This is a genomic window from Paraburkholderia sp. BR13439 (assembly GCF_040948805.1).
GTDB classification, from domain to species: domain Bacteria; phylum Pseudomonadota; class Gammaproteobacteria; order Burkholderiales; family Burkholderiaceae; genus Paraburkholderia; species Paraburkholderia youngii.
Window position 1 is genome coordinate 226,132 of the sequence record NZ_JBFPKN010000009.1, and the last position, 57,080, is coordinate 283,211.

Annotated in this window: 50 protein-coding genes and 2 pseudogenes (2 of these 52 only partly in view); 31 read left to right on the plus strand and 21 right to left on the minus strand. The window is 63.9% G+C overall.

Annotation, left to right across the window (positions count from 1 at the left end; all coding sequences use genetic code 11):
* The 3 genes in view from AB3X96_RS19830 to AB3X96_RS19840 are tightly spaced (at most 29 nt apart) and all read left to right on the plus strand, a layout consistent with a single transcriptional unit that may run on beyond the window.
* A protein-coding gene (locus AB3X96_RS19830) for a DUF2126 domain-containing protein (RefSeq protein WP_368590999.1) crosses the window boundary here: on the plus strand, positions 1-3,314 show its 3' portion. Its footprint begins 172 nt before the window's first position; the window shows 3,314 of its 3,486 coding nt (coding positions 173-3,486); its start codon lies off the left edge, out of view; the stop codon is at positions 3,312-3,314.
* Between the two features lie 29 nt (positions 3,315-3,343).
* Complete coding sequence (locus tag AB3X96_RS19835) at positions 3,344-5,974, plus strand: circularly permuted type 2 ATP-grasp protein (protein WP_368591000.1); 2,631 nt, start codon at positions 3,344-3,346, stop codon at positions 5,972-5,974.
* Positions 5,971-6,861, plus strand: a complete 891-nt coding sequence (locus AB3X96_RS19840; RefSeq protein ID WP_368591001.1) for a transglutaminase N-terminal domain-containing protein — start codon at positions 5,971-5,973, stop codon at positions 6,859-6,861. Before AB3X96_RS19835 ends, AB3X96_RS19840 begins: the two co-directional genes overlap by 4 nt.
* Before the next feature lie 269 nt (positions 6,862-7,130).
* Here AB3X96_RS19840 and AB3X96_RS19845 read toward each other — a convergent pair whose 3' ends face one another.
* Positions 7,131-7,490, minus strand: a complete 360-nt coding sequence (locus AB3X96_RS19845) for a hypothetical protein (protein WP_368591002.1) — start codon at positions 7,488-7,490, stop codon at positions 7,131-7,133.
* A gap of 51 nt (positions 7,491-7,541) precedes the next feature.
* Positions 7,542-8,225, minus strand: a complete 684-nt coding sequence (locus AB3X96_RS19850; protein ID WP_368591003.1) for a winged helix-turn-helix domain-containing protein — start codon at positions 8,223-8,225, stop codon at positions 7,542-7,544.
* Positions 8,226-8,642: 417 nt separating this feature from the next.
* On the opposite strand from AB3X96_RS19850, the gene AB3X96_RS19855 reads away from it, so the two are divergent.
* On the plus strand, positions 8,643-9,335 hold the full coding sequence (locus AB3X96_RS19855; RefSeq protein ID WP_368591070.1) for a phosphatase PAP2 family protein: 693 nt from the start codon (positions 8,643-8,645) through the stop codon (positions 9,333-9,335).
* Here AB3X96_RS19855 and AB3X96_RS19860 read toward each other — a convergent pair.
* Positions 9,332-9,505: pseudogene (locus AB3X96_RS19860) on the minus strand (sterol desaturase family protein); the annotation flags it as partial. The gene AB3X96_RS19855 and the pseudogene AB3X96_RS19860 sit on opposite strands and share 4 nt — an antisense overlap.
* Before the next feature lie 55 nt (positions 9,506-9,560).
* On the minus strand, positions 9,561-10,490 hold the full coding sequence (locus AB3X96_RS19865) for a LysR family transcriptional regulator (RefSeq protein WP_368591004.1): 930 nt from the start codon (positions 10,488-10,490) through the stop codon (positions 9,561-9,563).
* 87 nt (positions 10,491-10,577) lie between these two features.
* On the opposite strand from AB3X96_RS19865, the gene AB3X96_RS19870 reads away from it, so the two are divergent.
* Together AB3X96_RS19870 and AB3X96_RS19875 are read left to right on the plus strand one after the other, a co-directional pair.
* Positions 10,578-11,111, plus strand: coding sequence for a hypothetical protein (locus AB3X96_RS19870; protein ID WP_368591005.1), 534 nt, complete (start codon positions 10,578-10,580; stop codon positions 11,109-11,111).
* Between the two features lie 274 nt (positions 11,112-11,385).
* Positions 11,386-12,198: a DUF4377 domain-containing protein gene (locus AB3X96_RS19875; RefSeq protein WP_368591006.1), complete on the plus strand. Its 813-nt coding sequence runs from the start codon at positions 11,386-11,388 to the stop codon at positions 12,196-12,198.
* 58 nt (positions 12,199-12,256) lie between these two features.
* Here the strand turns inward: AB3X96_RS19875 and AB3X96_RS19880 are convergent, their stop codons facing one another.
* Positions 12,257-12,547, minus strand: a complete 291-nt coding sequence (locus AB3X96_RS19880; RefSeq protein ID WP_368591007.1) for a hypothetical protein — start codon at positions 12,545-12,547, stop codon at positions 12,257-12,259.
* 110 nt (positions 12,548-12,657) lie between these two features.
* Between AB3X96_RS19880 and AB3X96_RS19885 the strand changes: the two genes are divergently transcribed.
* Positions 12,658-13,623, plus strand: a complete 966-nt coding sequence (locus AB3X96_RS19885) for a GlxA family transcriptional regulator (protein ID WP_368591008.1) — start codon at positions 12,658-12,660, stop codon at positions 13,621-13,623.
* Between the two features lie 4 nt (positions 13,624-13,627).
* On the opposite strand, the gene AB3X96_RS19890 is transcribed toward AB3X96_RS19885, so the two are convergent.
* The 4 genes from AB3X96_RS19890 to AB3X96_RS19905 are packed head-to-tail and all read right to left on the minus strand — an operon-like array spanning position 13,628 to position 17,749.
* Complete coding sequence (locus tag AB3X96_RS19890; protein WP_368591009.1) at positions 13,628-14,371, minus strand: TonB family protein; 744 nt, start codon at positions 14,369-14,371, stop codon at positions 13,628-13,630.
* Positions 14,364-14,762, minus strand: coding sequence for an ExbD/TolR family protein (locus AB3X96_RS19895; RefSeq protein WP_368591010.1), 399 nt, complete (start codon positions 14,760-14,762; stop codon positions 14,364-14,366). The genes AB3X96_RS19890 and AB3X96_RS19895 overlap by 8 nt, the downstream gene beginning before the upstream one ends.
* Positions 14,759-15,382 carry a MotA/TolQ/ExbB proton channel family protein gene (locus AB3X96_RS19900; RefSeq protein WP_368591011.1) on the minus strand — a complete coding sequence of 208 codons (624 nt, stop codon included), beginning with the start codon at positions 15,380-15,382 and terminating at the stop codon, positions 14,759-14,761. Before AB3X96_RS19900 ends, AB3X96_RS19895 begins: the two co-directional genes overlap by 4 nt.
* A gap of 21 nt (positions 15,383-15,403) precedes the next feature.
* A complete protein-coding gene (locus AB3X96_RS19905; RefSeq protein WP_368591012.1) occupies positions 15,404-17,749 on the minus strand; it encodes a TonB-dependent receptor in 2,346 nt (781 codons plus the stop codon).
* Positions 17,750-18,171: 422 nt separating this feature from the next.
* Between AB3X96_RS19905 and AB3X96_RS19910 the strand changes: the two genes are divergently transcribed.
* From AB3X96_RS19910 to AB3X96_RS19950, 9 genes are all read left to right on the plus strand, one after another.
* On the plus strand, positions 18,172-18,594 hold the full coding sequence (locus tag AB3X96_RS19910; protein WP_176106632.1) for a MarR family winged helix-turn-helix transcriptional regulator: 423 nt from the start codon (positions 18,172-18,174) through the stop codon (positions 18,592-18,594).
* Positions 18,595-18,677: 83 nt separating this feature from the next.
* Positions 18,678-19,100, plus strand: coding sequence for a MarR family winged helix-turn-helix transcriptional regulator (locus tag AB3X96_RS19915; protein ID WP_176106631.1), 423 nt, complete (start codon positions 18,678-18,680; stop codon positions 19,098-19,100).
* 77 nt (positions 19,101-19,177) lie between these two features.
* Positions 19,178-20,278, plus strand: a complete 1,101-nt coding sequence (locus AB3X96_RS19920) for an HlyD family secretion protein (RefSeq protein ID WP_368591013.1) — start codon at positions 19,178-19,180, stop codon at positions 20,276-20,278.
* 7 nt (positions 20,279-20,285) lie between these two features.
* Positions 20,286-21,857 carry a DHA2 family efflux MFS transporter permease subunit gene (locus AB3X96_RS19925; RefSeq protein ID WP_368591014.1) on the plus strand — a complete coding sequence of 524 codons (1,572 nt, stop codon included), beginning with the start codon at positions 20,286-20,288 and terminating at the stop codon, positions 21,855-21,857.
* 9 nt (positions 21,858-21,866) lie between these two features.
* Positions 21,867-23,288, plus strand: a complete 1,422-nt coding sequence (locus AB3X96_RS19930; protein WP_368591015.1) for an efflux transporter outer membrane subunit — start codon at positions 21,867-21,869, stop codon at positions 23,286-23,288.
* Positions 23,289-23,620: 332 nt separating this feature from the next.
* The gene (locus AB3X96_RS19935; RefSeq protein ID WP_368591016.1) at positions 23,621-24,100 is read left to right on the plus strand and encodes a DUF2778 domain-containing protein; all 480 of its coding nucleotides are present in this window, start codon (positions 23,621-23,623) and stop codon (positions 24,098-24,100) included.
* Positions 24,097-24,399, plus strand: coding sequence for a hypothetical protein (locus tag AB3X96_RS19940; RefSeq protein ID WP_368591017.1), 303 nt, complete (start codon positions 24,097-24,099; stop codon positions 24,397-24,399). The genes AB3X96_RS19935 and AB3X96_RS19940 overlap by 4 nt, the downstream gene beginning before the upstream one ends.
* A gap of 210 nt (positions 24,400-24,609) precedes the next feature.
* On the plus strand, positions 24,610-25,545 hold the full coding sequence (panE, locus tag AB3X96_RS19945) for a 2-dehydropantoate 2-reductase (RefSeq protein ID WP_368591018.1): 936 nt from the start codon (positions 24,610-24,612) through the stop codon (positions 25,543-25,545).
* Positions 25,546-25,633: 88 nt separating this feature from the next.
* Positions 25,634-25,933 (plus strand): hypothetical protein, encoded by a 300-nt coding sequence (locus AB3X96_RS19950; RefSeq protein WP_176106626.1) that lies wholly within the window; start codon positions 25,634-25,636, stop codon positions 25,931-25,933.
* A 21-nt stretch (positions 25,934-25,954) separates the two neighbouring features.
* Here AB3X96_RS19950 and AB3X96_RS19955 read toward each other — a convergent pair whose 3' ends face one another.
* Positions 25,955-26,341 (minus strand): carboxymuconolactone decarboxylase family protein, encoded by a 387-nt coding sequence (locus tag AB3X96_RS19955; protein ID WP_368591019.1) that lies wholly within the window; start codon positions 26,339-26,341, stop codon positions 25,955-25,957.
* Positions 26,342-26,507: 166 nt separating this feature from the next.
* Here AB3X96_RS19955 and AB3X96_RS19960 point away from each other — a divergent pair, with 166 nt between their 5' ends.
* The 6 genes from AB3X96_RS19960 (at position 26,508) to AB3X96_RS19985 (ending at position 33,519) form a co-directional block, all read left to right on the plus strand.
* Positions 26,508-27,995: a PLP-dependent aminotransferase family protein gene (locus tag AB3X96_RS19960; protein ID WP_368591020.1), complete on the plus strand. Its 1,488-nt coding sequence runs from the start codon at positions 26,508-26,510 to the stop codon at positions 27,993-27,995.
* Positions 27,996-28,370: 375 nt separating this feature from the next.
* Positions 28,371-28,823: an HU family DNA-binding protein gene (locus AB3X96_RS19965; RefSeq protein WP_013092256.1), complete on the plus strand. Its 453-nt coding sequence runs from the start codon at positions 28,371-28,373 to the stop codon at positions 28,821-28,823.
* A gap of 412 nt (positions 28,824-29,235) precedes the next feature.
* Entirely contained in the window at positions 29,236-30,645 is a 1,410-nt protein-coding gene (locus tag AB3X96_RS19970; RefSeq protein WP_368591021.1) for a circularly permuted type 2 ATP-grasp protein, read from the plus strand.
* Between the two features lie 118 nt (positions 30,646-30,763).
* Positions 30,764-31,714: an alpha-E domain-containing protein gene (locus tag AB3X96_RS19975; protein ID WP_176106622.1), complete on the plus strand. Its 951-nt coding sequence runs from the start codon at positions 30,764-30,766 to the stop codon at positions 31,712-31,714.
* A 12-nt stretch (positions 31,715-31,726) separates the two neighbouring features.
* The gene (locus tag AB3X96_RS19980) at positions 31,727-32,527 is read left to right on the plus strand and encodes a transglutaminase domain-containing protein (protein WP_368591022.1); all 801 of its coding nucleotides are present in this window, start codon (positions 31,727-31,729) and stop codon (positions 32,525-32,527) included.
* A 119-nt stretch (positions 32,528-32,646) separates the two neighbouring features.
* Positions 32,647-33,519 carry a peptidase gene (locus tag AB3X96_RS19985; protein ID WP_368591023.1) on the plus strand — a complete coding sequence of 291 codons (873 nt, stop codon included), beginning with the start codon at positions 32,647-32,649 and terminating at the stop codon, positions 33,517-33,519.
* Positions 33,520-33,665: 146 nt separating this feature from the next.
* On the opposite strand, the gene AB3X96_RS19990 is transcribed toward AB3X96_RS19985, so the two are convergent.
* On the minus strand, positions 33,666-34,871 hold the full coding sequence (locus AB3X96_RS19990) for a porin (protein ID WP_368591024.1): 1,206 nt from the start codon (positions 34,869-34,871) through the stop codon (positions 33,666-33,668).
* Between the two features lie 383 nt (positions 34,872-35,254).
* Complete coding sequence (locus AB3X96_RS19995) at positions 35,255-36,526, minus strand: YihY/virulence factor BrkB family protein (protein ID WP_184225155.1); 1,272 nt, start codon at positions 36,524-36,526, stop codon at positions 35,255-35,257.
* A 173-nt stretch (positions 36,527-36,699) separates the two neighbouring features.
* Between AB3X96_RS19995 and AB3X96_RS20000 the strand changes: the two genes are divergently transcribed.
* Both AB3X96_RS20000 and AB3X96_RS20005 read left to right on the plus strand, forming a co-directional pair.
* Positions 36,700-37,239 carry a YbaK/EbsC family protein gene (locus AB3X96_RS20000; RefSeq protein ID WP_368591025.1) on the plus strand — a complete coding sequence of 180 codons (540 nt, stop codon included), beginning with the start codon at positions 36,700-36,702 and terminating at the stop codon, positions 37,237-37,239.
* A 125-nt stretch (positions 37,240-37,364) separates the two neighbouring features.
* Entirely contained in the window at positions 37,365-38,924 is a 1,560-nt protein-coding gene (locus AB3X96_RS20005) for a methyl-accepting chemotaxis protein (RefSeq protein ID WP_368591026.1), read from the plus strand.
* A gap of 286 nt (positions 38,925-39,210) precedes the next feature.
* Here the strand turns inward: AB3X96_RS20005 and AB3X96_RS20010 are convergent.
* The 6 genes and pseudogenes from AB3X96_RS20010 to AB3X96_RS20035 all read right to left on the minus strand — a co-directional run.
* Positions 39,211-39,479: pseudogene (locus tag AB3X96_RS20010) on the minus strand (SulP family inorganic anion transporter); the annotation flags it as partial.
* 117 nt (positions 39,480-39,596) lie between these two features.
* On the minus strand, positions 39,597-40,187 hold the full coding sequence (locus AB3X96_RS20015; RefSeq protein ID WP_176106616.1) for a YSC84-related protein: 591 nt from the start codon (positions 40,185-40,187) through the stop codon (positions 39,597-39,599).
* 281 nt (positions 40,188-40,468) lie between these two features.
* A complete protein-coding gene (locus AB3X96_RS20020; protein WP_368591027.1) occupies positions 40,469-41,857 on the minus strand; it encodes an FAD-binding oxidoreductase in 1,389 nt (462 codons plus the stop codon).
* Between the two features lie 1,121 nt (positions 41,858-42,978).
* Entirely contained in the window at positions 42,979-45,405 is a 2,427-nt protein-coding gene (locus AB3X96_RS20025; RefSeq protein ID WP_368591028.1) for a hypothetical protein, read from the minus strand.
* Positions 45,406-45,627: 222 nt separating this feature from the next.
* Positions 45,628-46,290: a ligase-associated DNA damage response endonuclease PdeM gene (pdeM, locus tag AB3X96_RS20030; RefSeq protein ID WP_368591029.1), complete on the minus strand. Its 663-nt coding sequence runs from the start codon at positions 46,288-46,290 to the stop codon at positions 45,628-45,630.
* Positions 46,287-48,929 (minus strand): ligase-associated DNA damage response DEXH box helicase, encoded by a 2,643-nt coding sequence (locus AB3X96_RS20035; protein WP_368591030.1) that lies wholly within the window; start codon positions 48,927-48,929, stop codon positions 46,287-46,289. Before AB3X96_RS20035 ends, pdeM begins: the two co-directional genes overlap by 4 nt.
* Positions 48,930-49,129: 200 nt before the next feature.
* Here AB3X96_RS20035 and AB3X96_RS20040 point away from each other — a divergent pair, with 200 nt between their 5' ends.
* The 3 genes from AB3X96_RS20040 (at position 49,130) to AB3X96_RS20050 (ending at position 51,445) form a co-directional block, all read left to right on the plus strand.
* Positions 49,130-49,531, plus strand: coding sequence for an FKBP-type peptidyl-prolyl cis-trans isomerase (locus tag AB3X96_RS20040; protein ID WP_013092241.1), 402 nt, complete (start codon positions 49,130-49,132; stop codon positions 49,529-49,531).
* Between the two features lie 103 nt (positions 49,532-49,634).
* Positions 49,635-50,096 (plus strand): DUF488 family protein, encoded by a 462-nt coding sequence (locus AB3X96_RS20045; RefSeq protein WP_176106611.1) that lies wholly within the window; start codon positions 49,635-49,637, stop codon positions 50,094-50,096.
* Positions 50,097-50,371: 275 nt separating this feature from the next.
* Positions 50,372-51,445 (plus strand): DUF6765 family protein, encoded by a 1,074-nt coding sequence (locus AB3X96_RS20050; protein WP_368591031.1) that lies wholly within the window; start codon positions 50,372-50,374, stop codon positions 51,443-51,445.
* A gap of 21 nt (positions 51,446-51,466) precedes the next feature.
* On the opposite strand, the gene AB3X96_RS20055 is transcribed toward AB3X96_RS20050, so the two are convergent.
* Positions 51,467-51,718 (minus strand): hypothetical protein, encoded by a 252-nt coding sequence (locus AB3X96_RS20055; protein WP_368591032.1) that lies wholly within the window; start codon positions 51,716-51,718, stop codon positions 51,467-51,469.
* 408 nt (positions 51,719-52,126) lie between these two features.
* Here AB3X96_RS20055 and AB3X96_RS20060 point away from each other — a divergent pair, with 408 nt between their 5' ends.
* The 4 genes from AB3X96_RS20060 (at position 52,127) to cls (ending at position 55,481) form a co-directional block, all read left to right on the plus strand.
* Positions 52,127-52,465 carry a hypothetical protein gene (locus AB3X96_RS20060; RefSeq protein ID WP_176106608.1) on the plus strand — a complete coding sequence of 113 codons (339 nt, stop codon included), beginning with the start codon at positions 52,127-52,129 and terminating at the stop codon, positions 52,463-52,465.
* A 209-nt stretch (positions 52,466-52,674) separates the two neighbouring features.
* Positions 52,675-53,526: an H-NS histone family protein gene (locus tag AB3X96_RS20065; protein ID WP_368591033.1), complete on the plus strand. Its 852-nt coding sequence runs from the start codon at positions 52,675-52,677 to the stop codon at positions 53,524-53,526.
* 22 nt (positions 53,527-53,548) lie between these two features.
* Positions 53,549-54,055, plus strand: a complete 507-nt coding sequence (locus AB3X96_RS20070) for a hypothetical protein (RefSeq protein WP_368591034.1) — start codon at positions 53,549-53,551, stop codon at positions 54,053-54,055.
* A 151-nt stretch (positions 54,056-54,206) separates the two neighbouring features.
* Complete coding sequence (gene cls, locus AB3X96_RS20075) at positions 54,207-55,481, plus strand: cardiolipin synthase (protein ID WP_184225145.1); 1,275 nt, start codon at positions 54,207-54,209, stop codon at positions 55,479-55,481.
* 34 nt (positions 55,482-55,515) lie between these two features.
* On the opposite strand, the gene AB3X96_RS20080 is transcribed toward cls, so the two are convergent.
* Positions 55,516-56,406: a hypothetical protein gene (locus AB3X96_RS20080; protein ID WP_368591035.1), complete on the minus strand. Its 891-nt coding sequence runs from the start codon at positions 56,404-56,406 to the stop codon at positions 55,516-55,518.
* A gap of 56 nt (positions 56,407-56,462) precedes the next feature.
* Positions 56,463-57,080: the 3' portion of a MetQ/NlpA family lipoprotein gene (locus tag AB3X96_RS20085; RefSeq protein ID WP_368591036.1), read on the minus strand. Its footprint extends 177 nt past the window's final position; the window shows 618 of its 795 coding nt (coding positions 178-795); its start codon lies beyond the right edge, outside the window — the gene reads right to left on this strand; its stop codon occupies positions 56,463-56,465.

Consider the following 57,080-nt stretch of genomic DNA (forward strand, 5'->3'; position numbering starts at 1 on the left):
CGTTCGCCAACTATCAGGCGCGGCTGGTGTTTCCCGAGCAGACGCGCGAGTTCAAGGTGAGCGTCGATCTGGTCGCCGAGATGGCCGTCTACAATCCGTTCGACTTCTTCCTCGAACCATCGGCCGAGCGGTTTCCGTTCGACTACGCGCCGGAACTCGCCGCCGAACTCGCGCCCTACTGCGTGAAACGGCCGATGACGCCGCGCTTTGCGGAGTTCGTCGCGAGCATCGACCGCACGCCGGCCGGCACCGCGAACTTCCTGGTGGCGCTGAACCAGCGGCTGCAACGCGAAATTCGCTATCTGATCCGGATGGAGCCGGGCGTTCAGTCGCCCGAGGAAACCTTGGTCAACGCGTCGGGCTCGTGCCGCGATACGGGCTGGCTGCTCGTCGAGACGCTGCGGCAACTGGGCTTCGCGGCGCGCTTCGTGTCCGGCTATCTGCTGCAACTCGCGCCCGACGTCAAGTCGATCGACGGCCCGAGCGGCACCGAGGTCGACTTCACCGACCTGCACGCGTGGTGCGAGGTCTATCTGCCGGGCGCGGGCTGGATCGGGCTCGATCCGACCTCGGGGCTGCTCGCCGGCGAAGGCCATATTCCGGTTGCCTGCACGCCGGAGCCGGGCAGCGCGGCGCCGATCTCGGGCGCGGTCGACGAATGCGAGGTCGAATTCGGACACACGATGTCGATCGAACGCGTGCTGGAGTCGCCGCGCGTCACGAAGCCGTACAGCGAAGCCGCTTGGCACGACGTGCTGAAGATGGGCGCGCGGGTCGACTATGAACTCGCCGACATGGATGTGCGACTGACGATGGGCGGCGAGCCGACCTTCGTGTCGGTGCGCGATCGCGATGCCGCCGAATGGAACACCGACGCGCTTGGACCCACCAAGCGCGGCTACGCGGTCGCGCTGATGGACCGATTGCGCGAACGCTACGGCGCGAACGGCTTCCTGCATATCGGCCAGGGCAAGTGGTATCCGGGCGAGCAACTGCCGCGCTGGGCGATGTCGCTGTACTGGCGCGCCGACGGCGAGCCATGCTGGCGCAACCCGGCCCTGTTCGCCGATGAACGCGAGCCGGGCCGCTACACGGCCGGCGACGCGCAACGGTTCATCGCGCATCTGGCGGCGAAGCTGTCGCTCGACGCGGACTGCATCCAGCCCGGCTACGAGGACACCTGGTACTACCTGTGGCGCGAGCGTCGCCTGCCGGTCAACGTCGATCCATTCGACGCGCGCCTCGACGACGAACTCGAACGCCTGCGGCTGCGCCGCGTGTTCGACGCCGGGCTCGCGAGTCCGGCCGGCTACGTGTTGCCGCTCGGCCGCGAGCGCGGCGCGCCGGGCATCGCGGCGAAGTGGATCACGGGCCGCTGGTTCTTCCGCGACGAACGCATGTATCTGATCCCCGGCGATTCACCGATGGGCTACCGGCTGCCGCTCGATTCGCTGCCGTGGGTGTCGAAGACCGACTATCCGTATCAGCACGCGCACGATCCGTTCGCGCCGCCGCAGCCGTTGCGCACGGCTGCGCAGTTGCGCGTGCAGTACGAAGGCGGCCGCGAGAGCCGGCAGATCGCCGAGGAACAGACCAGCGCGCGGCAGGCGGCCGCGCTGTCGCTGTCGGCGGCCGATCTGCTGAGCGGCATGCCGCAAGGCGGCGTGCTCGCGTATGCGCCGCCGCGCCATGACGAAGGGCTGCCGGCGCGTGGCGAATCGTCGAAGGACACGCTGCGCACCGCGGTGTGCGTCGAGGCACGCGACCCGAAGCGCGCGGCCGGCCCGAAAGCCGAAGCCGATTCCTTCGGCAGCGGCCGCACGCTGCTGCACGTAGTCATGCCGCCGCTGACCGATCTCGACGACTATCTCGACCTGCTTGCCGCGGTCGAAGCGACGGCCGGGGAGCTGAAGATGCAGATCGTGCTCGAAGGCTATCCGCCGCCGCGCGATCCGCGACTGAAGGTGCTGCAGGTGACGCCGGACCCCGGCGTGATCGAAGTCAACATTCATCCGGCCGCGAACTGGGACGAGCTCGTCGATCACACCGAGTACCTGTATCAGTCGGCCGCGCACAGCTATCTGAGCAGCGAGAAGTTCATGCTCGACGGGCGCCACACCGGCACCGGCGGCGGCAATCACTTCGTGCTCGGCGGTGCGACGCCGGCCGACAGCCCGTTCCTGCGGCGGCCCGACCTGCTCGCGAGCCTGATCGCGTACTGGCACAACCATCCGTCGCTGTCGTATCTGTTTTCGGGGCTGTTCATCGGACCGACGAGCCAGGCACCACGCGTCGACGAAGCGCGCAACGACCAGGTCTACGAACTCGAAATCGCGTTCGCCGAGTTGCAACGGCAGGTCGATCTGCTCGGCGGCCGCGACAGCGGCAACCTGCCGCCGTGGATGATCGATCGCGCGCTGCGCAACATCCTGATCGACGTGACCGGCAACACGCACCGCGCCGAGTTCTGCATCGACAAGCTGTATTCGCCCGACGGACCCGCAGGCCGCCTCGGTCTGCTGGAGCTGCGCGCCTTCGAGATGCCGCCGCACGCGCGCATGAGTCTGGTGCAGCAATTGCTGCTGCGCGCACTGGTCGCGCGATTCTGGCGCATGCCGTACACGCGGCGGCTCACGCGTTGGGGCACCGAGCTGCACGACCGCTTTCTGCTCGGCACCTTCGTAAAGATGGATTTCGACGACGTGCTCGCCGAACTCGGCGAAGCGGGCTTCGCCTTCGATAGCGCGTGGTTCGCGCCGCACTTCGAATTCCGCTTTCCGCTCGTCGGCGAGATGACGCTGGGCGGCGTCGACCTGACGATCCGCAACGCGCTCGAACCGTGGCACGTGATGGGCGAGGAGGGCTCCGCCGGCGGCACGGTGCGCTATGTCGATTCGTCGGTCGAGCGGCTCGAGGTGCGCGCGCTCGGGTTGAACGGCAATCGTCACGTGCTGAGCGTCAACGGCGTGCCGGTGCCGCTGCAGCCGACCGGCCGCGTCAGCGAGTACGTGGCCGGAGTGCGTTTTCGCGCTTGGGCGCAATCGTCGGCGCTGCATCCGACGATCGGCGTGCACGCGCCGCTCACGTTCGACCTCGTCGACACCTGGAGCGGCCGCTCACTCGGCGGATGCCAGTATCATGTCGCTCATCCGGGCGGGCGCAACTATCAGACCTTTCCGGTCAACGCCTACGAGGCGGAAAGCCGGCGGCGCGCGCGTTTCTTCGCGTCGGGTCATACGCCGGGACCGCTCGCCGTGGGCCGACCGCAACGCAGCCTCGAGTTTCCCTTCACGCTCGATCTGCGCCACAGTTGAACAACACGCATCGCTGACACCACACGACCTTGGCCTTTCAATCGACCTTGCCCTTCGAAGCGTCCGCGATGCCGGCGGACGCTTCGTCCCTATTGCGGTTGCTGCCGGGTCATGACGGACATTGGGACGAGCTGCGCGACGCGTCGGGCGCGCTGCGCGAGCCGTGGCGGCAGTTCTTCGCGCTGCTGGACGAGGACGGCGTGGCGCGGCTCGCGGACCATCACGCGTCGATCGCGCGGCAGATCCGCGATAACGACATCAGCTACAACGTCTACGCGGACAACGGCAAGTCGCGGCCCTGGGCGCTCGATCTGCTGCCGTTCCTGATCAGCGAGGCCGAGTGGGCGCAGATCGAGCGCGGCGTCGCGCAGCGCGCGCGTCTGCTCAACGCGATCGTCGCCGATATCTACGGACCGCGGACGCTGCTCGAACATGGGCAACTGCCGCCCGCGCTGGTGTTCGGCCATCCGGGCTATCTGCGTTCGGTGAAGGGCTTCACGCCGGCCGGTGGCCAGTATCTGCAGGTCGTCGCGCTCGATCTCGCGCGCACGCCGGGCGGCGAGTGGAGCGTGATCGCGCATCGCACCGAGGCGCCGTCCGGTCTCGGCTACGCGCTCGAAAACCGCCTGATCGTGTCGACGCTGCTCGCCGAGCCGTTCCGCTCGCTGCGTGTGAGCCGGCTCGCGCCGCTCTATTCGCAACTGGTCGCGACGCTCGTGCAGGCCGCGCAAGCGACGATGCGCGACGAGGAAAGCGCCGACGCTTCACCGCATATCGCGCTGCTCACGCCGGGGCCGTACAGCGAAACCTATTTCGAGCATGTGTTTCTCGCGCGCTATCTCGGCGTCACGCTGGTCGAAGGCAAGGATCTGACCGTGCGCGGCGACCGGCTCTATCTGAAGACCCTGGCAGGCCTCGAACGCGTGCACGTCGTGCTGCGCCGTCTCGACGATGCATTCTGCGATCCGGTCGAGCTGCGCGCCGATTCGACGATCGGCGTGCCCGGGCTGTTGCAGGTGATGCGCGCGGGCAACGTGATCGTGTCGAACGTGCCGGGCTCGGGGTTCGCCGAGTCGCCGGCGTTGCACGGTTTCATGCCCGGTATCGCCGAAGCGTTGCTCGGCGAAGAGCTGCTGCTGCCCGGCGTGCCGACCTGGTGGTGCGGCGAACAGGCCGCGCGCGAGCATGCGTTCGCGCATCTCCACGACGCGTTGATCGTGCCGACCTGGCCGCTCGCGGGACGCGATGCGCCGCCCGGCATCGAACGGGGCCGACAGCCGCTCGCGGCATGGCGCGAGCGCATCGACGAGTTGCCCGACGCGTTCACGATCCAGCAGGAGCAGCGCTTTTCCTGCACGCCGCGCTACGAGGAGGGCACGATCGGCGGGCGGCCGTCGGTGCTGCGCGTCTATGCGATCGCCGACGTCGACGGCGGCTGGCACGTGATGCCGGGCGGCTTCACCCGCATGGCCGCCGAGCGTCAGACCACGGTATCGATGCAGCATGGCGGCAGCAGCGTCGATACCTGGGTGCTGTCGAGCCAGCCAAGCTCTACGTTCACGCTGCTGCCTTCGCCGATGCAGCCCGCCGACCTCACGCGCAAGCATCGCACGGTATCGAGCCGCGCCGCCGAGAACCTGTTCTGGGCGGGCCGCTACGGCGAGCGCGCGGAAAACAATGTGCGGTTGCTGCGGCTGATTCTCGGGTCGCTCGAAGGCAACGACGCCGACGCGATGTTCGCGACGCTGGTCGAACTCGCGACATGGTGCGGCCTCGTGCAGCCTGGCGACCTGGCGTCGCCGCACGGGCCGGCCTCGCCGCAGACCTTCGAGCGGGCGCTCGTCGCGAATCTCGGCGAGAGCGCGGGCAGTGTCAGCATCAGCCAGAACCTCAACTGCCAGGCGCGCGCGAACGGCGAGGTGCGCGGGCGGTTGTCGAACGATCATTGGCGCATGATCCTCGCGGCGCGCAACGACTTTCAGGATGCGTTGCAGGTGTTGCTGCCTGCCGTGGGCGCAGGCAACGGCGGCGCGGGCGCCACGAGCACCGGCAGTGCGTTCGATCGCTACGATCGCGTGACGCTCGCGAATGCGCTCGAACATCTGTCGGTGCAGCTATCGGCGATCAGCGGCGCGCAGGGCGACCGCATGACGCGCGATGAGGCGTGGCGGCTGCTGTTCGTCGGGCGTCATATCGAACGCGTCGCGACGATGGCCGCGTTCATGCGAGGCGTCGCCGCGAACGGCCAACTCGCGACGCCGGCCGGCTTCGATCTGCTGCTGCAGATGTTCGACAGCACGCTCACGTATCGCTCGCTGTACCCGGGGCGTTTCGAAGTGCCCGCGCTGCTCGATCTGCTCGTGATCGAACCGCACAATCCGCGCGGCATTTATGGCGTGTACGAACGGCTGCGCAACAAGCTCGACGAGATCGCCATCGCGGCGGGCAGCGTGCGGCATCGGCCGTTCGCGGAGTTGCTGCCGCCGGTCGAGATGCTGCCGTCGCTCGGATCGCTTTGCGAGGTCGACGAACACGGCTCGCATGGCAAGCTGATTGCGCTGTGCGATCAGATCGGCGGCTTCGCCAATGCGGCCGCGCATGAAATCAGCGCGCGCTATTTCAGTCACGCGACCACGGTCGCCTCGCAGGTGTGGGTATGAAGCACGCGTCGACGGTGCTGTCGGTTTCGCATCGCACTACCTACCATTACTCGACGTATGTCGAAACCGCGCAGCATCTGGCGACGATCCGGCCGCTCGCGTGTCCGTGGCAGCGCGTGATCTCGCGCAGCGAGCGGATCGAGCCGGAGCCGTCGTATAGGCATAGCCGCATCGACGCGTTCGGCAACGACGTGCTGTATTTCGCGCTCGATACACCGCACGAGCGTCTGCAACTCGTCAGCGAGACCACGGTTGCGCTGACGCCGCGCTGGACCGACCTCGACGCCGAGGCCACCCCCGTCTGGGAAGCCGTGGCCGAGGCGCTACGGTTTCGCGTGAGCGGCGCGTTCCGTCCCGAGGCGGAGTATTGCTTCGCGTCGCCGAATATCGCGCTGCGACCTTCTTTGCGCGCCTATGCGTTGCCGAGCTTCACGCCCGGCCGGCCGCTCGTTGCCGGTGCGATCGATCTGATGCATCGCATTCACGAGGACTTCGCGTACAAGCCGTCGGCGACGCTGTTCGATACGCCGGCCGAACGCGCATTCGAACTGAAGAGCGGCGTGTGCCAGGATTTCGCGCAGGTGATGATCGGCTGCCTGCGCTCGCTCGGTTTGCCCGCGCGCTACGTCAGCGGCTATCTGCGCAACGATCCGCCGCCAGGTCATCCCCGTCTGATTGGCGCGGATGCTTCGCACGCGTGGGTGTCGGTGCATTGTCCGGCCAGCGGCTGGATCGATCTCGATCCGACCAATGACGCGCTCGCCGACCTCGATCATGTGACGCTCGCGATCGGGCGTGATTACAGCGATGTGTCGTTGCTGCGCGGGACGATTCTCGGCGGCGGCGCGCATCGGATGGAAGTGGGCGTGACGGTGCTGGCGTTGTGAAGCGGGCGCGGCTCGTTGCGGGTATTCGACTGAGTTCGGCCATAATGGAGAAAACGTCGCCGGAGTTCGCCCGCTCATGAAGTCTCTTTGCTTCGCAGCATTTCTCGTTTTCGCTGCCGGCTGCACGTCGACCTCGCCGCCGGCGAATCCTCAGGCGGCGCATGATACGAACGCCTACATACTGCACGCTCCCGACGCCGCTGCGAGACCACCGCGACTTACCGTCGGCACCAGCTATTCTGACACGCAACTGATTCTGCCGTGGTTCCTCAACGACCTGATCGACTTCGTGAACTATCGCTAGTCTGAAAACTGCATCTCGTGTCTGCCAGAAATCGCCGCACTTCGGCGGCTAACCAGTCGCGCAGCGCGCAGACCTTGAGATGATCGCGATTGCCGACGCGATAGACCAGATCATAGCCGCGCTCGACTTTCAGGCGAATGTCGGGAAACGGCGCGACGAGGTGTCCAGCCACGATATCATCGCCTACCAGGGCACTGCGTCCGAGGGCGTTCAGTTCCTTGAGCCGGTCTTCGGCATCGCCGCTGCATCGTTGATGTTCGGCGACAGGGTCGGTCCATCCCTTCGTGGTCGGCGTGGCTCTCGTGCTGGCCGGACTCGCGCTCACGATGGTTTCTCGCAACGAGGTGGGTAACCGAGCTCGAAACGGCAACGTCCGCTAGCCAGCGAAGCGGACTTTCGAGTCGGGTGTTCTCAGACAATAGCCTGCGCCGCGTACCGTCACGATCCGTCCTGCTCCGATTTTTCGTCGCAAGCCACACACCTGCACTTCGATGGCATTGCTGGCGATTTCCTCGCGTGGATCGCATATCCTCGCTTCAAGTTCTGAGCGAGTGAAAACGCGCGCCGGGTCTTCGATTAGCGCCTGTAGCAGAGCGAACCCGCGCGGCGCCAGCGTGAGCGGCTCTCCATGCAGGGTGACTCGATGAGAGGCTGCATCCAGCATGAGGCCGTCGTACGCCAGAACGGGAACCGTCCGTACCACTCTGCGACGCGTCAACGCACGTACGCGCGCCGCAAGTTCATCGACGTCGAATGGTTTGACCAGGTAATCGTCCGCGCCTGCGTCGAGTGCGGCAATACAGGTTTCCAGTTCCCTCTGTGCCGTCACGATGATCACGAAGGCATGGCCACCGCACTCTCGATATCGCTTCAACGCGTCAATAACGTCGATTCCCGACAGGTCGGGGTCGAGCATGACGAGGTCGTACAAGCTGCAGTCCGGCCAACTCATGGGCTCGCCAACGACACTCGTCCAGTCGACGATATGGCCCGCACGTCGCAACGTATCCACGGCCGGCCCAGCGATCAACTCATCCTTTCCCATCAACAGCAACTGCATGGCAACAGATCCCTTGAATGCGCGTCGGTTATTCGTCTTGTCCGGTTCGGCGCGATCGTAATGTAATCATGCTGAAGAATTGCTTAAGAGAAGCAGGCTGGCGGGTCGCGAGGTTTGACGTCGCTGTTTGTCGTGTTTGGCGAGGAAGGCTTTCAGCACCGGTTGAAACCCGCAATCAAGGCATCGCTGCAACGCGACAGGTTCCGTTAAGTGCAAACGTTCGCTATCGCACCGAGTGTTCGGAAATTATTGCGGACACTAGGATGACGGTTGTTTTCAAGCTTCGATGCACGCCAACGAACCGGCGGACTAACTCACTGCATGAAGGGCCCCAACGACCATCCACCGCAGGTCGCCCGGCTGCGCGACGTAGAAACGTTGAATCGATGCTGCGCGATAAACGCACCTGAGCAACGAATGAACCCTTTCGATACCGCAATCCAAACCTTCCTGACGCACATGGCGCTGAGTTGCGCCACGTGGAACCACACGATAAGAATCATCGCGGACCTATACACATTCAAGGGCCTGGTGCTCATGCCCGTATTGTGGTGGATATGGTGCAAACCCAGCCAGCGTGGCGATTGGGAGCGTGAAATGGTCGTCGCGACGATCGCGAGCGGCCTCCTTGCGCTCGCGATATTCAGACTCGTCTCGCATTATTTGCCATTCCGTACGCGGCCTCTTTTTAATCCGGAGCTACACCTGAATTTTCCATCGGGTGGTCTGGATGCGGCCGTGTTGCCAGCCTGGAGTTCCTTCCCGAGTGACCATGCGATGCTGTGGATTTCGGTCGCAACCGGGATCTTTCTGGTGTCGCGCGGCGTCGGTGTGCTCGCGCTTTTATACACCACGCTCTTCATATGTCTGCCCCGCGTTTATCTCGGATGGCACTATCCGACCGACATAATCGCGGGTGCGGCGATCGGAGCGGCCATCACATGGATAATGACTCGGGACGCCGTTAGAACACCTATTGCGGCGCCGATTCTGAGGTGGATGCACAGATTTCCCGGGCCCTCCTATACGCTGTCGTTTGCTTTGTGTTTTGAACTGGTCACGCAGTTCAACGAGTTATTAGTTCTGGGGCGGTCGATATTACAGGGCTAATGAGTTGGAATCCGCTCCGAGGCCAGTCCCTGGGCGAGGTGCTGTGAGTTGGCACGCCGCCGCAGGTATTCGGTTGTCTCCCCGTTACCATCGGGCCGCCAACCGGGTGGCTTCAGCACATATCCACATGCCTCGCCTAAAGAGCGTGCCGTTCGAAGGTCGCGCCACAATGGCCAATCGAGGCGCCGCCACAGACTCGTTGGTGCAGGTTCATCGATCAGGCGATCAGTGTCCATTCTGGGTACTTGCCATTCGGCGCTTCACATGATCGATGAACGCACGCAGCTTCGGCATGATCTGCCGGCGGCTCGGATAGTAGAGAAACACGCCAGGGATCATCGGCGCATACGCATCCAGAACGCGTACGAGCTTTCCGGTTCGCAACCCCTCGGCGGCCATCGGCTCGGGTAGCTGGGCAAGGCCGATGCCCGCGTTCGCCGCACCCAGCATGCCCAGAAAATCGCTGGCGATGAAAGGACCGGAAACGGCGAGCTCGATCGGCTGGCCGTTGTCGTTGAACGACCACGACGCGAGCGCGCCGCTGGAGCGCCGCCAGCGAATGCAGGCATGCGTACGCAGATCGTCGATGTGTTCGGGGCGGCCGCGCGCCGCGAAATAGCCAGGACTCCCCACCACGACGAAGCGGAATGGCGCCGTCAACGGCACCGCGACCATGTCGGCGGCAACGAACTGGCCCAGCCGGATGCCGGCGTCGAAGCCTTCCGCCGCAAGATCGATCAGCTCCTTGCTGGCCGCAATCTCCACCTCGACCTCTGGATTGGCCTCGCAGAACGACGCGATCAGCGGCTCCAGCAGGATCGGCACGACCGCGCGCGGCACCGAAAGACGCAACAGGCCGGACGGCCGCTCGCCGAGTCCGCGCGCCACCTCGCTGGCGGCGACGAGTTCCTCGAAAGCGGGTTTGGCGCGCGCCAGAAAGCGCTCGCCGGCTTCGGTCAAGCCGACGCTGCGCGTCGTGCGAATGAAAAGCGTCGCGCCGATGCGCGCTTCGAGCACACGCACCGCCTGACTGACCGCCGACGGCGTCACGCCGAGCGCCGCGGCGGCCCCGCGAAAACTGCGATGCTCGGCCACGCTGAGGAAGACTTCGACGCCGTCGAGTGCACCTTGCCTGACTGTGAAGTTCTGCTTCATAGCCTGTCAACATTGTGAGGAATAGTCGCTCGCGCGAGACGATGGTACACCTATCACCTGCGCATCCAACATTCGACAGGAGGCACCATGTCAGCGCGGCTTCTCTTTCAGATGCATCTCGTTCTGGGCTACGTTGCCTGGTTGTTGTGCTTCGGCACCTACGTGTGGCCGAAGCTCAGGTCGATGGCGCCGTTCGACGCGCAACGCGCGATCGCCACCTTGCACAGCTTCCGTTTCTTCGGGCTCGCGTTCCTGCTGCCTGGCGTCGTCAGTCCGCAACTGTCCGCGAGCTTCGCCGCGTTCGCCGCTTATGGAGATTTCGCCACGGGCGTGCTGGCGATGCTGGCCTTGCTGACGGCGCGGATACGGCCGCTTTTCTGGTCGTTCGTGGTTGCTTTCAATCTGGTCGGTATGGCCGATCTGCTTGTCGACTACTACCACGCGACAGCGGCCGATCTGCCCGCGCATTCAGGAGAACTGGGCGCGCTGTACGCGATCCCGATCATCTATGTGCCGACGCTGGCGATCACGCACGTTGCCGCCTTTTATCTGATGCTGCGTCCCCGGCTCAGGAGACTTCACGCCGCGCCTGCCGTGCGTCGCGACATATCCAAGGCGTAGCCCGCGTCACCCGCCGCAGTTCGGTAACCTAACGAACGATCCAGGCAAACATCGAACAGCATATTTCCGCCATCTACCTGCGTTATGCTGTCGGTCGTCGAGTCGATGCTCGCGGCCTGAGCGACGCAGGTGCGCAAACCCGGCGTAATGTGGCCGGGTGGTGACCTTCACTGGCTTTTCCGGCTTTCGGGCATGCGACCTGATGCTCGCGTCCCTTCGCCAGGTGACGCGGGCCAACGCCCGGAACAACCACTGAACTCACCGAGGTGCCGACGTGAAATACCGCATGCTCCTGCTGCCGCTCGTTCTCGCCGCCTGCGCGCAGACACCCGAAGTGACGGCGCCGGCTCCCGCGGCGACCACGGCCGCGGCGAACCCGGCGGCGCCGACTGGCACCGATCAGCTGACCCGCTACCACTGGCAGCTGAGCAACGCGATCGACAGCCACGGCAACCGCATCGATGCGCTGTTCGCCCGCCCGGACAAACCGCTGCAACTGGACTTCAGTCCGTATCGGATCACCGTCGTCAATAGCTGCAACAACATGGGAGCGGGTTACACAGTGAGGAAGGGATATCTGCAGATCGGCCCGATGGTCACCACGATGATGGCCTGCAACGACCCCGCGCTTGCCGCACTCGACGATGCGATCTCGCAGCGAGTGCGCGGCAGCGTCAACGTGAACCTGCTCGCGCGCGACAACGGGCCGCGCCTGCAACTCGTCACGGATAACGGCGATACGCTGAGCTTTACCGGCGTGCCGACGGCCGAGACGCGCTACGGCGGCCCCGGTCAAATTGCGTTCCTGGAGGTGGCGCCGCAGTCGGTGCCGTGCACCCATCCGTTGATGCTGGACGGGCAATGCCTGCTCGTGCGCGAACGCTTCTTCGACGAGCAGGGGCTGGCCACCGGCACGCCCGGTCCGTGGCAGCCGTTCAATCAGAACATCGAAGGCTATACGCACACGCCGGGCATCCGTAACGTGGTGCGCGTCAAGCGTTTTACGATCAGGAACCCGCCTGCCGACGGGCCGTCGGTGGCTTATGTACTGGACCTCGTGGTTGAATCGGAGAAGGTCGGGCAGTGATGCTTCTGCAAGCGTGCCGCCGGCGAGGCCGGCGGCACCGTTCATCCCGCCAGCAACATCAACCCTTCTGAATCAGCCGCCCGAGCGGCGCGAGCGGTCCCACCGGCAAATACTCATACTTCATCAGCCCGTCGGCCACGAGCGGCAACGCGTCGAGTATCGACCTGGCCTCGTCGACCGATCCGACGTTCATCAGGAAGATCGGCCCGGCCTTGTCGCGGAACCAGAACTGCTCGATCTTGCCGTCCAGATAGAACTGCAGAGTGGCCGGCACCTCGTGAGGCAAATGCTGCTGCAGCTTGTCCGGGGTGAGGGTCGGTTGTGCGGATGCGATGGCGAAAACTTTCATCAGTGACCTCCTTGGTCGACGTTCGTTGCGATGTACAACGGAGTTCACTGTAGCCCTCGGTCGGAAAAAGCTGTATCGTCGCAAATGACAACTTTAGGGTCATTTACGCCATGCGCATCGCGATCCTCGCCCTGCAGGGGCTGTTCGACACCGGCCTCACCGTCATGCTCGACGCGTTCTCGCTCGCCAACCGGTTCGCGGCCGCGAAAATGGGCGGGCGGCCGCACTTCGATCTGTCGATCGTCGGCGTGCGCAGGAAGGTCCAGTCGGGGCAGGGGTTCGCCATCCCCGTGCAAGCGATCACCGCCGACCTGAGACCGGACTGGGTGGTCATTCCCGCGCTCGGCACCGGCACACCAGAGCAACTGGTGCCGGCGCTCGAACGGCCGGACGTGCGCGACGCCACAGAGCAATTGCTCGCGTGGCATGCAGAGGGCACGTTGCTCGCCGCGTCGTGCATCGGCACGTTCCTCGTCGCGGAAACCGGACTCCTCGATCATCGCGAAGCGACCACGACCTGGTGGCTGAGTCCATTGTTCCGGCAACGCTATCCGGCGGTGCTGCTCGACGAGTCGCGCATGCTGGTGCCAACGGAGGTCGGGGTGACGGCGGGGGCGGCGATGGGGCATCTCGATCTCGCGTTGTGGCTGATCCGTCGCGCGAGCCCCGAACTGGCCGCGCTCGTGTCGCGCTATCTGCTCGCGGATCTGCGCTCATCGCAGGCGCCGTACATCATTCCCAACCACCTGGCGCAGGCCGATCCGCTGGTTCAGCGTTTCGAGCGATGGGCGCGCGATCATCTGAAGGAAGGGTTCTCGCTGCAGCACGCGGCGGCCGCACTGGCGACGAGCGCGCGCACGCTGCAGCGTCGTTGCCAGGACGTGCTCGGCAAATCGCCGTTGGCGTACTTTCAGGATCTGCGTGTCGAGCATGCGCAGTCGCTGCTGCATGGCAGCGGCCTCGGCATCGACGCGATCGCGGCCGAGGTCGGTTATGTCGACGGTGCCACGTTACGCACGCTATTGCGCCAACGACTCGGCAAAGGTGTGCGTGATCTGCGTGCGGATCTGCGGTGAGGGCTCAGCTAACGTTGAAATGCACGCGGACGTCCTGCGTGCTTTCGACGGGCCGGCCGTCGCGCAGCGCGGGAAAAAAGCGCCAGCGCCGCAACGCGACGAGCAGCAGCTGATTGAGACGGGGGTTCGGTGTTGCCCGAACGAGCTCGACGTCGACCGAGCCATCGGCGTGGATCGTGAAGCGGGCTGTCGCCGTTGTTTGATAGGCCTGTTCGCGCAGATCGTCGGGCAGGGACGGCAATGGTTGCGAAATGGAGCGGGCGGCAGTGTCGGAGCTTGCTGAGGCGCTCGGCGCGGCGTCGTGCTGTGCGGATGATTGCCGAGATCCCGCGGCAGCCGTTTGTTCCGGCCGCTCATCTTGCGACGGGTGTTGCGCTGGACTTGCAACCGGTGCAGACGGCGTTGCGGCGGCGGTCGTCGTCTGCGTTCGTGGCTCGCCTGGCGCAGGCGGCATCGCGCGACGCATCGAGGTGCGCGATTGCGCCTGCACATGCGTTGGTGCCTGTTTCGCCGGAACCGGGGTAGCAGGTTGCGGCGTGCGGGATTCTGACGCCGCGGGTTCGTCGAGCACGACGACGCGCATATCCAGCGGAGCAGGCGGCGGGACTGGCCGGGCCGGTCTGAGCAATCCGGCAGACAGTGTGACCAGCATCAGCAGCCAGATACCGAGCGCGATCAGAGTCGCGATGGCAGTACGCAGCGTCCTCGCAGCGCGTCTCTCGAACCAATCGCGGCGACCTTCAATCACGATGCACGGCGATCAGAAAGTGTTCGGCGCCCGCGCGACGCGCCGCGAGCATCGCCTGCACGACCGCGCCGTGACCCGCGTGATCGTCGGCCGCGATCACGACGTTACCGTCCGCGCGCAGCAGGCGCTTTACTTCGGGCTCGATCTGATCCGCGCGAACGACATGGCGATTGACTGAGACCTCGTCGTTGCCGCTCACCGATATCGTCAGCGGCTCGCTCGTGCTGATCGGCTGCGCGTGTCCCGAAGGCAGATTGATTCGCACCGCATCGAGACGCTGCATTGCGAGCGAGGCGAGCATGAAGGTCGCGAGCAGAAAGAACATCACGTCGATCATTGGAATGATTTCGATGCGGCCGCGCCGCGAGGCGCGCGAGCGTTTGAGTTTCATCCTCGCTCTCCGCGCGTCTCGTGCTGCAGGCGCAGTGCGCTGAGTCGCGCGTTGGCGAACAGTTCGAGGTCATCCATCAGACGCTCGAGCCGTCGTGAAAAATAATTGAACGCGAACAGCGCGAAGACCGCGACGATCAATCCAATCGCGGTTGCCACCAGCGACTGCGCGACCCCGCCCGTGACACCGCCCGGATCGACGAGCCCATTGCCGCCGAACAGCTGGAACGATTTCATCATCCCGACGATCGTGCCGAGCAGGCCGAGCAGCGGCGCCGCCGTGACGATCGTTTCGAGCAGCCACAGACCTCGCCCCATGTCGCGCTCGATCTGCGACGCGATCGATTGCGCCGACGCCTCGCGCAGCCACAGCGGCGCATTCGTTTCTGGCTGCCATGGCGCGGCCATGCGCCGAAACGCGTGGTACGGGGCGAGGCCGTTGAGCCGGTGGTCATCGCCTGACGCGGGTTGCAGAAGACGCGCCGGCGCGCTTGCGAAGCGGGCAAACACATAGGCCCGCTCGATGATGATCGTCAACGCGAGCACGCCGAGCACGCTGAGCGGATACATGATCCATCCGCCAGTACGCATCGCCGCGATAAAGCCTGTCCATTCCTGCATGATGGTTCTCCTAACGGTCGATCAGAAGTACTTCGTCATGCCCGCATAGACGGCGAAATGCGGACCGTACTGCGGCGCGCCGACGCCGATGCCCGAACCATCGCGCAACTGGTAAACGCGGTTGAATGCGTTGATGACCACCAACCGCGCATCGAACTTGCCGATCATTGGCTCGTTGAAGTGCTGGATCGCGCCGAGGTTGAACTGCGCATAGACGGGCAGGCGGTCGGTATTCGCAAAGCCGCTGCGCAGGCCGGAACCGACGATGCCGTCGAACGTGAAGGTGGTTTGGTGGAAGTCGTATGCCGCGCCGAACGATGCCGTCACGCGCTGGTCGTGATCGAGAAACACCCAGTGGTTCGAGATGAATGCCAGCTCGTCCGCGTCGAAGTTGAACTGCGCGGAGTTGATGTTCTTACCTTGCGCGCGGCTATAGGCGAGGTTCAGATACGCGGAGAGGTTGTCCTGTTTGTAGTTGGCGGTGAATTCCACACCATACGTTTTGCCGTATTGATAGTTGAACGGCGTGAAGATCAGCGCGGAGCCGAACTGTCCTTCGTCGAGTAGGTCGGTCGATTTCTTGTAGTACGCGTCGAGTCCTAGCGTGACGGAAGGGCCGAGCTTCTGCGTGATACCGAGGTCGAAGTAGTGGCTGCGTTCCGGCTGTACGGGATCGTTCTGGGTTGTCGGACTCTGATTCGTCGTGCCGTCGAACTTCGATATCGTCGAGCCGGACACGAGTTCGAACGGCGGTGGCGTGAAGTAGCGCGCGTAGCCGGCGTGCAGCGTAGTCGACGGCGTGAGCGTGTAGACGAGGCCGACGCGCGGACTCAACTGGCTCGCGCTCGTGTACTCGTCCATGCGGTCGTAGCGCAAGCCATAGTTCAGCGTGAGCCGATCGGTCAGCTTCCATTCGTCCTGGGCGTACAGGCTGTACAGATAGCCGGTCTTGCTGCTGCTGTCCTGGATGTTGAAGGGTACGTCAGAAAGCTGGTTGCCGTCCGCATCGGCTGGGAAAACCGACACGCTGTTGTCGAATACCGCGTGCTCCTGCTGCAAGAAGACACCCGCGCGAACCGTGTGACTGTCGTTGATTCGCCAGGTCGTGTCGACCTGCACACCATTGGCCGTGTTGCTATGAAAGTCCTCCGATGCCACGCCGTTGAACATCAGGTCGCCGATCGGATCGGGATTGAACTTCGTGCGCGTATAGCGCGTGAAGAAGGCGACCTGGTAGTCAAGCGCGCCGCCGTTGGTGCCCTGAAGCGCCAGCGCCGCGAAGTTGTTCAGCTCCGATTGCGTTTCGTTAAGTTGCGACGAGTCGAACGTGGTGTGGTCGGCGAGCGCGAAGTTCGGCGTCAACCCCGGCGTGTTCGGAATCTCGAACTGGTTGCTGGTCGCGCCGAACAGCAGGCTCACGCGCGTGAGCGGGTTGATCAGATACGACAGATAGCCGAACGCATTGCCCTCGCGCGTGTGATCGTGAATCGCATTGGCGCTTGCAGTCGGATTCTCGATGCCGAGATTGTTCATGCCGAGCGAGCCGCTCAGATAGTAGCTGAACGGTCCCTCGCTGCCGAACACGTCGGCACTCGTTCTGACAGTCTGATGGCTGCCGCCGAATACGTCGATGGAGCCGCCGTTACCTGTGTCACCCGATTTGGTGCGGATGTCGACGATTCCAGCCGTGCGGTAGCCGTATTGCGCGGGCAGGGCGCCCGTCAGCAGGTTCATCTGATCGATGATGCGAGTGTCGAGCGACTGGCCGAAGCCGCTGATCGGTTCCGGAATAGTGATGCCGTTGATCCGGTATTGCAGGTTGGCGTGCTCGCCGCGCACGTGCACCTGGCCATACGAGTCGTTGGCGACGCCGGGCGCTTGCAGCAACACCTGATTGAGCGGCGTGTTCGCGCCCGCCGGCATCGTGTCGATATCGGCCTGAGTGAAGCGGTAGACGCTGCTGCCTGTCTCGGGCAGCAAGCCGTTGCGCACGGCGTTCAGACGTCGAGCGTTGACCTGCACGTCGAGTGTGTCGCTCTTTTGCAGTTGCACGCTGACGCTCGCCGGGGCGCCGGACTGGGTCGTCGCGATGCTGCTGCCGCTCGCAAAGCCGGTAGCGGTGACGACGACCGCATACGTGCCGGGTGCCACCCCGTCGATCGAGAAATGGCCCGACGTGTCCGAGCTCGACATCTTGACGGAGGCGCCGCTCGCGTCCTGTATCTCGACTTTCGCGTGAGCGACGGGATGTCCCAGAGGATCGGAGACAGTGCCCATCAGTACGGCGTTGCCCGACGCGCCCCATGCGCCCGAGACGACGGCACAGAAGACGATCGCCGCCTGCGCGGTCATTGTGCGTTTTTTCATTGTTGTTGCTCGCTCTATGGACGATGCGATTGATGAATCGAAAGTGTTCGGCAATAGCTCAACCACCTCGCCCCTGGCTGGCAAGGGAAGGACAGGCGAACTGGAGGTGGACGACGGGCGACGGCAAGCCCGTCGATCAATCAGGACGACGTTTCGATGGGAACGGCAGGCAACTTGGTCATAAGCGGCTATTGAGTATGGACAGTCCGCTCATAGGTCGGACGGATTTTGTTGAGCGTCGCGGTGGGCGCTTCTGAGACAGCGACAGCGCCGGAGCACTGATCTCCAGAAATGTTATAACATAACAATTGATGTTGGCAAGTCGCAAACTCAACGCGCACCGTCGCGCTGCCGACAAGGCATTTGCCAGCCGCGCAAAGAAAAACTTGACGCCGTGCATATGCACACATAGACTTGCTTGCATGAACCGACCTGTCTCCTACGACGAATGCAACTGCTTTGCGCTGCGCCAGGCGGCGCGGCACGTCACGCAAATCTACGAGCGCCATCTCGGCAGCGTGGGGCTGACGGCTGCGCAGTTCACGATTCTGGCAAAGCTCGCGCGCACCCCGAACCTGCCGATGGCGGAGCTCGCGGACGCGATGGTCATGGAGCGCACCACGCTGGTCCGCGCAATGAAGCCGCTGCAGCGCGACGGCCTCGTGCTGGCCGAAGCGGCGGACCACGACAACCGCACGCTGCTGTTCAGCCTGACGGAAAAGGGCGAAACCACCTTCGATCAGGCCTCGGTCGCATGGCGCGCCGCGCAGGACGAATTCGAAAAGAAGTTCGGTCGCGCCCGCGCGAAGACGCTGCGCGCGGAGCTGTTCAGCATCACCGACTAGATGGGCACCGGAACCCGCCTCGGCGGGTTTTATAACGCCGCTTTGTGTGCATATGCACTAACGAACAAAGGGAAGTGCAACGAATGGAAGCGCTCCTAGACGACGACTGCTTTGCGATCCGCCAGGCTGCGCGTCACGTATCGCAGATTTATGACCGGCATCTGTCGAATGTCGGCCTGACCATCACGCAGTTTTCGCTGCTGGGGCGTCTGAAGCACACCGGCCCGATGACGATGAAGCAGATCGCCGAAGCCATGCGCATGCAGCGCACCACGCTGGTCCGCACGATCCAGCCGCTGCGCCGCGACGGGCTCGTGTCGAGCGAGGCACTGGGCGCGGATGCGCGCACGCTGCTGATCTCGCTGACACCCGAGGGCGAACAGCGGCTAGCCTCAGCCCGCGCGTACTGGTACGCCGCGCAGGCCGAGTTCGAGCACCGCTTCGGCGTGAAGCGCGCGGCCGCGCTGCGCAGCGAGCTATTTGCCATCACCAAAGTTTCGCTTTGACATAAACGCTGAAGGTAGCAGCCCGGCGCACTGCGCCGTTTTTTTCAACCTGAAGAGTGCATACGCACATCGACATCATGTCCACAACTCCCTCGACCGTCGCGCCCCCGAGCGCGGTACAACCCGCCCGAGCGGCGCGGCGTATCCCGTGGATGCTGCTCGCGATTCTGTCCGTTCTCGTCGTGCTGGCGCTGGCCACGTCGCACTGGTTCTTCGTCGGCCGCTTCATCGAGACGACCGATGATGCCTACGTCGGCGGCGATGTCACGGTGATGGCGCCCAAGGTCAACGGCTTCGTCACCGACGTGCTGGTGCGCGACAACGAGTTCGTGCATGCGAACCAGGTGCTGGTGCGTCTCGACGCCCGCGATTACGACGCGCGTCTCGCGCAGGCCAACGCGGAAGTGGAAAGCGCGCAGGCCGCCGTCACCGAGCTCGAAGCGAAGAAATCGCTGCAGCTCGCGGCGATCAACGAGCAGGCCGCGGAGGTCCGCGCGTCGGGTGCCGAGCTGACGCGCAGCGCGGCCGACCAGATACGCTACCGCGAGCTCGTGAAGGACGACGCGGTGTCGAACCAGGTCGTCGAGAAGGCCGATGCGGATCTGACCAAAGCGCGCGCCGCGGTCGATCGCAGCAGCGCGGCGCTGCTCGCGGCGCAACGCCAGATCGCGGTGCTCGACGCGGAAATCGGCGACGCGAAAGCGCGCATCGCGACCGCGCAGGCCGCCCAGCGCGTCGCCGCGTTGAACGTGGAATACACCACGATCCGCAGTCCGATCGACGGCTATGTCGGCAATCGCACCGCGCGCGTCGGGTTGCTCGCCAACACCGGCGTGTCGCTGCTGACCGTCGTGCCCGCGAGCGGCCTGTGGATCGACGCCAACTTCAAGGAAGACCAGCTGCGCAAGATGCGCGCGGGCGACAGCGTCGAGGTCCAGCTCGACGCGTCGAATACTGCGCTGCACGGCGTGGTCGAAAGTCTTGCGCCGGCGACCGGCGCGACTTTCAGCGTATTGCCCGCGGAAAACGCGACCGGCAACTTCACGAAGATCGTGCAGCGTGTGCCGGTGCGCGTGCGCCTCGACGTGCCGAAGGACATGCAAGGCGTGTTGCGTCCCGGCCTCTCCGCGACGGTGAAAGTGCACGTCGATGCGCGCCATCCGGCCGCGCAAGGATGAATCGATCATGACCGAAGTTCTCGACAACCCCGCCGACCAGCCGACCCGCACCAAGGTCTTCGCATTCGCGCTGATGTGCGTGGGCTTTTTCATGGCGACGCTCGATATCCAGATCGTCGCCTCGTCGCTGCGCGATATCGGTGGCGGGCTGTCCGCGAGTCAGGACGAACTGTCGTGGGTGCAGACCTCGTATCTGATCGCGGAGATCATCGTGATTCCGATGTCGGGGTGGCTGACGCGCGTGTTCTCGACGCGGTGGCTCTTCACGTTCTCCGCGCTCGGCTTCACGGTGACGAGCATGCTGTGCGGCCTCGCATGGGACATCAACTCGATGATCCTGTTTCGCGGGCTGCAAGGCGCGGCCGGTGCGGCGATGATTCCGACCGTGTTTACGACCGCGTTCGTGCTGTTTCCCGGTAAGCAGCGTTTGATCGCATCGACGACGATCGGCGCGCTCGCGTCGCTGGCACCGACGATCGGCCCGGTGATCGGTGGCTGGATCACGTCGCAATGGTCGTGGCACTGGCTGTTCTATCTGAACCTGGTGCCGGGCGTCGCCGTCACGCTGCTGGTGCCGAAGTACGTGCATATCGACAGGGTCGATCTGTCGCTGCTGAAGAAGGGCGACTACATCGGCATCCTGCTGATGTCGGGTTTTCTCGGCTGCCTCGAATACGTGCTCGAAGAAGGGCCGCGCAAGAACTGGTTCGGCGACGACATTATCGTGTTGTGCGCGTGGGTCGCGGCGATCTGCGGGTTTCTGTTCCTCGTGCATGCGTTCACCGCGAGGGAACCGATTGTCGATCTACGCGCGCTTGCGCTGCGCAACTTCGGTATTGGCAGTCTGCTGTCGTTCATCACCGGGATCGGGATCTTCTGCACCGTGTTTCTGACGCCGGTGTTTCTTGCCCGCGTGCGCGGCTTCGATTCGTTGCAGATCGGTCTCGCGTTGCTGTCGGTCGGTTGTTTTCAGTTGCTCGCGCTTGGCGCGTACTCGACGCTCGCGCGCTTCGTCGACATGCGCTTGCTGATGGTGTTCGGCCTTGCGCTGTTCGGCATCGGCTGCTATCTGTACGTGCCGTTGACGAACCAATGGGGCTGGCAGCAGTTGCTGATTCCGCAAGCATTGCGCGGAATTGGCCAGCAGTTCTGTATTCCGCCGATCGTGACGATGGCGCTCGGCGCGCTGCCGCCGTCGCGGCTGCGCTCCGCGAGCGGGCTGTTCAATCTGATGCGTAATCTCGGCGGCGCGATCGGCATCGCGGTCAGCAGCACGATGTTGAACGACCGTCTGAATCTTCATTACGAACGGCTCGACGAACATCTGAACGCGGGCCGTCCGGTCGTCGAATCGATCTTGCAGAAGCAGGCCGAGTATCTGTCGGCAGTCGGCGGCAACGTATTGAATGCCGCGAATGCGGGGCTGGCCGAATTGCACGAGGCATTGATGCGCGAAGCGCTGGTGCTCGCGTTCTCCGATGCCTTTCTGGCGGTTGCGCTGTGCTTCGTGGTTGCCTTGCTGAGCGTGCTGTTCTCGCGCCCGTTCGGCAACACCGCGCCCCCGCCCGATGCCCACTAGGAGTCCAACATGAAACGGATGGTGATGAAGTTAGTGGCGGGCGCGGCATTTTTGACGCTCGCGGCCTGCGCGGTGCAACCGGCCACGCACGCGGATTTGCCGCATGCGGTGCAGACGCTGGCGCCGGCCGCCTGGAGCGTCGACGCACCGCAAGACAGCGTGAACACCGATGCCTGGTGGGCGCAATTCGGCGACCCGGTCATGCATCAGCTGATCGAATCGGTATTGAGCGGCAACCTCGACGTGCAGGCCGCGGCCGAGCGTGTGAAGCAATCGCAGGACCTGGTGACGCAGAATCGCGCGGCTCTGCTGCCAGAGCTGAATGCGAACGCGGGCGCATCGACCGAGCGGCAGAATACGCCGCCGCCGCTCGGCTATGTGCGCCAGGCCGGCTTCGGCCTCGCCGCGAGCTGGACGCCTGATGTGTTCGGCGGCGAACGGCTCGCGGTGCTCGCGTCGCAGGCGCAGGTGTCGGGTAGCGTTGCGGCGCTGAACCAGTTGCGGCTCGCGCTCGCGGCGAACACGGCGGCTGCGTACATCGATCTGCGCTGGGCGCAGGCCCAATTGCAGATCCTCGACGAAAACGAGCAGATTCGCAGCCGCGCCCTGAAGCTCACGCAGCAGCGTCTGCATTACGGACTATCGACTCAGCTCGACGTCGCCCGCGCGCAGAATCAGTTGCAGGACTTGCAGGCACAGATTCCGCGCATGCAATCGACGGTGCAGCATCAGCTGAGCCTGATCGCCGTGTATTCGGGGCGTACGCCGGAAAGTCTCGATACGCTGCTGCTTTCCAACGCGCGCGAGATTCCGGTGCCTGCACAAAGCGCGCCGCAGGTATTGCCGTCCGACGCGTTGCTGCATCGGCCCGACGTGCACACCGCCTATGCGCTCGTCGAACAGCGTGCGGCGGAAGTGGGAGTATCGAAAGCCCAGCGCTATCCGCAGTTCAAGATCAACCTGACGAATGGGCTGCTCGCATCGTCGTACCTCGGCTTGCCGACGCTGACCGACAATCTGTTCAGCGCCGCGTTGAATGCAACCAGCCCGATCTTCAACGCCGGGCGGATCACCGCGAACATCGACGCAAGCGAGAGCCGCATGCGCGAATCGCAGCTCGGCCTGCAGCAGACGATGCTGCAGGCGCTGAAGGAGGTCGAGGACAATCGCAGCGATCTCGTCAGCGGCGCGGCGCAGGTGCAGCGTCTGGCCGGTGCGCTCGATGCGTCGAATCATGCGCTGCGTCTGTCGACCGAGTTGTACAAGGGCGGCGCGTCGAGCTTCCTCGATGTGCTCGACGCGCAGCAAGCGTATCTGCGCGACTCGGAGTCGCTGAATCAGGCGCGGCGCGAGCACGCGCTTTCGGCGATCGCGCTGTACCGGTCGCTGGGGGGCGGGTGGGAGCAGGGGGAAACGGTGGCGGCGCAGTGAAGGCGGCGGGGCGCGTGACGCTGGGTCGTCCACGCGTCAAGTGGGGGATTCGCGCGGGGGACGTCTGATGTTACTGGAGCGGTGCATGGTGCATGCATTGTGTGCTCGTTCGAGCGCTGCTTCAATGTGACGGATCGTTAAATGTGAGGGGCAAGCGCGCGAGGTCATGCATTCGGCCGACAAGCGATGGTAAAAGGGTAGTCCTACTCACGATATAAGGAATCCGTAATCGTGAAGATAGTCCTGCATCTTTGGTTCAAGTGCGATCGCGGCGCAGACAGTAGTGATTTGATTTATGTGCGCGGACATCAGTGCTGAAGGGGAGAAGAACAATGCCTGTTTTCTGTAGTTTCACGCTCAATAAGCGCGAGATGTCGAGTTTCGATTGTCCTGGATTTGGTAAGGTCGAAGCGTATTCCGGTCGCGGCGTGGGGCGCGATAATCCTGATGCTGCTTCGATGCCCATGGTCGGCGCTATCCCGCGTGGGACCTACTATCTCGTAGATCGCCAATCGGGTGGCCGATTGGGTTGGTTACGCGATCTGAACAACGAGCACTTTGGCAGTACGGACCGAAGGAAATGGTTCATGCTCTGGAATGCTCAAGGCGGCGACAGCACCCTGATTCATGGTGTCCGTCGCGGTAACTTCCGCCTGCACCCTGAGGGCCCGTTGCGCGAAAGCGATGGTTGCATCACCGTACAGAGCGGCGATGGCTTCGAGCGGCTACAGCGCTACATCCGCTCACGAAAACCTGATTTGACCATTCCAGGCAGCAACATGAAAGCGTACGGGCGGGTGGAAGTCCGATGAAGCGCATTGCAATCTTTGCTTGGTGTATTGCCGGGTTTGCGTTGTCCTGCTTGGGAGGATTGCATATGACCCGCTTCCTGTTGGCGCATTTCGTCTTCGACATACCGATCTGGCTGTCAATCGCCATTCGACAGGCGCTACTCTGGCTGGACCCCGATTACAGCCCTGACGCGTTGGACGTCGAGGACACATGTACGTTGCTCATGTTCCTCGCATCAACCCTGGTCATTGCGACCGTCATCGCCATTGGCAGCGTCATCGCTTGGCGGCGTCATCGCAAAGCGTCCGTTCCGTCGTAAAACTTGTTGGATTCGCGCGGCGCGCCGGTCTGTTCGGGCTGCTGCGCGCACGCCATGCAACGGGCACCATGGACCCACGGGCAACGCTCCCCGGAACCGATTCCCAATCTTTGCTACATTCTGCACAAGAAGCACACACGCGGCACTATCGGGATGCGTCCACCAGCGACGCGCATGATCGGCAAACCGAAATCTTTCAAGAGGCTCACGATGCGAATTCTGGTAGTAGGGGCGGGCGCGGTAGGCGGTTATTTCGGCGGACGTCTGGCGGCGGCGGGGCAGGACGTGACCTTCCTCGTCCGCGCCGGTCGCGCGGAAAAGCTGCGGCGCGACGGCCTCGTCATCAACAGCCCACGGGGCAATCTCCAGTTGCGCGACGTGAAGACGATACTGGCCGGGGTCGCCAGCGAGCCGTTCGACCTCGTGCTGCTGAGCTGCAAAGCCTACAGTCTCGATGACGCAATCGATTCGTTCACGCCATTCGTCGGCGAAGAAACGCTGATCCTGCCGATGCTCAACGGCATGCGCCATATCGAGGTGCTGAGCGCGCGCTTCGGCAAGGAGCGCGTGCTCGGCGGCCAGTGCGTGATCGCCGCGACGCTCAATGCGGAGCAGCACATCATGCATCTGAACGACATGCAGGCGATTACGTTCGGCGAGCTCGTGGGCGGCACCTCGGAGCGCACCCAGGTGATTGCCGATGCGATGTCGGGCGCGAAGTTCGACGTCGCGGTCAGCGACAACATCCTGCTGCGCATGTGGGAGAAATGGGTGTTCCTCGCCACCTTGGCTGGGAGTACCTGCTTGATGCGCGGTTCGGTCGGCGATATTCTGGCTGCGCCTGACGGCAAGCGCGTGATCGAGAATCTGCTCGGCGAATGCCGCGCGGTGGCCGAACACAACGGCTTCACGATGGACGCGGACTTCGACACGCGCGCCGCCCAGGTGCTGCTGACGCCGTCGCCGCTGACCGCGTCGATGTTGCGCGACGTCGAAAACCGCTCGCACACCGAGGCGGATCATATTCTCGGCGACCTGATCACGCGCGGCGGCGACGCGCAAAAAGGCGAACACGCGTTGTCGCTGCTGCGCATCGCCTATAGTCATCTGAAGACGTACGAAGCGCGCCAGACCCGCACTTCCTGACGGCTCGCCGCGGCCGGCGCGAACGCGGATCGGGCGAACGGCGCGCCGCGCGCGAGCGCCGCCGCAACCTGACGATCGGAGGTCAAGCATGCCGACTCCCACTGGCTCGGTGCCCGCGCTCAGCGCCGCTTCCGCGACCGTGTTCTCGATCGGCATCGTGTTTCTGGGCTACTGGGGCATGTATGAGCCGACCGCCTGGCATAAGGCCGACATCGTGGTCTTCGTGCTCGCGCTGGCTGGTTTCGCATGCCTCGGGCTCGTGCCTTGGATGGCGACGAGTCCCGTCGAGCCGGAGAACAGCGACTCGCGCGTGCGCATCGCGCGGCATCTGTTTCTCACGGGCGTGACCGCGATCTGGCTCGCGGTGGCGGTTTCCGTGATCTTCTGAGGCCCAGCGAAGGCGCGCCGCTTACTCGGGCATCTTCCTGAACGACACCGCAATCCGGTTCCAGCCGTTGATCGCAACGATCAGCAGCGTCAGGTCGCTGATTTCCTGCTCGCTGAAATGCGGCTTCACTGCTTCCCATACCGTATCCGGTACGCGCGTTTGCGCGACCAGCGTCACCGCCTCCGTCCATTCGAGCGCCGCGCGTTCGCGCGCGGTGAAAAACGGCGCTTCGCGCCACGCGGCCACCGTCGCGAGACGCCGTTCGGTTTCGCCGTGCTTGCGCGCCTCGGTCGCGTGCATGTCGAGGCAGAACGCGCAGCCGTTGAGCTGTGACGCGCGAATCCGCACGAGTTCGGCAAGCGTCTTGTCGATCGTGCTCTTGCCGATCGTTTCCTCGAGCGCGAGCATCGCGCGCGTGCCGCTCGGGCTGGCCTTGTAAAGTCGAGACGTGCTTGCATCAGAGTCCTCGTGAGTGTGCGAGGGGCGTCCAAATGGGCGTCGGTGGAGGTAAGCTTACGTTCGCCACTGGTCTTTCGAAATAACCATTTCGCCGTTATTTGAGGTAGCCACCCGAATGGACATTCACATCGCGGTCGAAGGCCATCACGATCTGTCCGGACAGATTTATCGGCAGTTGCGCGCGGGCATTCTCGCAGGGCGTCTCGCCGGCGGCACGCGTCTGCCGTCCACGCGCGATCTCGCGACGCAGCTCGGTGTATCGCGCAAGACTACGCTCGATGTTTTCGAGCGGCTGCTGTCCGAAGGCTATCTGAGCGCCCGCGCCGGTTCGGGCACCTTCGTCGCCGACGGGCTCGAACGGCTGCCCGCCGAGCGCTCCGCGCAGGCGCGCGCGGCGGCTCGTTCGCGCGAGCGCGACACCGCGCAAGCGAAGGCCGCCGCACGCGCGCAGCCGCTGTGGCAGCAGTTGCCCGACAGTCTGCCGTTGCCGCGGCCGTCGGTGCCGTCGCCGCTCGACTTCATCGGCGGCGCGACCGACAAGGCGCTGTTTCCCTTCGACGTCTGGCGCCGCTGCGTGAATCACGCGCTACGCGGCCAGGCGCGCAGCCCCGGCACCTATCGCGAGGCCGCCGGTGAGCAGCAGCTGCGGCTCGCAATTTCGCGCTACCTCGCCTTCAACCGCGCGGTGTCGAGCAACTGGGACGACGTGATCGTCACGCAGGGCGCGCAGCACGCGCTCGATCTGATCGCGCGCATCACGCTGCGGCCCGGCGAAATCGCGGCCATCGAAGACCCCGGCTACCCACCCGCGCATGCCTGCTTCACGGTGACCGGCGCGCGCGTGGTGCCGGTTCCGGTCGATAGCGAAGGCCTGATCGTCGGCAAGCTGCCGGACAAGGCACGGCTTGTCTACGTGACGCCTTCGCATCAGTTTCCGCTCGGCATGCCGATGAGTCTCGAGCGTCGCGTCGAACTGCTCGAATGGGCGCAAAAACGCGGCGCGGTCATCATCGAGGACGACTACGACTGCGAGTACCGTTTCGAAGGCCGGCCGATGGAGCCGCTGAAGAGCCTCGATCGCGCCGGTCTCGTCGCCTATGTCGGCACGTTTTCGAAGACGATCTTTCCCGAGCTGCGCATCGGCTACCTGGTGCCGCCGGCGTCGTTGCACGGCCCGCTGCTGAAGGCGCGGCAGATCGCTGATTGTCATGGCTGCACGCTGACGCAAACGGCGCTCGCGGCGTTCATGCTCAATGGCGACTTCGCGCGCCATCTGCGGCGCATGCACAAGGCTTATGCGGCGCGCCGCGCGATGCTGCTCGAGCATCTGCAAGGCGACCTCGCGCGCTGGTTCGAACCGATCGTGCCGACTGCCGGCATCCATCTGGCGGCACGGCTGAAGGGGCCGTTGGCGTCGCTCGGCGAAGAGGCGCTCGTCACCGCCGCGCGCGAAGCGTCGATCGGCCTCTATGGACTCGCGCCATTTCACCATCGCGTGACACCGCAGCCTGGGCTGATGTTCGGCTATGGCAGCATCGCGGCCGAGCATATCGACACGGCGCTGACGAAGCTCGCCGGCATCCTGCCGCGCATCGCTCGCTGAACCGGAACTCGGCGCAAGCGCGGCGTAGGCATCGTCGAAGCGTCGGGGTTGCGTTGCTTGACGTGTCAAACGAAGAAAATGCCCTGATTCAAGGGGCGAAAACACCAGCTCGCCTCGCCGCGACCACCTCGAAACCGCCGCCGAAACGAACTGTAACGAGCGTTACTCCTGCATGTTAAAGACCTTGCCGCGCACGTTTTAGCCGCTAAAACAGGTACTAAAACGTGTTGGACCGTTGGCGCCACGCAAAAAACTTCATCGCAATACATAAAAGAGTCGCGCAAATCGCTTTGGCGCTTGTAGAATCCGGCGTTGAAGCGTGCACATACGGTGTGCGCTTCGAGCAATTCACTGACCACAACAGGTAGGAGAAACATGCCGACTTCCGCAAAAAAGGTGGCCAAGAAGGCTGCTGCCCCGGTACCGACCAAGAAGGTTGCTGCAAAGAAAGTCCCTGCGAAGAAGGCCGTCGCAGCCAAGAAGGTCGCCGTGAAGGCGTCTGGCGCACCGACGCCGATCAAGGACACCTTCACGAAGGCCTCGTTGGCAGCTCACATCGCTGAGCGTGCTGCAGTGGAACCGAAGACCGCCAAGGCTGTGCTGGCCGCGCTCGAAGACACGATCCTCGGCACGGTGCATAAGAAAGGCGCTGGCGAATTCACGCTGTCGGGTCTGCTGAAGATCGTCGTGCAGGCTGTGCCGGCGAAGAAGAAGCGCTTCGGCAAGGACCCGTTCACGGGTGAAGAGCGCTGGTTCCCGGCCAAGCCGGCAAGCGTGCGCATCAAGGCACGCGCGCTGAAGAAGCTGAAGGACGCAGCGGCTGCCTAAGCGCGTTGTTCTCACGCTCGGGCGTCGGCATGGCGCGGTCGTGTTTTATCATGCCTGACGTTTGAGTGCGTGAAAAAGCGCCTGCATGCAGGTGATCGAAGTCCCCGTGGATGAGAATCCGCGGGGACTTTTTTTATGCGCTCGCTTCGTAGCGCTCATCGCATCCATTGGCGAAACGGCGGGTGCGCCTCTCATAGTGTGCTCCCTGATGGCGCGCGCGCACCTGACTGGCGCATCATGATCCACGACAGTACGATCAAGGCAATCCGACGCCTTGCGGATGCGCCGCTACCGTGCACGTCAACGCGCATCATCACGACATATACAATGGCATAACGCTTGCTTGATCGAAGGTCGAATACCGAATGCGCAGCGCATTCGCCTTCTATTTGACAACAAGACTGGGGCTGACATGCGATGCTATGACGAGATGCGCTATCACGACGATGGCGTACGGCCGCATTACGCGCGCTTCGAGCGATGGTTGGACAGCCAGGGCAACGAAGCGATCGCACGCAAGCGCGCGGAAGCGGACCTGCTGTTCAGGCGCGTCGGCATCACGTTCGCGGTGAACGGCGACCTGTCCGGCACCGAGCGGCTGATCCCCTTCGATCTGATTCCGCGCATCATCCCTCGCGGCGAATGGCAGACGCTCGAAGCGGGTTTGCGACAGCGCGTGCAGGCTCTCAATCTGTTTATCCACGACGTCTATCACGATCGCAACATCGTGCGCGCGGGCATCGTGCCGGCCGAGCAGGTCTATACCAACGCGCAGTATCGTCCGGAGATGCAGGGCGTCGACGTGCCGCTCGGTGTTTACGCGCATATCGCGGGCGTCGACGTGGTGCGCGCCGGCGACGAAGGCGAGTTCTACGTGCTCGAAGACAATCTGCGTGTGCCGTCGGGCGTGTCGTACATGCTCGAAAACCGCAAGATGATGATGCGGCTCTTCCCCGAGCTGTTCGTGCAGAACCGCATCGCCCCAGTCGCGCATTACCCCGATCTGCTGCTCGATACGCTGCGCTCGGTCGCGCCGGAAGGCGTCGACGATCCGGTCGTCGTCGTGCTGACGCCGGGCATGTACAACTCCGCGTACTTCGAGCATACGTTCCTCGCGCAGCAGATGGGCGTCGAGCTCGTCGAAGGCAAGGATCTGTTCGTCGACGACAACTACGTGTTCATGCGCACCACCCAGGGGCCGAAGCGCGTCGACGTGATCTACCGGCGCGTCGACGACGACTTTCTCGATCCTCTCGCGTTTCGCCCCGACTCCGCGCTTGGCGTGCCGGGTCTGCTGACCGCGTATCGCGCCGGCCGTGTCGCGCTCGCGAATGCGATGGGCACCGGCATCGCCGACGACAAATCGATCTACCCGTACGTGCCCGACATGGTCCAGTTCTATCTCGGCGAAAAGCCGATTCTGAACAACGTGCCGACCTATCAGTGCCGCAAGCCCGAGGACCTCGCCTATACGCTCGCGCATCTGCCGGAGCTGGTGGTCAAGGAAGTGCACGGCGCGGGCGGCTACGGGATGCTGGTCGGCCCCGCCTCGACGAAGGCCGAAGTCGAGGCCTTCCGCGAGCGGCTGATCGCGCGTCCGGCTGGTTATATCGCGCAGCCCACTCTTGCGCTGTCCGCGTGTCCGACCTTCGTCGAAGCAGGCATCGCGCCGCGCCATATCGACCTGCGGCCGTTCGTGCTGTCGGGCAAGACCACCACGATGGTGGCCGGCGGCCTCACGCGGGTCGCGCTGCAGCAGGGCTCGCTCGTCGTCAATTCATCGCAGGGAGGCGGGACCAAGGATACCTGGATGGTCGACTGATGCGCCGCAAGCGGCACGCAATGCGCGATGCGCCGCCGTCGCTCAACGGATAACCAGCGCGGACTTTCGTCGCTGACGAAGGCCTCGCGCGTTCAGATCACAGTTATGGAACGCCGTCATGCTTAGCCGAACCGCCGATCACCTCTTCTGGATGGCCCGCTATATGGAGCGCGCGGAGAATACCGCGCGCATGCTCGACATCAACCTGAAGGCGCAACTGCTGCCGCAGACGCCCGAACAGGAGGCTCGCGCGCAGCGCTCGGTGCTGCGCATTTCCGAGCTCGAAAGCGCCTTCGCCCAGCGTTACGACGAACCGACGCGCGACCACGTGCTCGACTTCATGGTCGCCGACGCGAGCAATCCGTCGAGCATTCATTCGTGCCTGCAAGCCGCGCGCGAAAACGCCCGCGCGGTACGCGGCACGCTGACGACCGAGTGGTGGGAAACCATCAACGACACGTGGCTCGAATTCAACGAGCGGCTCGCGAGCGGGCAGGCCGCGGGCAATCCCGGCTCGTTGTTCGAATGGGTCAAGTTCCGCTCGCATCTGTCGCGCGGCGTGACGATCGGCACTGCGTTGCAGGACGACGCGTTCTTTTTCACGCAGCTCGGCACGTATCTGGAGCGCGCCGACAACACCGCACGGATTCTCGATGTGCGTTTCGCGAACGTCGAGCCGAACTCGCGCGACGCCGCGCGCCAGCTCGAGGACTTCTATTACTGGACCTCGATCCTGAGTTCGGTGTCGGCGCTCGAGATCTATCGGAAGGTGTATCGCGACGTCGTGACGCCCGCGCGCGTCGTCGAGCTGATGATCCTCAATCAGCAGATGCCGCGCTCGCTGCTCGCCTCGCTCGACGGCGTGTGCAGCAATCTCGCGATGCTGCGCACGTCGGGCTCGAACCAGTGCGAGCGCTTCGCCGGCAAGCTGCGCGCCGAGCTGCTGTATGCCGACATCCGGCAGATTTTCGAAAGCGGTTTGCATGGCTATCTGACGCAGTTTCTCGCTCGCGTGTTCGAGCTGGGCAATCTGGTGGCGCGTACTTATCTGATGCTGCCAGTGGCCTGACGGAGTTTTCTCATGTGCCTGACGATCCGCCACGACACCTCTTACCGCTACGAAGCGACGGTTCATTATTCGATCCAGCAGTTGCGCCTGACGCCCTCGAGCGGCGCCGGGCAGACCGTGCGGCGCTGGAGCATCGACGCGCCGGGCAAGCTCGACGCCACACTCGACGCCTACGGCAACGTGCTGCATACGCTCGTCATCAACAAGCCGCACGATGAGATTCATCTGCGCGTGTCGGGCGAGGTGGATACGATGCCGCTCGTCGACGGCGTGCTGCGCGATCCGCCCGGTCCGATTCCGCTCGAGCATTTCACCTGCGCGACGCGTCTGACCGAAGCCGATGGCGCGATCCGCGAACTGGCGGAATCGGTGGCGAATCTGGCGAGTCCGGCAAGCCTGATTGCGCTTGCCGAGCAGATCGTGCAGCGCGTGCAATACCGGCCCGGCGTGACCGAGGTCACGAGCACGGCCGCCGAGGCGCTCGCGCTCGGCAACGGCGTGTGCCAGGACCATGCGCATCTGATGCTCGCGTGCTGCCGCGCGCGTGGCGTGCCGGCGCGCTACGTCAGCGGTTATATCGAACCCGGCGACGTGCCGCATGGCGCGAGTCATGCATGGGTCGACGTTTGGCTCGAAGACAAGGGCTGGATTTCGCTCGACGTTACGCATGCCGGGTTTGCCAGCGAGATCTATTGCCGGCTCGCGGTCGCGCGCGACTATGAGGCGGCGGCACCGGTGCGCGGCCGACGCATCGGCGGCCTCGAAGAGGAGCTTCACGTGGCAGTGGCGGTCAGCGCGCAGATGTCGCAGTAGCCGCGTTGCAACGCTAAAGGCTGCAAAAAAGGCCATAAAAAAAGGCCGTAAGCACGGGTAAAAGGCGCCAGTGCGCCGCATTACAATAGCCCGGTTCCCTCGCGTTCTGCGGATTCGTTATGACCTACTGCGTAGCGATGGCCGTCAACGACGGCCTCGTATTCCTGTCCGATACGCGTACCAATGCGGGCGTGGATCACATCAGTACCGCGCGCAAGATGTCGGTGTTCGAGCAGCCCGGCGAACGCGTGCTGGTGCTGCTCGGCGCCGGCAATCTGTCGATCACGCAGGCGGTGCTGCACGAGCTGTCCGAGCCCGCCGATGCCAGCGAGCCGACGCTGTGGAGCGTGCCGACGATGGCCGACGCCGCGCGCGTGGTCGGCAGCGCGGTGCGCCGCGTGCACGAGCGTGAAGCCGCGGCGCTGCAGAAGTTCGGCGTCGACTTCAATTGCAGCTTCATTCTCGGCGGCCAGATCGCGGGCAACCGCATGCGGCTTTTCATGATCTACGCGGCGGGCAATTTCATCGAGGCGTCGGCGGTGAATCCGTACTTCCAGATCGGCGAGGCGAAGTATGGCAAGCCGATCATCGACCGCGTGCTGACGCCGTCCACACCGCTCGACGAGGCCGCGAAGTGCGCGCTGATCTCGATGGACTCGACGCTGCGCTCGAACCTGTCGGTGGGCTTGCCGCTCGATCTGCTGGTCTACGAGAACGATGCGCTGCGCGTCACGCGATTCGTGTCGATCGATCGCGACAACGCGTACTTCGACATGATTCACCGCACGTGGGGCGAGCGTTTGCGCCAGGTGTTCGCCGAGATTCCCGATCCGGACTGGCAGCAGTCGCTGGATGCGCCATCGCCGCATCCGGAGCGGGCGCTGGTGCTACATCGCGCGCCGGTCGGCGCGGATGGCGTCGAGCATGAGCACGATGTGTCGCCCGCGCAGATTCTCGCGCAAGCCGACAAGGGCAAGGCCCAGCGGCGCTAGCTGCGTCGGATTCGGAGCGCGTGTCGCGCTCGTCGAATCACACCAAAACCTCGGGACGAAAAAAAACCAGCCATCGGCATCGCCTGTGGCTGGTTTTTTGGCTACGCAGCTCGTCAGCTGCGTAGCAGGTCCGACTTGAAGTTCGATCAGAACTTGTGGCGGATACCCAGGCTGACCATGACCTGGTTGTTGGTGCTCGACTGGTTGCCGTACGAACCGATCGAAGCCGTCGACGGCACGAGGGTACCGGCACCCGTAGTAGCCGTAGACGGAACGCGCTGGTTGCCGCTTGCGTGCTGCCATGCGCCGACCAGGTAGAAGTCCGTACGCTTCGAGAGGTTGTAATCGCCGCCCAGCGACACCTGGTTGTAGGTCGCGGTTGCGTCGCCCGAGCCGTGCGTGTACGCATAGCCGATACCGAGCAGCGCTGCCGGCGTGAGCTGGTAGCCCACGTATGCGCGGCCGACGTTGTACTTCTGCGTCGTCGCGAAGCCCGAGTTTGCGTCCGGGCGGTACTGTGCGTTGCTGTACGACAGGTTGCCCGTCCACGGACCCGTCACGTACTGAACCGCTACCGAAGCGATGCCGATCGACTTCGAGAACGCATATGCCTGGTTGATGCCGGCGTTGTTCGGGAAGTTGGTGTCAAACGTGGCGCCCGGCGCTGCCGTACCTGCCCAGCCGCCTGCAGTCGCACGCGTAGCCGGCGAATTGGCATTGCTTGCGTGCAGGTAGCCTGCAGCGACGCTGAACGGACCCGTTGCATACGTTGCCGCGCCCGACCACGTTTGGCCCGAACCCGTCGCGCCTGCGACGCCGCCCAGAGCATACAGACCTTCGATCTGGAAGCCCGACCAGACCGGCGACACGTACTTCAGCGAGTTGATGACGCGGAAGCTGTTGTCGTTGTTGTCGACGTCGCCCGGCGTAGCGAACGTGCTACCGAAGTAGTTGTCGCCCGTCAGCGGCTGGATCATGTCGACCAGCGGGTCGTACTGACGACCGGCCGTGAACGTGCCCCATGCGTCGCCCGTCAAACCGACGTAAGCCTGACGACCGAACATCGAGCCGCCTTGCTGCAGCTTGCCGGTGTTGATGTCAAAACCGTTTTCCAACTGGAAAATTGCCTTCAGGCCGCCGCCCAGGTCTTCCGTGCCCTTCAGGCCGAAACGGTTACCTTGGAGGTTGCCGCCAAACAATTGAACGAGGCTGCCGCCCTTCGGCGTAGCGTTGTTCACGTACTGGATCGACTCATCCAGCACGCCGTACAGGGTCACGCTGCTTTGCGCGTGTGCGATACCGGCGACGCCCAGGAGCGCCAGCGAGAGGGTAGACAGTGCGATTCGTTTCATCCATTTCTCCACGCAGATGATTGTTCGTTGTTGCGGAAAGCAGAATAGCTCAGCGCATCCGCCGGGTAGAAACGGAAAAAAAAGAGTGTCGCCAAAAACTGACAATCGATGCAAACCCTTGTATTTAAAGCCATCAACGATTATTTCTATTTGCGCAATATTTATTGGTCTGATGCGCATTATTGTTGATTTGTTGATAGTGACTGGGTGATTTGACGCACTTTCGGCGTCGATTTGCATGGAAAGTGTAATCTAGTCGTCTACACGTCTGTCTGATTTTGTAGCGAAAGCATAAAAGAAACGGCCAGCAAAATGACTAGACATGCTGGACAGAAAAGGTGCGTTGTGTCCAAGCGCGATCGAGCGGTTTCCGGCAACACGTTTCAGCGCCTATCGGCGCCACGGCGCGCCACGGCCGCGGCCGTGAGCCCCGCGGCGGCCGCGAGCAGCACCGAGGTCCAGGGGTTGCGTCGCACGTAACGGTCGGCGGCCGTCGCCTTGCGGCGCGCTTCGACGATGGCCGACGCCGCGAGACGGGTGGCTTGCGCTTCGACGTCGAGCACCTTGCGCGTCACGTCGACCGCCGTTTCATGCGCGGAGCGCTTTTGCACCGCCGCGTCGATCCCCGACGGCGGCAGCGGCGCGGTCGTGTGGCCAGCGACGGGCACAGCCGAGCGAGCCGAAGAAACCGCATTTGCCGCGACGGTCGATGCCGCCAGCACCGACGCGAGCTTCGCGCGGCTGCCCGGCGGCGCTTCTGCCTGCATGCCCCAGCCGCCGCGCGGATCGTGCAGCCTGCCGCGCGCCGCCGAGAACTCCGCGCCGAGCAGCAGCACCAGCGCCGAGAAGTACAGCCACATCAGCAGGACCGCGAGCGAGCCGGCCGCGCCGAACGCGCTGGCCATTCCCGCATGCGCGAGATAGAGCGCGAACAGCTTTCTCCCGGCCGTAAACAACACGGCCGCGACGATGCCGCCCACCAGCGCATCGCGCCATAGCACCCGGGCGTCGGGCAGGAACTTCAGCAGTCCGGCGAACGCGAAGACCAACACGAGCAGACCGACGCCGAGCTGTAGCAGATTGCCGATCACGACATACGGCGAGTCGCCCCACAGCCATTCGCCGATAAAGGCGATGACCGTATCGAGCACCAGCGACACGATCAGCAGGAACGCGACGCCGAGCACGAGCCCGAACGAAATCAGCCGCACCCGCACCAGCGCGAGCCAACTGGCCGTGCGCGGCCCGCTGTACGGCCACACTATATTGAGCGCGCTGTTCAGCGACGAGAACGTCGCCGACGCGCCGATCGCCAGCAGTGAAAAGGAAATGATCGTCGCGATGCCGCCTTTGGCGCCCGCGTGGTGCGCGTTTTCGACGATCGTCTGCACGCCGGCCGCGGCCTGGTCGCCGATCAGGCCGTTGATGTGGCCGAACAGCTCGCCGCGCGCGGCCGCCGGTCCGAAGAACCAGCCGGCCACCGCGATCACCATCACGAGCGTCGGCGCGAGCGAGAACGCCGCATAGAACGCGATGCTCGCCGCCATCTCCAGACAGCGGTTCTCCGTGAACTGCCGAAGTGCGCCCATCGCCCAATTGGCCTGGTGACGCGCGGCCTGCTGGAGGTTCTCGCGAGAAAGGGTGTCGATGTCCATGATCGTGTCTGAATCGTGACGGCGCTTTCACGGTGTTTGCTTCGCCGCAAACCTCGTGCCCATCACTATACAAGTTAAGCGGTGGGCTTCATGGCCTGCTTGCATGGCCCGTTCCGCGGCCGCCCGCGCGTACCGCTAGAATGCAGCGGGTTAATGTCACCTTTCCGCTCATCATGCATTCGCACGAACTCGTACGGCAACTGGACGTCATCGAGCGCGACCAGTGGAGCGCGCATCTGCCCGCGCATGTCATCGAACAATTGCCGGCGCACGGAATCACGGTGTTCGCGGTTACCGATGACGCCTCCGACACCGCCGCATTCAGCGCGCGCTATGGCTTCGGCCTCGAAGACTGCGCGAACACGATCGTGATCCGCTACAAGAAAGACGGTGGCGAGCACTATGCGGCGCTGGTGTCGCTGGGCTCCCGGCGGCTCGACATCAACGGCGCAGTGAAGGCCGCGCTCGGCGCGCAGCGGCTGTCATTCGCGAAGCGCGAGGCGGCGGTCGAGCATAGCCAGATGGAGTTCGGCGGCATCACCGTCTTTGGTCTGCCGGCCGAATGGCGCGTGCTGGTCGACGCCGCGGTGATGGACCGTGCGCAGATCGTGATGGGCGCCGGCGTGCGCGCGGCCAAGCTGCTGATGTCGCCCGACGTGCTGCGGCAATGGCCGCGCTGCGAAGTGGCGGCGCTGACGCTGCCGGCGGATTGAAACCCGCAACCTTGAAGTAGCACTGAAGTTTTCCGCCGTTGCGCCGTTAATCCCGACAACGACATGAAACGTTTGCGGCGTCCGCTTGCGCGGACCGCCGCAAACCACGACAAGGGATACGGAAGATGGAACGGTTTCGCCTGAAAGTGCGGCTGTGGCTCGCGCTCGCGGTGATGTGCATGGGCATTCTGGCGATCGGCCTGTGGGGAGCGTACAAAACGCGCGACACGATGATCGCCGATCGCGAGGACGAGCTGAAAAGCGTCGTCAGCATCGCGTACAGCGTGCTCGATCGCTACAACGCGCTCGCCGCGTCCGGCACGATGCCGCTCGCCGACGCGCAGCGCGCCGCGATGGACGACCTGCGCGCGATGCGCTACGACGGCGCCGGCGGCTACCTCGTGCTCGAAGACAGCCACGCGCACGTGCTGATGCATGCCACGCGCGCCGACCTCGTCGGCAAGGACATGACCACCGTCACCGATCCGGACGGCCGTCATGTGTTCAAGGAGGGTTCCGACCAAACCCAGCGCGAAGGCGAGGCATTGGTTCATCTGATGTTCCCGAAGCCCGGCACCGACCAGCTCGCGCCGAAGAGCAACTACATGCGGCTTTACAAGCCGTGGGACTGGACCATCGTCACCGGCGTGTTCACGGACGACATCGAGGCGATGTTCTACCGCACCCTCGTGCAATACGTGATCGCGGCGGTAGCGCTTTGCGCGCTCGTGTCGCTGGTGATCGGCGTGATTCTGCGCAGCATTCTGCGTCAGCTTGGCGGCGAACCGGCGTACGCGGTGCAGATCGCGTCGCGAATCGCGGACGGCGACCTCGACGTGATCGTCGATACGAAGACCGGCGACAGTACCAGCCTGCTCGCCGCGATGAAACGGATGCAGCAGCGTCTCGCGCAGGCGATCGAGCAGATTCGCGGCGGCGCGACGCTGATTTCGTCGGTATCGAACGAGATCGCCGCGGGCAATTCGGATCTGTCGCGCCGCACCGAGCAGCAGGCGGCGGCGCTCGGCGAGACCGCGTCGAGCATGGAGCAGATCACTGCGACCGTGCGTCAGAACGCCGACAACGCGAAGCAGGCGAGCCAGCTCGCGCACAACGCTTCGGAGACCGCGGCGCGCGGCGGCGCGGTGGTCGGCCAGGTGATCGACACGATGCGCGGGATTTCACAGTCGTCGCACCGGATCGGCGACATCATCGGCGTGATCGAAGGGATTGCGTTTCAGACCAACATCCTCGCGTTGAACGCGGCCGTCGAGGCGGCGCGCGCGGGCGAGGAGGGCCGCGGTTTCGCGGTGGTCGCGGGCGAAGTGCGTACGCTCGCGCAACGCAGCGCGGCGGCCGCGAAGGAGATCAAGGCGCTGATCGAGGAATCGGCCGCGCAGATCGCGGGCGGTTCGGAGCACGTCGGACGCGCGGGCGACACGATGCAGGAAGTCGTGCAGGCGGTACGTCGCGTCAACGACATCATGGGCGAGATCAGCGCGGCGTCGGCCGAGCAGACCTCGGGCATCGAGCAGGTCAACATCGCGGTCGCGAGCATGGATCAGACGACGCAGCAGAATGCGGCGCTCGTCGAGGAAGCGAGCGCGGCGGCCGATGTGCTGAAGACGCAGACCGGGCAATTGTCGGCGGCGATCTCGGTGTTCAAGTTGCCGGAGCAGCGCTAAACCGCCAGGCCGCGTTGCCGGCGCTCATGTCGACGGTCACGCGAGCACTCACCTCACGCGCGCTCGCAACGCGGTGCGTGTGTCACGCGAAGCCGATTCCCGCGCGGCTCAACAATTGGCGGTTGCGCTCCGACAGGTTCTGCATCCGCAACTCTTTGCCGCGCCTTGCGATAGCGCTCGGCCAGCCCCTGCAACGCGGCGAGCGCCGAATAATCGGCGAGCAGCAGGTGATTGCAGTCGACGGTCACGCTCGCCGGGTCGCGCGCGGGATCGAACAGCTAGTGAAGGCGCCGCGCTCACCGACGAGCGCGACGATCACGACGGCCATCGAGCCCGCCGCGCCCGAAATCATGCAGGGACGTCCGCCGAATAGCGCGGTGATGGTGCAGATAAAGAATGCGCCGTACTGACCCATCTACGGATTCAGATGGGCGACGAGCGCAAAGGCGATGCATTCGGGCGCCAGCGCGAACGAAGAGGTCAGGCCTGCGAGCACGTTGCTGCGAATGCCGGACAGCCAGGGGGCCGACCGGAAGCGGGACCAGCGGTGATCATGTTTTACGAGGTGGCGCCCGAGCGGAATGCTGAGGCCTGCATGGGCGGCGCTGAACGGGCTTGGCAACGCGCGCGGCTGCGCGAGGGATGCGTCCGCTGGGCGCTCCGCTCAGATACTCAAATAATCAGCCGGGACACCTTCGTGCCTTCGAGCGACACGCCGGCCATCAAACCGCCGTTAGTCAACACGAAAGCTTGCACCGGACTCGTTGCGGTCGAGGAATCGACCGCGCCGTTCGCGCCGACCTTCAGCACGGCGACGGTCGCATTCGCGCCGACCGCCCAGCCCTGGCTGTGCATGAATTCGTCGAGCGCTTCCTGCGTCATGAACAAAAACACGAGCGCCTTCGACTGCGCGCCGATCTGCAACCCGAACGAGCCCGCGACCGTGCTGAAGTAGCCGACCGTGCGGCCGCCGATGCGCATCGCCCCTTCACCATACTGTGCGCCGACCCAAAAGCCGGCCGAGATCACCGACGGAAACACCAGCACGCCGCGCGCTTTCGCAACGAGCTCGCGCGAACCGTCGACGTTTTCGTAGAGACGCGCGAGCGTCGAGTCGACGCCGGCGTTGATCGTGTCGCGCTTGCCGGCATTGGCCGACGGCGATGCGTTCGAGGACGGCGAAGTCGTCGTGCAACCGGTGAGGCTCAGGCCTGCGACGGCCAATGCAGCGCTGCCGGTCATGATGAATTGTCGTCTGCGCATGACTGTTTTCCTTTGCGTTTCTCACGCATGTTGTACGTTATGGAAGAGTGCGGCGAATTGCCCGCCTTGCTTTGCTTTGTTCTCATTTGCGCACGAGAGGTTCCGTGCGCGCGATGATTGTCGTTGAGCGGGCGTGCCGCGACGCGCGAAGCACGCATCGCGGGCATCCACGGCCGACAAAGCAGCAGGGAGCGTGCCCAAGGGCCGCGCCGCCTTGCGCGAGGGCGGCGCGGCGATTTGCAGTTCGCGGTTTTTGCGCTGCTTGCCGTTGCGCGTCGTCGCTACAGCGTTGGGCGAATGTTCTGGTTATGGCGGAACAGGTTGTGCGGATCGTAGCGGTTCTTCACGGCGACGAGCCGCTCATAGTTGGGCCCATAGGCATCCGCGATACGGCCGCCTTCTTCCTCGGTCATGAAGTTGACGTACACGCTGCCTAGCGCAAACGGGCGCGCCGCGTCGAAAAAGTCGCGCGCCCATGCGACGCAGCGCTCGTCGTCGCGCGCATCGTCCCAGCGGCCGTGCACGTTCATCGCGTATAGCGTCTCGCGAGCCGGGTAAGCGGTTGCGTCGACCGCCACGCGCTGCGTTTGCGCACCGATCAGCCCGAAAAAAATTTCGCATTGCGTGGACGGCAGCGTGTCGATCGCGCGGATCAGTGCGTCGATCAGACCATCGTCGATGGTGGCGAGGTTGTGCGACTTCCAGTAGTTGCGCGCGCCCGGTGTGAGCAGCGGATCGAAGGCCTGTTGCCAGACTTCGAGGGGCATCGGACCGAGATGTTCGCCGAGCGGCTTGCCGAAGCCGCGCGCGGCTTCCACCGCGTCCGGGCCTTTGTCGACCGGGCCGTTGTAGCACATCGCGAACACCAGCACGGGTTTGCCGTGCACGTCGGGCGGCAGGAACGGCAGCGGCGGCGCGAGCCGCGCGACCGCCCAGACGGCCAGCTCGTCGGGCATTGCCGGCGCGGCATCGCGGTATTTGATCAGTGCTTCCTTCGCGTCGGCGAGCGGCAACACGACGAGGCCGCCATACACGAGCGGGCCGACCTCATGAAGCGCGAACTCGAATAGCGTAACGACGCCGAAATTGCCGCCGCCGCCGCGAATCGCCCAGAACAGATCGCCGTGCGAAGTGGCGCTCACGTGGCGGAACTCACCGTCGGCGGTGACGATGTCGGCCGCGACGAGGTTGTCGATCGTCATGCCGTAGCGGCGGCTCAGCCAGCCGAAGCCGCCGCCGAGCGTCAGACCTGCGACGCCGGTCGTCGAGTTGATGCCGAGTGGTGTCGCGAGTCCGAATGCCTGCGCTTCGTGATCGAAATCATGCAGCGTCGCGCCGGGTTCGACATACGCTCGCCGCGCTTGCGGGTCGATACGCACCGATTTCATCGTGGACAGATCGAGCACGAGGCCATCGTCGCACACAGCGGTGCCGCCGATATTGTGGCCGCCGCCGCGAATGGCGAGCGGCAGGCCGTTGTCGCGCGCGAAGGCGACGCCGCTGCGCACGTCGGCCACACCCGCGCAGCGCAGGATCATCGCGGGAGTACGGTCGATCATCGCGTTCCAGATGCTGCGCGCGGTGTCGAAGCCCGGCGTGTCGGGCAGCAGAAGCTGGCCGCGCAGTGTGGATTTGAATTCGTCGACGGCGCTGCTGGAGATAGTAACCATGTTGTACCTCGTCGGAGAGGGGAGGGCGCTCGCACAACACTGCTCAGCAGACCAAACAAAATGCGGGCGGTGAATGAAAGCGGATTGAGAGGTTCGGCTGCGTGCAGTAAACGGGGCGGCGCGACGAAGTCAAACAAAGGTTTACCCGCGTATGGGGACGATCCCGCGCAGTAGCTCGCGGGGGCGGGCGTTTGCGGGCAGCGCAACGACGATACGCGACGGTAGCGCGGAAGATGGTGGGAATGCTCCGGAAAAAGCGTGCGTGCCGATGTGTTGGTTATCTGACGCGCTGGTGGTTGTGCCACGACACTTTGCAGATGGAGTGGGTCGCGATCGCGTACGGCTGAGCCGCACGTTCGGCGACTGTGCGCGGCAGCGCACATCACGACATCGCTCTTTGCGACGCACAGGCGTTATGCAACGACGCGTAATGTTTCGCGCGCGCCTTTCGTTGATTTTCATAGTGTTGTCTATTGGATTTCTCTCATTCGGCTTTTCCAATTTTCTTGTTTATGTGCGAATGGCAACATGAATAAAACGGACGATGTGTAAATGATTTGAATTCATCCGATAAAACCAGATGTTAATTTTTCTTTATGTCGCTCCAATTGCGTCGAGCGTGATAGTTTTAACTTCCCGTATGAAGAATATGGATTAGCGGATGTGGCGGGCGCATCGTCGTTTTCCCCTGCCTGGCACGCCGTATCGGCAATATCGCATTGCGTGGTCTAGCGCACGGTCGCGCGATTGCACTGCGAATAACTTCAACGTCCATCAAGCCTCGCTGTGCGGCTCTCACGATCACGTGCGCGCACGGCCAGCCCATTCTCTCGAAGCACGCCAAATCGGACCGGGGATTTTCCGTGAGAGAAGTATTTAGTGCGAGCGCATTTTAAATTCGCATAAGGCGAAGCTGCGCGATGGCTTTGACTTTTCGTTTTTTTGACGAGCGGAGATTCACTCGTTAATTGGACCGGTCGCTCAGGGAAAATAATTAGGAGGATGAAATGAAAAAGCAAAACGGGGACGCGTGGATACTTGGCACGCGGCGGGCGGCTTTGGCGGTCGCGGTCAGTCTTTATGCGGCGATGGCGGGTGCGCAGACGAATTCGGGGAGCACCTCAGCGCCAGCAACCAATCCTGGAGTGATGGTGCTCGCCGAGGCGAGCGTGCACGGCGGATGTCCGTCGGGCGGCGGGCCGGGCTGCACCTCGCAGGGATTCGGACAACTCGGGGCGGGTGCCCTCGGCATCGCGGCGGCGGGGCTCGGTCCGACGTCGTCCACCGGCTCGTCGCCGGGCAGCGGGACGTCGTCGACGGGCGCGGGCAGCAGTGGCGGAAATAGTTCGGCTAATTCCGGCACGGGCGGGGTGGGCTCGGGAAATACCGGCGGCAACAATGGTAATGGCGGTTCCGGCGACAACGGTAATGGCGGCGCTGGAAGCGGTGGCGATGGCTCGGGGAATGGCGGCACGGGCGGCGATGGCGGCAACAACGGTGGCGGTGATAACGGCGGGGATGGTGGGGACGGTGGTGGGGGGCACGGGCATGGTCATGGCCATGGCCATGGTGGTGATGGTGATGGTGAAGGTGGCGGCGGTCATGGTCATGGCCATGGTCACGGTGGCGACGGTGACGGCGATGGCGGTCATGGCCACGGCCACGGCCACGGCGGCGATGGTGACGGCGATGGCGGTCATGGTCACGGCCACGGTGGCGATGGTGACGGCGATGGCGGTCATGGCCACGGCCACGGCCACGGCGGCGATGGTGACGGCGATGGCGGTCATGGTCACGGCCACGGTGGCGATGGTGACGGCGATGGCGGTCATGGTCATGGCCACGGCGGCGATGGTGACGGCGATGGCGGTCATGGTCATGGCCACGGCGGCGATGGTGACGGCGATGGCGGTCATGGCCACGGCCACGGCGGCGAGGGTGACGGTGATGGCGGTCATGGCCACGGCCACGGCGGCGAGGGTGATGGCGACGGTGGTCATGGCCACGGCCACGGCGGCGAGGGTGACGGTGATGGTGGTCATGGTCACGGCCACGGCGGCGAGGGTGACGGCGATGGCGGTCATGGCCACGGCCACGGCGGCGAGGGTGACGGTGATGGCGGTCATGGCCACGGCCACGGCGGCGAGGGCGATGGCGACGGTGGTCATGGCCACGGCCACGGCGGCGAGGGTGACGGTGATGGTGGTCATGGCCACGGCCACGGCGGCGAGGGTGACGGTGATGGCGGTCATGGTCACGGCCACGGTGGCGAGGGTGACGGCGATGGCGGTCATGGCCACGGCCACGGCGGCGAGGGTGACGGCGATGGCGGTCATGGTCACGGCCACGGTGGTGATGGAGATGCCGGTCATGGTCACGGTGACGGCGGCCACGGCGATGGCGGTCATGGCGAAAGCGGTCACGGTGACGGCGGCCATGGCGAGGGTGGTCACGGCGAAGGTGGTCACGGCGAGGGTGGTCACGGCGAAAGCGGCCACGGTCACGGCGGCCATGGTGACGGCGGCCATGGCGAGGGCGGTCACGGCGAAAGCGGCCACGGTGACGGCGGCCATGGTGACGGCGGCCATGGCGAGGGTGGTCACGGCGAAGGTGGTCACGGCGAAGGTGGTCACGGCGAGGGTGGTCACGGCGAGGGTGGTCACGGCGAAAGCGGTCACGGTGACGGCGGCCATGGCGAGGGCGGTCACGGCGAAAGCGGCCATGGTGACGGTGGCCATGGCGAGGGTGGTCACGGCGAAGGTGGTCACGGCGAGGGTGGTCACGGCGAGGGTGGTCACGGCGAGGGTGGTCACGGCGAGGGCGGTCACGGCGAGGGCGGTCACGGCGAAAGCGGTCACGGTGACGGCGGCCATGGCGAGGGCGGTCACGGCGAAAGCGGCCACGGTGACGGCGGCCACGGCGGCAGCGGCCATGGTGACAGCGGCCACGGTAGCAGCGGTGGCGAAGGCAAGGGCGGTTCTGCCAACGGTGGCCGCGGCGGTGAAGGTGGCGGCCAAGGCAACGGCGGTTCCGGACACGGTGGCCATGGCGGTGAAGGCAGTGGCGGCCAGGGCAACGGCGGTTCTGGACACGGTGGCCATGGTGGTGAAGGCGGTGGGGGCCAGGGCGGCGGCGGTTCCGGACACGGTGGCCATGGTGGTGAAGGCAGTGGCGGCCAAGGCAACGGCGGCTCGGGCAACGGTGGTCATGGCGGTGAAGGCGGCGGCCAGGGCAACGGCGGTTCTGGACACGGTGGCCATGGTGGTGAAGGCGGCGGCCAGGGTAACGGCGGCTCGGGCAACGGTGGCCATGGCGGTGAAGGCGGTGGCGGCCAGGGCGGAAACGGCGGCAACGGTGGTGGCCAAGGCAGCGGTGGTTCCGGCAACGGAGGTCACGGTGGCCATGGCGGCAACGGCGGCAACGGCGGCAACGGTGGCGGCCAAGGCAACGGCGGCAACGGTGGCGGCTTCGGCAACGGAGGCTTCGGTAACGGTGGCCACGGAGGCAATGGCGGCTACGGCGGCGGTGGCTCCGGCAGTGGCGGCCACGGCGGCAGCAACCATTAGGCAGTGGCAAGGGTCCCGCGAACCCTGCGGGGCTCCTTCCAGGAAGGGAAGCCGGCGCCGCCCGGCCTCCAAACCGACCGCGCTCGAGCACCGCGGGGAATTTGCAGCGAAAAAGCCAGCAAAAAACCAGGCTAGCGAATCAGCAAGCCAACCCGCAAACAAAAACGCAATCAGGCAACAAAGCGGACGGCCCCCGCCGTCCGCTCAACCCCTCAACTCGATCACCCTCTCCTGCACGACCAGAAAAACCCTCTCCCCCAAAACGCGCCCCGTCTCACGCGCGCCTCCAGTAAAACTCCCGAACGCCGGCAGCACCCCCCGATCGATCCCGAAGCGAAAGCACGGCACGCGCACTGAATCGATCCCCGTCGCGATCCGATAGACCGGATGCACATGCCCCGCGAGCACATACGCGTGATCGACCGCATGCGGGTGATGACACAGCGCCCACGCCCCGAAATGCCACGGCTCGCGCACAGACTCGACATCCAACGAAGGCGGCAACGCACCGGCATGCCGATCGTGATTGCCTTCGACTAGCACCACGCGCATCGACGCATGCCGCGCGCGCCACACATGCAACGCGTCGAGTGTGGGTGTCGACAGCGTCTCGCGCGCATGCAGCAGATCGCCGAGAAACACCAGCATCGCCGGCTCGAACTCGGTGATCAGACGATCGATTCGCAGCAGATTCTCCGCGGTCGAACCAGTCGGCACCGGAATGCCACGCGCGCGAAACACCGCATCCTTGCCGAAATGCGCATCGGCGATAAAAAGCGCGCGCAGCACCGGATCGAAACACGCGCGCAAACTCGATAGCACGAGAGGCCGTCCGCCGACGTCGATTGCAAGCGAGGTCGCCGTCATCGTTGCGCCGCCCTTTCGAGTTCGGCCAGCATTCGCTCGACGCGATCGGCGAGCTTCTCGGTGCTGACTTTTTCGCGCAGGCGTCCGACGATCAGCGGAAACGCGAACGGCGTCGGCTTGCTGGGCCGCGTGAGCACGACGCGGCTCGCGTTCATTCGTTCGAGCGCAATACGGATGCGCCGCACGTCGAGTTCCTGTAGCAGTACTTCGGTATCGGCCTGCCCCAGCAGCAGATTGTCGCGATCGTGCTGACGAAAGATCTCGTAGAAAAGCCCGCTCGAGGCCTGCAATTGCCGCGCGCTTTTCTGCTGTCCAGGATGCGCCTGAAACACGAGGCCCGACACCCGCGCAATCTCACGAAAACGTCGCAAAGAGAGTTCGGACGAATTGAGGCTTGCAAGAATGTCGTGATCGAGTTCGTCAGGTGAAAGCAGGCCATTGCGCAAGTGCGCGTCCCAATCGAACGCCTGCGCGCACAGCAATTCGAAACCGTAGTCGTTCATCGAAATGGAAAACGTGCCGGGCTCGTCGCGCGCGACCCGCCACGCGAGCAGAGCGCCAAGCCCGATATGCGCGGTGCGCCCGGCGAACGGATAGCAGAAGAAGTGGTAACCCTCACGCGATTTCAGCAGCTCGACGACCAGCACGCCCGGCTCGGGCAATGCCGACCACTTCTGCTGCAATTCGAGCAGCGGTCGTACCGCGCGCATTTCCGGCTCGTCGTAGATGCCGTCGGCGGCGCGCGCGAGCATCGTCAGTGTCGCGTCGGCGAGCTCGGAAGATAGCGGCATGCGGCTGCCGGCCCATTGCGGCATTGCCCCACGCGATGAGCTCGCACGCCGCACCCACGCCGTCATATCCTGCACGCGGATCAATTCCAGCGCGCGGCCGCCGAACGTGAATACATCGCCGGGTCTGAGCCGTGAGATGAACGATTCCTCGATTGCGCCAATGCGACCGCCCGATAGATACGCCACGTTCAACGTCCCATTCGCGACGATCGTGCCGATGTTGTTGCGATGCCGGCGCGCGAGATCGTCGCGCGGCACGCGGTACAGACCGTCGCTATCGCGCGCGACGCGATGGTAGTCGGGATACGCGCGCAGCGTCGCGCCGCCGCCTTCGACGAAACCCAGAGCCCAGTCGAACTCCTGCTGAGTCAGATCGCGATATGCATAGGTATGCAGAAGTTCATCGTACAACTCACGCGCGTCGAAACCACCGCCGATCGCGACGGTGACGAGATGTTGCACCAGCACGTCGAACGGCTTTTGCGGCGTATCGCGGCTTTCGATCTGCCGTTTGTCGACGGCTTCACGCGCGGCCGCCGCTTCTATCAATTCGAGCGCATGCGTCGGCACGATCGTCACCCGCGACGGCAAACCGGGTGCGTGTCCCGAGCGGCCCGCGCGCTGCATCAAACGCGCGACGCCTTTCGGCGAGCCGATCTGGAACACGCGCTCCACCGGCAGAAAATCGACGCCGAGATCGAGACTCGACGTACACACCATGGCCTTTAGCAAGCCGTCCTTCAATCCGCGTTCGACCCACTCGCGTACCTGTTGATCGAGCGAGCCGTGATGCAGCGCGATCACGCCGGCCCATTCGGGGCGCGCGTCGAGCAGCGCCTGATACCACACCTCGCATTGCGAGCGCGTGTTCGTGAATACGAGCGACGTGCGCGCTTCGTCGATCGCGCGCGCGACCGCATCGACCTGACGCATGCCCATATGACCGCCCCACGGAAAGCGCTCGATCGTGTCGGGAATGATCGTGTCGACGATCAGTGCCTTCGGCAGCGCGCCGTGCACACTGACGCGCGGCGTCGCGACCGGCGCGAGCAGGACCTCGGTCGCGAACGACAGATTGCCGAGCGTCGCCGACAGCCCCCATACCTGCAAGCCGGGCCGCCAATGCGTGAGACGCGCGAGCGCGAGTTGCGTCTGTGTGCCGCGTTTGTTGCCGAGCAGTTCGTGCCATTCATCGACGATCACGAGCCGCACCTGAGACAGTACTTCGCGCGCATCGGCGCGCGTCAGGATCAGCGTCAGACTCTCGGGCGTCGTGACGAGCGCGGACGGCATGCGCCGGTTCTGCCGCTCGCGTTCGGCGGCCGACGTATCGCCGGTGCGCAGACCGACGCTCCAGGGTACCGCGAGTTCGGCCGCGGAGCTTTGCAACGCTCGCGCGGTATCGGCCGCGAGCGCGCGCATTGGTGTAATCCAGAGCACCGTCAGCGGTTCGGGGTGCTTGCGCGGCGTCGACGCCGCACTCGCGAACGCGGCGAGCGCACCGAACCACACGGCCCAGGTTTTGCCGGCCCCGGTGCTTGCGTGCAGTACGCCGCTCGCGCCAGCGGCGATGTTGCGCCAAACCTCGCGCTGAAAATCGAACGGCTGCCAACGGCGCGCAGCGAACCATGCGTCGAGTTTGTCCGCGAACGGGCGACGCGCGTCGTCGGGTGAATACGAGGGGAACGGCAGCGGCTCGAAAGCGGATTCGCGCGCATCGAGCCGCGCCTGTTGGGCACGGCTGCGCGGAATCCGGCGCGGCCTTGGCGCGCGAACGCGCTCGTCGGCGGGCGCTGGCGCGGCGGTCGGGTTGTCAGCGGGGTTGTCGGAAGGGGCCGGCTCGGTCATCGGAAGCGCTCTCAACGGGTGCGGCGGATTCGCGTGCCGGCGACTCGCGCCGGATGTTGATGTGGACCGCGGGCTCGCGCGGCGGTTCAGCGAAGTTCGTGACAGGCGCGCAACGACCCGCGGCATCCGGCAGTATTTGGGAGCCTCGGCCGACACCCGATCCGTTACAATCAAACGGACTACCCCACTGGAGATTTGCTTTGAAATCACTCGTTGCTTTGCTGGCCGCAGCCGTGCTGTCCTCGACCGCGATGGCTGCCGCGCCGACCACGGAGAAGCTGCCGTCCGGCGTCATCGTCGAACATCTGACGCAAGGCACGGGCCCGCAACCGTCCGCGACCGACGTGGTAAAAGTCAACTACCGCGGCACGCTGCCCAACGGCACCGAATTCGATAGCTCGGCCAAGCATGGCGGCCCGGCCACGTTCCCGCTCAATCGCGTGATTCCGTGCTGGACGCAAGGCGTGCAGAAGATGAAAGTCGGCGGCAAGGCGCGACTCACGTGCCCGGCGGCGACCGCATATGGCGATCGCGGCGTCGGCCCGATTCCGCCGAATACCGATCTGACCTTCGAAGTCGAACTGGTCGACATCGTCAAGTAAAGCGCGCGAGCGGCGCTAAAGATGCACTGCCACCGAGCCTCGCTGCGCCAATCGCAGCGAGGCTTTTTTATGGGCGCCGAATGGCCCGCCAAGGGGATTCACGATGAAACGTGACAAAGGTACCGTACAGGTGGCGAGCATTGGCTTTACCGGCAAGAGCGCCCAGAAGTTCTTCGGTTTGTTGAAAGAGGCCCAAGTGCGCACGGTGCTCGACATTCGCCTCAACAACACGTCGCAGCTGGCGGGCTTCGCGAAAAAGCAGGATCTGCCTTTCTTTCTCGAGCAGTTGTGCAATGCGGCGTACGTGGAAATTCCGGAGTTGGCTCCCGAGCCGGAACTGCTCAAACGCTACCAGGGCAAGCAACTGAGCTGGGAGAACTTTCGCGAGGAATATCTCGACCTCATCGCGCGCCGCCGTGTGGAAAGCAATCTGGATATCGCGCTATTTGAATCGGGCTGCCTGCTTTGCAGTGAACATTTACCACATCATTGTCACCGGATGTTCGCGCTCGAGTATCTGAACCAGCACTGGAACAATCGTCTTTCCGTTACACATTTGACCTGACCGGCGCCGGTCGGGGCGGGTTACGCTTTCCGCCTCGTTGCCCGGCGGCTTGCTGTGCCGGCGGGTTGGATCTCGCTGGCGCCGCCGGCGTTTTCCTTCAGTAGCCCGAATAGTAGCGTGGCGCGAAACGTGGAAGAACACGCCCAATACGCATGTTATTTCAAGGCGAGTGCCGCTCGCTCGTCTACTATCTACTCACGCGCAGCTCCCTGTATTCGTCTCGCCCTTTCGCCGGCCACAGACCGGCCATGATTTGCGCGCCAGGAGCGCCTGCCATGAACATCGACTTTCATTACGGCGTGGTCTACATTGCTGCGCGCGTCGGCGGCATGATGGCCGGCGATGCGCAAACCGTCGCGCATGCCTGCCAATACGTCGACGACGCAACGACGAACGGAATACTGCGGTTCAAAGGCGGCGAGACATTCGAGCGATTCGCGACCGCGCACAAGTTATTCGATTACGCCAATACCGAGAACGACCAGAATCGGCTCGTGTGGGCGCCGTTCCATTTTCTGCCGGCCGGGGTGGGTGACAGTCTCGAGGAAAAGGCGGTTTGCCGGCCCGACAGTGAAGTCGCGCGCGAAGTCGTGCGGCGCGCGATCCGGCAGCGCGATTCGGAGACCGCGTTGCACCGGCTCGGCGTGACGATTCATACGTATGTCGATACCTGGGCGCACCAGGGATTCGCGGGCATCGAAAGTCCGTGGAATCGCGTGCATCTTCTCGAAGCGCAGGATTGCACGCGCAAAGGCTGGCTCGCGAGCCTGGAACTGGCGGTTGCGCATCTGATCGAGCGCGTCGAGACGGACGTTCTGACGATCGCGTTGCCGGTCGGCCACGGCGCCGCGTTGCATTATCCCGACCAGCCGTGGGCACGCTGGCATTACATCGACGGCTGCAATCACTTCATCTCACGACACAATTTGCCGGATTTCGTGCAGGCGGCGGACATGAGTTGTCGTGTCGTGCGAGCTTATCTGGCCGGACGCGAAGATTTCGAAAACCAGCCTGGCATGCCGGAAGACGTCAAAGACGCACTGACCCGACTGCTCGATACGAACCGCGAACCCGACGACAACCTGCGTCTGAGAACCGTTTGCGAATGGGTGAATGCCGGCCGTATTCCGGGTTTGAAAGAACCCGTGCCCGGCTATATCGCGAAAGGACACGGTTCGTGGAAGTACCAGGCCACCGGTTTGTTGTGCGATGACGACACCGGGGACAGACCGGAGTGGACGACCGCCTTCGAGAAGAGCGACTACCGCCTCTTTCACGACGCGGTCAAACAGCATCGTTTCGTGACTACCCAGGAGATCTTGCCCGCGCGCGGATTACGCATTGCCTGAGTGAATGGAGCGGGGCGCCAGTTACTGCATTTTGGCTTGCTGATGTGGCGCGGCCTGAATCGCCGCCTGCTGTTCTTCGGCGTGCTTTTTGGCCACATGCCGTCCGACGATACAGCCGCCGACCGCGCCGACCACCGCATGATGTCCCGCATAGTGTCCGGCGACGCCGCCCACTACCGCTCCTTTCAGGCAACCGGCCGCGTTCGCGGTGCTTGCCATTACCAACGAGACTGCCAGTGCCCCGAGGGCGGTCCGAATAAAGTCAGCTTTCATTGTAAGTACCATCGTGTTTGAGTGGATCGAAGTTAGGGTGGCCCGGCGTCTTTTTCAATAGCCGCCGCGAGCATGGCGGCTGACAAAGGGACTCTCTATTGGCTCGGCATCCGCCGCTGGGCACGGATACGAAGTGTAAATGGACCTGCGCAGAGCAGGAGCAACAAGTGCTGCAAGATCGGTAACGGCAAGTTACCGGAGCCGGGGGCTTTGCAGGCATCGTCACTGATGTTTCGCGCACGCTTGAATCGGTTCGCTATAGCGGTTCACCAAAAAAAGACCGTTTTCAAATAAAAAGTGGGCTACTCTCCTTTGAATATCCAAATGCCGGGCTATAGTAGAAGCGACTAAAGCCAGAAAGCATGACGGCGCGCTTTTGCCGTCGATGCCGATGACGGGAAAACACAAATGACGCCATCGAATGCAGCGATCTATCAGACCAGGACTTGCACACCGGAGTCGTTGCGTACGCTCGCGAGCTTTCTCGAATTGGCGCTCGACGAGGGAAAAAGCGTGGTCGTCATGCGGATCGGCAAGCAGGCGCGCAGCGTTTATGTCGGAAATCCATCCGGTGCATTGGAGGATTTAACGGATTCCGGTGTCGTCGATGCTTCCCAGGCAGATGAAATGCTGCTACTGACCCGCGTGGGCCTGAATCGGATAACGGCGGACGGTCAACACTACCGCTTTATACGGAGTGTGAGGTACATTGCCGATCGCCAGGTCGTCGTTTTTACACCGATCTGAGTGGTGGAACCGAAACGAAAAAGAAGAATCACGAGGGAAGGAAAAGGAAGAAATCTTCGATGACCCGCTAGAAGAACCTGAAAGCTTTGTTATTTGAAAGCTGCATCGGCGCTGGTATTGATGTATTGAAGCTCAGGATAGGTCAATAGACTGCCTTTCTTCCGTCATTCATGGCATAGTTCGACGATTACCACATAAGGAGCAATCAAATGCCTTCGTTAGAGCAAATCCAAGCAAAGCTTAAGAAGCTCCAGGCGCAAGCCGACGCTCTCATTGCCAGAAAAGCACAGGCCGCGGTCGATCAGATTCGCGAGTTGATGCTCAAGCACGGTCTGACGACTGCCGATATCGAAGCACAGGCAAAGGCACGACGCTCCGCGCGAGGTCTGAATGGCAATACGGGTACGGGCCGGGGAAGACCTGCTGGCGTGAGCAAAGCCGCCAGGTCGGCAACGCCGGCGAAGTACCGCGACCATAAAACCGGCGCGACCTGGACGGGTCACGGCCGCGCGCCTGGCTGGATCGCCGGCGCGAAGGACCGCACGGTGTTCCTGATCGACGCTGCGAGCGCAAGCAAAATCGCGGCTACTCCTGCCGCGAAGCGCGGCAAAGGTCAGCCGAAAGGCGCCCAGCCGCCGAAGTACCTGGATCCGAAAACCGGCGCGACGTGGAGCGGACGCGGTCCGGCGCCGGCATGGCTTGCTTCCGTTAAGGATCGCAGCAAATTCCTGATCGATGGCGCGAGCGCAGCTGCCGCTCCGAAAGCGGTGAAAACGGCGGCAAAGAGCGGCCAGGCGAAAGCGACCGCAAGCGCGGTAGGCAAGAAGACCACGGCGAAAAAAGCAGTGGCGAAAAAAGCAACGCGCAAGACGGCCGTGAAAAAGACCGCAGCCAGAAAGGCAACGCCGGCAAGCCGGAAAGCCGCGGTGAAGAAAACCGCTGGCCGCAAAAGCGCTGTGAAGATGGCAAGAAAAGCACCGGCCCGCAAGGCTGCCGCAAAGAGCACGGCCGCGCCCGTCGCGGCGGCTCCGCAAACGCCCGAGACGCAAGCAGGCGCGTAATAGCCGCGGAGCCGTGAAGTAGATGGTTAGCACGTTCGATGCATCCCGGCAGGAAGATCAGGTCTTCCTGCTGGACTCCGTTCCTCATCCGGCAGCCGATGCCGCCGAACCATTCATCGTCGCCAGCGATCGCCGTGTAATCCTCACTTATCCGATCGCGGAGTCGGACTTTGAACGGTTCGGGCCATTCGATCCCGACGACGATCCTTTTTGCGCGGTATTGTTCGCCGACGCCGTGTTTCATCGTCTCGGGCCGCCGGGCGATGACACTCTCGCCATTCATCCGCTCGCGGCGCAAGGTCTCACTGGCTACGCGGTGCATGAAATCGTCAATTCGTCGTTGTGCGCGGAGATTGCCGCCGTGACGACGGACCCAATCGCCATTGCTGCCGAGTCACCGGCGCGGCGGCATTTCGTCATTACGTTTCAGGCATCGACGTTCGAATGCGTGGCTTCGGACTATACGGTCATCGGCGTTTTCGGCGCGGGCGAAATAGCCAGTCGCGAGGCATTTGCTTTGGTCAGATAACGCGTTGGAACCGGAAAGCAAGGCGCGGTCCCGATGCGGGCACGCGCCGTGCATGACTTGAGGATCGTGAGAGCCGGGCACGAGTCCGGCTCTTTCCCGTCGGACGAGGGATGCGCATGCCGTGTCCCGCCGCCTGCCATCGAGGCCATGCATGCTGACCATTGCTATTACCGCGTTCGTCACGCTGGTGATCGTTCTCGTGATCGCCAATCTGTCGAGCGGCGAGAAGAAAATAGAACATAAGATCGAGCGGCTCTATAAGAGCGAAGATCCGCAATTCCTCCGCTCGATGGGTCTATTGCTCGGTCCGCCCGTGGTGCCGGGTAATCGCTTCGAGATGCTGCTCAACGGCGACCAGATCTTTCCGTCGATGCTCGAAGGCATTCGGTCGGCGCGCGAAACCATCACATTTGAAACGTTCATTTACTGGTCTGGCGAGATCGGCGAGCAGATTGCGCGTGCGCTTGCCGATAAGGCGCGTGAAGGCATCGCCGTGCATGTCCTGCTCGACTGGGTCGGTTGTTCGAAAATGGATCGGCGCTATCTGCAACTGCTGCGGGAGGCCGGCGCCGAAGTGGTCAAGTTTCACAAACCGCATTGGACCGGACTCGGTCGCATGAACGATCGTACGCACCGGAAACTATTGGTGATCGACGGCCGGATCGGTTTTACGGGCGGGGTCGGCATTGCACCGGAGTGGACCGGCCATGCGCAGGACGAAAAGCATTGGCGCGATACGCATTTCCGCTTGACCGGTCCGGCGGTCGCCCATATGCAGGCCGTCTTCATGGATAACTGGATCAAGGCGACCGGCAACGTCTTGCACGGTCCCAGGTATTTCCCGCACATCGACGCCGAGCCGAAAGGAGAGGGCGAGGGTTTTGCGCATATGTTCAGCAGTTCGCCGTCGGGCGGCAGCGACGACATGCAGCTGATGTATCTGATGGCCATCACTGCCGCGACGCGCAGTTTGCAGCTTGCGAGCGCGTACTTCGTGCCCGACAAGCTCACCATCAACGCGATCGTCGAAGCCGCGAAACGCGGCGTCAAAGTACAGATCGTCACGCCGGGCAAACGCATCGATACGCACACGGTGCGCGAAGCGTCGCGGGCGTGCTGGGGCGATCTATTGAAAGCGGGCGTCGAGATCTACGAGTACCAGCCGACCATGTTCCATTGCAAGTTGCTGGTGGTCGACGAGTACCTGGTGTCGGTCGGCTCGACGAACTTCGATAACCGCTCGTTCAAGTTGAACGATGAAGCAAACCTGAATATCTACGACCGCGCTTTCGCCCGACAGCAGACCGCCGCGTTCAACGACGATATCGCGAAGTCGAAGCGCATCACGCTCGAAGCATGGACGCGACGTTCGTTTACCGAGAAGGTCGTCGAAAAGTTCGTACGGCTGCTGGACACGCAGCTTTGAATAACTGAATAGAAAGTGTCGACGCGCCGACGGATCAGTGAACGGCGCGGCTCAGATACGCTTCGATGTCGGGGCGCAAAGCCTGCGTGCCATTGTGTTGCTCGATGGCGGCCGCATCGACGAGGCGCGCTTTCGCATGTCGATACGCAATGGCAAAGCCGCGCAGTTGCTGCGTGACCGGACGATCGTCGAGCCGGCGTCGTGTGAGCGCTTGCGCGATGCTGCGGTCGATCAACGCCAACTGGCGGTCGATGTAGTCGATGCACAGTTCGCGGCAGCGCGACGATGCCGCCGCGACGCTTAACAGTGCCGGCACCAGCGAGATCGTCAGAAAACCGCCCGCGGGGATGCGTGCGAGCGCGGCGGGTGAATCGAACAGGTCGGCGCGCAATGCTTCGAATACGGCTTGCGTCCAGATTGCGCGCTCCTGTTCTAACGCGCGGCGCCGCCGCGCGAGCGCATCTTCAGCTTGCGGATCGGCAATGCGGCCTTCGTCGACCAGCAACGCCGAATCGTCGCGTTTGCCTTCCTGTATGCATGCGCCGCCGACATAGATGGCGCTGGAGCCGCGTTCGGCCAGCACCAGATGTTGCAGGCTGTCCGGCACGAGCGGGTCGAGCGGCACCACTTCGCAGGTCTGCGGCTTGCCTTGCAGATGAATCGCGCAGCGTCCGTCGTCCGCGAGAGCAGGGCAGCGCGCGAGCGACGGATAGTCGAAGCCCTGCGCGACGATGCTGAAGGTATCGCCCACGCGATACAGCAGCGTATCGGCGAGTGCTTCGAACGCCGCGCAGTCGGCTTCGTCGAGCACGGCTTCATGCCGGCCGACATGCAGCCGTTGGCCGGGCCGCCTGCGCGCCACGCGTCCAATCGCGATGCAGCCGATAAACCGGTCGGGATGGCGAAACAACTCCGCCAGCGTCATCGACGGTGGACTGTTGCAGCATCGACCGCACGCGGAGCAGGAAAACGAAAACGTGTTCACCACGGCCGACGCACCGAGTCCTGATAGCGCGTGAGGATGAAATGCGCGACGTCGTTCGAATGATAGGCGGCGACCAGTTGCGCGACCCATGGGTGCTGGCGATCGCTGTCGCGCACGGTCAGCACGTTCGCATACGGCGAGCGCGCGTCTTCGAGACTGAGGCCGTCGCGAGCGGGGCGAAGACCCGAGCGCGCCGCTGTGTCGCTGTCGATCACGGCGAACGCGACGCTGTCCAACGAGTCGTACAGGTGCGCGCGCGGCACCTGGCGAATCTTCAGATGGAGGCGGTTGCTCGTGATGTCGGCGAGCCTCGCGTGCAGGCCCGCGCTGTCGCGGAACGTCAACAGCGTTTCGTTTTGCAGAAGGATCAGCGCGCGTGCGGTGCCGGCGGGATCGTCGGGTATCGCAATCGTCGCGCCGCGCTGCAATTGCACGAGATTCGTCAGCTTGCGCGAGTAGAGCGCGACCGGAAACGTGACGGTCGTGGCCACGCTCGCCAGTGCATAGCCATGCTGTTTGCGCTGCGCGTCGAGCGCGGGTTCGTCTTCGAAGCTCGCGACGTCGATCTGTTTCGCGACGAGCGCCGCGTCGATCCGCGACGGCTGATCGAACAC

What these genes read in the sequence shown, in the direction of transcription:
- AB3X96_RS20065 (WP_368591033.1), top strand. Translation starts at nt 52,675, where the DNA reads ATGCCTTCGTTAGAGCAAATCCAAGCAAAGCTTAAGAAGCTCCAGGCG.
- AB3X96_RS20060 (WP_176106608.1), top strand. Translation starts at nt 52,127, where the DNA reads ATGACGCCATCGAATGCAGCGATCTATCAGACCAGGACTTGCACACCG.
- AB3X96_RS19980 (WP_368591022.1), top strand. Translation starts at nt 31,727, where the DNA reads ATGTGCCTGACGATCCGCCACGACACCTCTTACCGCTACGAAGCGACG.
- AB3X96_RS20070 (WP_368591034.1), top strand. Translation starts at nt 53,549, where the DNA reads ATGGTTAGCACGTTCGATGCATCCCGGCAGGAAGATCAGGTCTTCCTG.
- AB3X96_RS19935 (WP_368591016.1), top strand. Translation starts at nt 23,621, where the DNA reads ATGCCTGTTTTCTGTAGTTTCACGCTCAATAAGCGCGAGATGTCGAGT.
- AB3X96_RS20035 (WP_368591030.1), bottom strand. Translation starts at nt 48,929, where the DNA reads ATGACCGAGCCGGCCCCTTCCGACAACCCCGCTGACAACCCGACCGCC.
- AB3X96_RS19895 (WP_368591010.1), bottom strand. Translation starts at nt 14,762, where the DNA reads ATGAAACTCAAACGCTCGCGCGCCTCGCGGCGCGGCCGCATCGAAATC.
- AB3X96_RS20045 (WP_176106611.1), top strand. Translation starts at nt 49,635, where the DNA reads ATGAAACGTGACAAAGGTACCGTACAGGTGGCGAGCATTGGCTTTACC.
- cls (WP_184225145.1), top strand. Translation starts at nt 54,207, where the DNA reads ATGCTGACCATTGCTATTACCGCGTTCGTCACGCTGGTGATCGTTCTC.
- AB3X96_RS20080 (WP_368591035.1), bottom strand. Translation starts at nt 56,406, where the DNA reads ATGACGCTGGCGGAGTTGTTTCGCCATCCCGACCGGTTTATCGGCTGC.
- AB3X96_RS19970 (WP_368591021.1), top strand. Translation starts at nt 29,236, where the DNA reads ATGCGATGCTATGACGAGATGCGCTATCACGACGATGGCGTACGGCCG.
- AB3X96_RS19920 (WP_368591013.1), top strand. Translation starts at nt 19,178, where the DNA reads ATGTCCACAACTCCCTCGACCGTCGCGCCCCCGAGCGCGGTACAACCC.
- AB3X96_RS20055 (WP_368591032.1), bottom strand. Translation starts at nt 51,718, where the DNA reads ATGAAAGCTGACTTTATTCGGACCGCCCTCGGGGCACTGGCAGTCTCG.
- AB3X96_RS20000 (WP_368591025.1), top strand. Translation starts at nt 36,700, where the DNA reads ATGCATTCGCACGAACTCGTACGGCAACTGGACGTCATCGAGCGCGAC.
- AB3X96_RS20005 (WP_368591026.1), top strand. Translation starts at nt 37,365, where the DNA reads ATGGAACGGTTTCGCCTGAAAGTGCGGCTGTGGCTCGCGCTCGCGGTG.
- AB3X96_RS19865 (WP_368591004.1), bottom strand. Translation starts at nt 10,490, where the DNA reads ATGAAGCAGAACTTCACAGTCAGGCAAGGTGCACTCGACGGCGTCGAA.
- AB3X96_RS20020 (WP_368591027.1), bottom strand. Translation starts at nt 41,857, where the DNA reads ATGGTTACTATCTCCAGCAGCGCCGTCGACGAATTCAAATCCACACTG.
- AB3X96_RS20015 (WP_176106616.1), bottom strand. Translation starts at nt 40,187, where the DNA reads ATGCGCAGACGACAATTCATCATGACCGGCAGCGCTGCATTGGCCGTC.
- AB3X96_RS19975 (WP_176106622.1), top strand. Translation starts at nt 30,764, where the DNA reads ATGCTTAGCCGAACCGCCGATCACCTCTTCTGGATGGCCCGCTATATG.
- AB3X96_RS19840 (WP_368591001.1), top strand. Translation starts at nt 5,971, where the DNA reads ATGAAGCACGCGTCGACGGTGCTGTCGGTTTCGCATCGCACTACCTAC.
- pdeM (WP_368591029.1), bottom strand. Translation starts at nt 46,290, where the DNA reads ATGACGGCGACCTCGCTTGCAATCGACGTCGGCGGACGGCCTCTCGTG.
- AB3X96_RS19965 (WP_013092256.1), top strand. Translation starts at nt 28,371, where the DNA reads ATGCCGACTTCCGCAAAAAAGGTGGCCAAGAAGGCTGCTGCCCCGGTA.
- AB3X96_RS19855 (WP_368591070.1), top strand. Translation starts at nt 8,643, where the DNA reads ATGAACCCTTTCGATACCGCAATCCAAACCTTCCTGACGCACATGGCG.
- AB3X96_RS19960 (WP_368591020.1), top strand. Translation starts at nt 26,508, where the DNA reads ATGGACATTCACATCGCGGTCGAAGGCCATCACGATCTGTCCGGACAG.
- AB3X96_RS20050 (WP_368591031.1), top strand. Translation starts at nt 50,372, where the DNA reads ATGAACATCGACTTTCATTACGGCGTGGTCTACATTGCTGCGCGCGTC.
- AB3X96_RS19925 (WP_368591014.1), top strand. Translation starts at nt 20,286, where the DNA reads ATGACCGAAGTTCTCGACAACCCCGCCGACCAGCCGACCCGCACCAAG.
- AB3X96_RS19930 (WP_368591015.1), top strand. Translation starts at nt 21,867, where the DNA reads ATGAAACGGATGGTGATGAAGTTAGTGGCGGGCGCGGCATTTTTGACG.
- AB3X96_RS19985 (WP_368591023.1), top strand. Translation starts at nt 32,647, where the DNA reads ATGACCTACTGCGTAGCGATGGCCGTCAACGACGGCCTCGTATTCCTG.
- panE (WP_368591018.1), top strand. Translation starts at nt 24,610, where the DNA reads ATGCGAATTCTGGTAGTAGGGGCGGGCGCGGTAGGCGGTTATTTCGGC.
- AB3X96_RS19910 (WP_176106632.1), top strand. Translation starts at nt 18,172, where the DNA reads ATGAACCGACCTGTCTCCTACGACGAATGCAACTGCTTTGCGCTGCGC.
- AB3X96_RS19990 (WP_368591024.1), bottom strand. Translation starts at nt 34,871, where the DNA reads ATGAAACGAATCGCACTGTCTACCCTCTCGCTGGCGCTCCTGGGCGTC.
- AB3X96_RS19950 (WP_176106626.1), top strand. Translation starts at nt 25,634, where the DNA reads ATGCCGACTCCCACTGGCTCGGTGCCCGCGCTCAGCGCCGCTTCCGCG.
- AB3X96_RS19940 (WP_368591017.1), top strand. Translation starts at nt 24,097, where the DNA reads ATGAAGCGCATTGCAATCTTTGCTTGGTGTATTGCCGGGTTTGCGTTG.
- AB3X96_RS19880 (WP_368591007.1), bottom strand. Translation starts at nt 12,547, where the DNA reads ATGAAAGTTTTCGCCATCGCATCCGCACAACCGACCCTCACCCCGGAC.
- AB3X96_RS19995 (WP_184225155.1), bottom strand. Translation starts at nt 36,526, where the DNA reads ATGGACATCGACACCCTTTCTCGCGAGAACCTCCAGCAGGCCGCGCGT.
- AB3X96_RS19850 (WP_368591003.1), bottom strand. Translation starts at nt 8,225, where the DNA reads ATGCAGTTGCTGTTGATGGGAAAGGATGAGTTGATCGCTGGGCCGGCC.
- AB3X96_RS19905 (WP_368591012.1), bottom strand. Translation starts at nt 17,749, where the DNA reads ATGAAAAAACGCACAATGACCGCGCAGGCGGCGATCGTCTTCTGTGCC.
- AB3X96_RS19885 (WP_368591008.1), top strand. Translation starts at nt 12,658, where the DNA reads ATGCGCATCGCGATCCTCGCCCTGCAGGGGCTGTTCGACACCGGCCTC.
- AB3X96_RS19900 (WP_368591011.1), bottom strand. Translation starts at nt 15,382, where the DNA reads ATGCAGGAATGGACAGGCTTTATCGCGGCGATGCGTACTGGCGGATGG.
- AB3X96_RS19955 (WP_368591019.1), bottom strand. Translation starts at nt 26,341, where the DNA reads ATGCTCGCGCTCGAGGAAACGATCGGCAAGAGCACGATCGACAAGACG.
- AB3X96_RS19915 (WP_176106631.1), top strand. Translation starts at nt 18,678, where the DNA reads ATGGAAGCGCTCCTAGACGACGACTGCTTTGCGATCCGCCAGGCTGCG.
- AB3X96_RS19870 (WP_368591005.1), top strand. Translation starts at nt 10,578, where the DNA reads ATGTCAGCGCGGCTTCTCTTTCAGATGCATCTCGTTCTGGGCTACGTT.